At 71.7% G+C, this 56260-nt stretch carries 50 protein-coding genes (1 of these 50 cut by a window edge); 36 read left to right on the top strand and 14 right to left on the bottom strand.

Annotated elements, in window-relative coordinates; all coding sequences use genetic code 11:
- Positions 1-2381, top strand: the 3' portion of a protein-coding gene (pcrA, locus tag IE290_RS15000) for a DNA helicase PcrA (RefSeq protein ID WP_191245227.1). It extends 25 nt beyond the left edge of the window; the window shows 2381 of its 2406 coding nt (coding positions 26-2406); the start codon falls outside the window, past its left edge; it ends in the stop codon at positions 2379-2381.
- Positions 2382-3262: 881 nt separating this feature from the next.
- The gene (locus IE290_RS14995) at positions 3263-3505 is read left to right on the top strand and encodes a hypothetical protein (protein ID WP_191245226.1); all 243 of its coding nucleotides are present in this window, start codon (positions 3263-3265) and stop codon (positions 3503-3505) included.
- Between the two features lie 136 nt (positions 3506-3641).
- On the opposite strand, the gene IE290_RS14990 is transcribed toward IE290_RS14995, so the two are convergent.
- Positions 3642-4322 (bottom strand): M23 family metallopeptidase, encoded by a 681-nt coding sequence (locus IE290_RS14990; RefSeq protein ID WP_191245225.1) that lies wholly within the window; start codon positions 4320-4322, stop codon positions 3642-3644.
- Positions 4323-4961: 639 nt separating this feature from the next.
- On the opposite strand from IE290_RS14990, the gene IE290_RS14985 reads away from it, so the two are divergent.
- The 7 genes from IE290_RS14985 (at position 4962) to purH (ending at position 14492) form a co-directional block, all read left to right on the top strand.
- On the top strand, positions 4962-7034 hold the full coding sequence (locus IE290_RS14985; protein WP_191245224.1) for a hypothetical protein: 2073 nt from the start codon (positions 4962-4964) through the stop codon (positions 7032-7034).
- A 155-nt stretch (positions 7035-7189) separates the two neighbouring features.
- Entirely contained in the window at positions 7190-8359 is a 1170-nt protein-coding gene (gene sucC, locus IE290_RS14980) for an ADP-forming succinate--CoA ligase subunit beta (protein WP_191245223.1), read from the top strand.
- A 5-nt stretch (positions 8360-8364) separates the two neighbouring features.
- A complete protein-coding gene (gene sucD, locus IE290_RS14975; RefSeq protein WP_091504942.1) occupies positions 8365-9255 on the top strand; it encodes a succinate--CoA ligase subunit alpha in 891 nt (296 codons plus the stop codon).
- 201 nt (positions 9256-9456) lie between these two features.
- On the top strand, positions 9457-10191 hold the full coding sequence (locus tag IE290_RS14970; protein WP_191245222.1) for a DUF5336 domain-containing protein: 735 nt from the start codon (positions 9457-9459) through the stop codon (positions 10189-10191).
- A gap of 660 nt (positions 10192-10851) precedes the next feature.
- Positions 10852-12213: a cell division protein PerM gene (locus IE290_RS14965; RefSeq protein ID WP_229874509.1), complete on the top strand. Its 1362-nt coding sequence runs from the start codon at positions 10852-10854 to the stop codon at positions 12211-12213.
- 105 nt (positions 12214-12318) lie between these two features.
- A complete protein-coding gene (purN, locus tag IE290_RS14960; protein WP_191245742.1) occupies positions 12319-12936 on the top strand; it encodes a phosphoribosylglycinamide formyltransferase in 618 nt (205 codons plus the stop codon).
- Positions 12933-14492 (top strand): bifunctional phosphoribosylaminoimidazolecarboxamide formyltransferase/IMP cyclohydrolase, encoded by a 1560-nt coding sequence (gene purH, locus IE290_RS14955; protein ID WP_191245220.1) that lies wholly within the window; start codon positions 12933-12935, stop codon positions 14490-14492. Before purN ends, purH begins: the two co-directional genes overlap by 4 nt.
- A gap of 1 nt (position 14493) precedes the next feature.
- Here the strand turns inward: purH and IE290_RS14950 are convergent, their stop codons facing one another.
- Entirely contained in the window at positions 14494-15324 is an 831-nt protein-coding gene (locus IE290_RS14950) for a PhzF family phenazine biosynthesis protein (protein WP_191245219.1), read from the bottom strand.
- Positions 15325-15492: 168 nt separating this feature from the next.
- Here IE290_RS14950 and imuA' point away from each other — a divergent pair, with 168 nt between their 5' ends.
- The 5 genes from imuA' (at position 15493) to IE290_RS14930 (ending at position 21901) form a co-directional block, all read left to right on the top strand.
- Positions 15493-16173, top strand: a complete 681-nt coding sequence (gene imuA', locus IE290_RS14945) for a DnaE2-dependent mutagenesis accessory factor ImuA' (RefSeq protein ID WP_191245218.1) — start codon at positions 15493-15495, stop codon at positions 16171-16173.
- Positions 16174-16420: 247 nt separating this feature from the next.
- Positions 16421-17983: a DNA polymerase Y family protein gene (locus IE290_RS14940; protein ID WP_191245741.1), complete on the top strand. Its 1563-nt coding sequence runs from the start codon at positions 16421-16423 to the stop codon at positions 17981-17983.
- A complete protein-coding gene (locus IE290_RS38230) occupies positions 17983-18114 on the top strand; it encodes a hypothetical protein (RefSeq protein WP_020420077.1) in 132 nt (43 codons plus the stop codon). The genes IE290_RS14940 and IE290_RS38230 overlap by 1 nt, the downstream gene beginning before the upstream one ends.
- Positions 18115-18119: 5 nt before the next feature.
- Positions 18120-21437 carry an error-prone DNA polymerase gene (locus tag IE290_RS14935; RefSeq protein WP_191245217.1) on the top strand — a complete coding sequence of 1106 codons (3318 nt, stop codon included), beginning with the start codon at positions 18120-18122 and terminating at the stop codon, positions 21435-21437.
- On the top strand, positions 21434-21901 hold the full coding sequence (locus IE290_RS14930) for an NUDIX hydrolase (protein ID WP_191245216.1): 468 nt from the start codon (positions 21434-21436) through the stop codon (positions 21899-21901). Before IE290_RS14935 ends, IE290_RS14930 begins: the two co-directional genes overlap by 4 nt.
- Here IE290_RS14930 and IE290_RS14925 read toward each other — a convergent pair.
- A complete protein-coding gene (locus IE290_RS14925) occupies positions 21885-22709 on the bottom strand; it encodes a LysR family transcriptional regulator (protein ID WP_229874508.1) in 825 nt (274 codons plus the stop codon). The two genes, IE290_RS14930 and IE290_RS14925, sit on opposite strands and share 17 nt — an antisense overlap.
- Before the next feature lie 70 nt (positions 22710-22779).
- Here IE290_RS14925 and IE290_RS14920 point away from each other — a divergent pair, with 70 nt between their 5' ends.
- Positions 22780-23226, top strand: a complete 447-nt coding sequence (locus IE290_RS14920; RefSeq protein ID WP_191245215.1) for a cupin domain-containing protein — start codon at positions 22780-22782, stop codon at positions 23224-23226.
- Positions 23227-23238: 12 nt separating this feature from the next.
- Positions 23239-23823 carry a pentapeptide repeat-containing protein gene (locus IE290_RS14915; protein ID WP_191245214.1) on the top strand — a complete coding sequence of 195 codons (585 nt, stop codon included), beginning with the start codon at positions 23239-23241 and terminating at the stop codon, positions 23821-23823.
- Between the two features lie 45 nt (positions 23824-23868).
- Here the strand turns inward: IE290_RS14915 and IE290_RS37855 are convergent, their stop codons facing one another.
- Positions 23869-27885 (bottom strand): glycohydrolase toxin TNT-related protein, encoded by a 4017-nt coding sequence (locus IE290_RS37855; RefSeq protein WP_229874507.1) that lies wholly within the window; start codon positions 27883-27885, stop codon positions 23869-23871.
- A gap of 162 nt (positions 27886-28047) precedes the next feature.
- Here IE290_RS37855 and IE290_RS14900 point away from each other — a divergent pair, with 162 nt between their 5' ends.
- Positions 28048-28914: a bifunctional methylenetetrahydrofolate dehydrogenase/methenyltetrahydrofolate cyclohydrolase gene (locus IE290_RS14900; protein ID WP_191245213.1), complete on the top strand. Its 867-nt coding sequence runs from the start codon at positions 28048-28050 to the stop codon at positions 28912-28914.
- Entirely contained in the window at positions 28895-29191 is a 297-nt protein-coding gene (locus IE290_RS14895) for a DUF3017 domain-containing protein (RefSeq protein WP_191245212.1), read from the top strand. The genes IE290_RS14900 and IE290_RS14895 overlap by 20 nt, the downstream gene beginning before the upstream one ends.
- A 1-nt stretch (position 29192) precedes the next feature.
- On the opposite strand, the gene IE290_RS14890 is transcribed toward IE290_RS14895, so the two are convergent.
- Together IE290_RS14890 and IE290_RS14885 are read right to left on the bottom strand one after the other, a co-directional pair.
- Positions 29193-30368, bottom strand: coding sequence for an MFS transporter (locus IE290_RS14890; protein WP_191245211.1), 1176 nt, complete (start codon positions 30366-30368; stop codon positions 29193-29195).
- A gap of 161 nt (positions 30369-30529) precedes the next feature.
- On the bottom strand, positions 30530-30730 hold the full coding sequence (locus IE290_RS14885) for a DUF1918 domain-containing protein (RefSeq protein ID WP_191245738.1): 201 nt from the start codon (positions 30728-30730) through the stop codon (positions 30530-30532).
- A gap of 135 nt (positions 30731-30865) precedes the next feature.
- On the opposite strand from IE290_RS14885, the gene IE290_RS14880 reads away from it, so the two are divergent.
- A complete protein-coding gene (locus tag IE290_RS14880) occupies positions 30866-31126 on the top strand; it encodes a metallothionein (protein ID WP_191245210.1) in 261 nt (86 codons plus the stop codon).
- On the opposite strand, the gene IE290_RS14875 is transcribed toward IE290_RS14880, so the two are convergent.
- Positions 31127-31699 carry an HhH-GPD-type base excision DNA repair protein gene (locus tag IE290_RS14875; protein ID WP_191245209.1) on the bottom strand — a complete coding sequence of 191 codons (573 nt, stop codon included), beginning with the start codon at positions 31697-31699 and terminating at the stop codon, positions 31127-31129.
- A gap of 685 nt (positions 31700-32384) precedes the next feature.
- Between IE290_RS14875 and IE290_RS14870 the strand changes: the two genes are divergently transcribed.
- The 3 genes from IE290_RS14870 to IE290_RS14860 all read left to right on the top strand — a co-directional run bounded on the left by IE290_RS14870 (position 32385) and on the right by IE290_RS14860 (position 34968).
- Positions 32385-33608 (top strand): NADP-dependent isocitrate dehydrogenase, encoded by a 1224-nt coding sequence (locus tag IE290_RS14870; protein ID WP_094004003.1) that lies wholly within the window; start codon positions 32385-32387, stop codon positions 33606-33608.
- A 276-nt stretch (positions 33609-33884) separates the two neighbouring features.
- Positions 33885-34556: a hypothetical protein gene (locus IE290_RS14865; RefSeq protein WP_191245208.1), complete on the top strand. Its 672-nt coding sequence runs from the start codon at positions 33885-33887 to the stop codon at positions 34554-34556.
- 94 nt (positions 34557-34650) lie between these two features.
- On the top strand, positions 34651-34968 hold the full coding sequence (locus tag IE290_RS14860; RefSeq protein WP_191245207.1) for an SH3 domain-containing protein: 318 nt from the start codon (positions 34651-34653) through the stop codon (positions 34966-34968).
- 1 nt (position 34969) lies between these two features.
- On the opposite strand, the gene IE290_RS14855 is transcribed toward IE290_RS14860, so the two are convergent.
- Positions 34970-35707, bottom strand: a complete 738-nt coding sequence (locus IE290_RS14855; protein WP_191245206.1) for an MBL fold metallo-hydrolase — start codon at positions 35705-35707, stop codon at positions 34970-34972.
- 38 nt (positions 35708-35745) lie between these two features.
- Between IE290_RS14855 and IE290_RS14850 the strand changes: the two genes are divergently transcribed.
- The 3 genes from IE290_RS14850 (at position 35746) to IE290_RS14840 (ending at position 37874) form a co-directional block, all read left to right on the top strand.
- Positions 35746-36561: an exodeoxyribonuclease III gene (locus IE290_RS14850; protein WP_191245205.1), complete on the top strand. Its 816-nt coding sequence runs from the start codon at positions 35746-35748 to the stop codon at positions 36559-36561.
- A gap of 74 nt (positions 36562-36635) precedes the next feature.
- Positions 36636-37049 carry a pyridoxamine 5'-phosphate oxidase family protein gene (locus IE290_RS14845; RefSeq protein WP_191245737.1) on the top strand — a complete coding sequence of 138 codons (414 nt, stop codon included), beginning with the start codon at positions 36636-36638 and terminating at the stop codon, positions 37047-37049.
- Positions 37050-37586: 537 nt separating this feature from the next.
- On the top strand, positions 37587-37874 hold the full coding sequence (locus IE290_RS14840; RefSeq protein ID WP_191245736.1) for a hypothetical protein: 288 nt from the start codon (positions 37587-37589) through the stop codon (positions 37872-37874).
- On the opposite strand, the gene IE290_RS14835 is transcribed toward IE290_RS14840, so the two are convergent.
- The gene (locus IE290_RS14835; RefSeq protein WP_191245204.1) at positions 37853-38881 is read right to left on the bottom strand and encodes a TDT family transporter; all 1029 of its coding nucleotides are present in this window, start codon (positions 38879-38881) and stop codon (positions 37853-37855) included. The two genes, IE290_RS14840 and IE290_RS14835, sit on opposite strands and share 22 nt — an antisense overlap.
- Positions 38882-38951: 70 nt before the next feature.
- Here IE290_RS14835 and IE290_RS14830 point away from each other — a divergent pair, with 70 nt between their 5' ends.
- The 3 genes from IE290_RS14830 (at position 38952) to yhjD (ending at position 41960) form a co-directional block, all read left to right on the top strand.
- Complete coding sequence (locus tag IE290_RS14830; RefSeq protein WP_191245203.1) at positions 38952-39848, top strand: LysR family transcriptional regulator; 897 nt, start codon at positions 38952-38954, stop codon at positions 39846-39848.
- A gap of 13 nt (positions 39849-39861) precedes the next feature.
- Positions 39862-40890, top strand: coding sequence for a tryptophan--tRNA ligase (gene trpS / locus IE290_RS14825; protein WP_191245202.1), 1029 nt, complete (start codon positions 39862-39864; stop codon positions 40888-40890).
- A gap of 65 nt (positions 40891-40955) precedes the next feature.
- Positions 40956-41960, top strand: a complete 1005-nt coding sequence (gene yhjD / locus IE290_RS14820) for an inner membrane protein YhjD (RefSeq protein ID WP_191245201.1) — start codon at positions 40956-40958, stop codon at positions 41958-41960.
- A 69-nt stretch (positions 41961-42029) separates the two neighbouring features.
- On the opposite strand, the gene IE290_RS14815 is transcribed toward yhjD, so the two are convergent.
- The gene (locus IE290_RS14815; protein ID WP_191245200.1) at positions 42030-43238 is read right to left on the bottom strand and encodes a D-alanyl-D-alanine carboxypeptidase family protein; all 1209 of its coding nucleotides are present in this window, start codon (positions 43236-43238) and stop codon (positions 42030-42032) included.
- Positions 43239-43311: 73 nt separating this feature from the next.
- On the opposite strand from IE290_RS14815, the gene IE290_RS14810 reads away from it, so the two are divergent.
- Both IE290_RS14810 and IE290_RS14805 read left to right on the top strand, forming a co-directional pair.
- Positions 43312-43551: an SCO4848 family membrane protein gene (locus IE290_RS14810; RefSeq protein ID WP_191245199.1), complete on the top strand. Its 240-nt coding sequence runs from the start codon at positions 43312-43314 to the stop codon at positions 43549-43551.
- Between the two features lie 62 nt (positions 43552-43613).
- A complete protein-coding gene (locus IE290_RS14805) occupies positions 43614-45416 on the top strand; it encodes a vWA domain-containing protein (RefSeq protein WP_191245198.1) in 1803 nt (600 codons plus the stop codon).
- A gap of 54 nt (positions 45417-45470) precedes the next feature.
- On the opposite strand, the gene IE290_RS14800 is transcribed toward IE290_RS14805, so the two are convergent.
- Genes IE290_RS14800 through sdhC form a run of 4 tightly spaced genes read right to left on the bottom strand, consistent with a single transcriptional unit; the run spans position 45471 to position 48938 of the window.
- Positions 45471-46244 (bottom strand): succinate dehydrogenase iron-sulfur subunit, encoded by a 774-nt coding sequence (locus IE290_RS14800; RefSeq protein ID WP_191245197.1) that lies wholly within the window; start codon positions 46242-46244, stop codon positions 45471-45473.
- Between the two features lies 1 nt (position 46245).
- Positions 46246-48033, bottom strand: a complete 1788-nt coding sequence (gene sdhA / locus IE290_RS14795) for a succinate dehydrogenase flavoprotein subunit (protein ID WP_191245196.1) — start codon at positions 48031-48033, stop codon at positions 46246-46248.
- Positions 48034-48061: 28 nt separating this feature from the next.
- Entirely contained in the window at positions 48062-48481 is a 420-nt protein-coding gene (locus IE290_RS14790) for a succinate dehydrogenase hydrophobic membrane anchor subunit (RefSeq protein WP_191245195.1), read from the bottom strand.
- Between the two features lie 7 nt (positions 48482-48488).
- Positions 48489-48938: a succinate dehydrogenase, cytochrome b556 subunit gene (sdhC, locus tag IE290_RS14785; RefSeq protein WP_191245194.1), complete on the bottom strand. Its 450-nt coding sequence runs from the start codon at positions 48936-48938 to the stop codon at positions 48489-48491.
- A gap of 504 nt (positions 48939-49442) precedes the next feature.
- Between sdhC and IE290_RS14780 the strand changes: the two genes are divergently transcribed.
- From IE290_RS14780 to IE290_RS14755, 6 genes are all read left to right on the top strand, one after another.
- Positions 49443-50546 carry a BMP family lipoprotein gene (locus tag IE290_RS14780; protein ID WP_191245735.1) on the top strand — a complete coding sequence of 368 codons (1104 nt, stop codon included), beginning with the start codon at positions 49443-49445 and terminating at the stop codon, positions 50544-50546.
- A gap of 76 nt (positions 50547-50622) precedes the next feature.
- Positions 50623-52155, top strand: a complete 1533-nt coding sequence (locus IE290_RS14775; protein ID WP_191245193.1) for an ABC transporter ATP-binding protein — start codon at positions 50623-50625, stop codon at positions 52153-52155.
- Positions 52152-53243, top strand: coding sequence for an ABC transporter permease (locus IE290_RS14770; RefSeq protein WP_191245192.1), 1092 nt, complete (start codon positions 52152-52154; stop codon positions 53241-53243). The genes IE290_RS14775 and IE290_RS14770 overlap by 4 nt, the downstream gene beginning before the upstream one ends.
- Positions 53240-54508 (top strand): ABC transporter permease, encoded by a 1269-nt coding sequence (locus IE290_RS14765; protein ID WP_191245191.1) that lies wholly within the window; start codon positions 53240-53242, stop codon positions 54506-54508. Before IE290_RS14770 ends, IE290_RS14765 begins: the two co-directional genes overlap by 4 nt.
- Positions 54508-54897: a cytidine deaminase gene (locus IE290_RS14760; RefSeq protein ID WP_020421796.1), complete on the top strand. Its 390-nt coding sequence runs from the start codon at positions 54508-54510 to the stop codon at positions 54895-54897. Before IE290_RS14765 ends, IE290_RS14760 begins: the two co-directional genes overlap by 1 nt.
- On the top strand, positions 54894-56168 hold the full coding sequence (locus IE290_RS14755; protein WP_191245190.1) for a thymidine phosphorylase: 1275 nt from the start codon (positions 54894-54896) through the stop codon (positions 56166-56168). The genes IE290_RS14760 and IE290_RS14755 overlap by 4 nt, the downstream gene beginning before the upstream one ends.
- The last annotated feature ends 92 nt before the right edge of the window (positions 56169-56260 follow it).

Raw genomic sequence — 56260 nt, 5'->3', positions numbered from 1 at the left:
CCGAGCCGCCCGCGCGCCCGGCGCCGGGCCGCCACGCCGACCTGCTCGCCGACCTCAACCCCGCGCAGCGGGAGGCGGTCACGCACGCCGGGGCGCCGCTGCTGGTCGTCGCCGGCGCCGGTTCGGGCAAAACCCGGGTGCTGACCCGCCGCATCGCCTACCTGCTGGCCGAGCGCGGCGTGCACCCCGGCGAGATCATGGCGATCACGTTCACCAACAAGGCCGCGGCCGAGATGCGCGAGCGCGTCAGCGACCTGGTCGGCAGGCGGGCGAACGCGATGTGGGTGTCCACGTTCCACTCGATGTGCGTGCGGTTGCTGCGCCGCGAGGCCAAGACGCTGGACATGTCGTCGAACTTCTCGATCTACGACGCCGACGACACCCGGCGGCTGGTCACGCTCGTGGCGCGCGACCTGGACATCGACCCCAAGCGCTACCCGGCCCGCGCGCTGGCCGTGCACATCTCCAACCACAAGAACGAGCTGACCGACCCGGAGGACGCCACCGCGAAGGCGTCCAACGACCTGGAGCGCCGCGTCGCCGAGGTCTACACCGAGTACCAGCGGCGGCTGCGGCTGGCCAACGCGTTCGACTTCGACGACCTGATCATGCGCACGGTCGAGCTGTTCCAGGCCTTCCCGGACGTGGCCGAGCACTACCGCCGCCGGTTCCGGCACGTGCTGGTCGACGAGTACCAGGACACCAACCACGCCCAGTACACGCTGGTGCGGGAGCTGGTCGGCACCTCGACCAGCTCGTCCGGTGTCGAGCCGGCCGAGCTGTGCGTGGTCGGTGACGCCGACCAGTCGATCTACGCCTTCCGCGGCGCCACGATCCGCAACATCGAGGAGTTCGAGCGGGACTTCCCGGACGCCCGCACGATCCTGCTGGAGCAGAACTACCGCTCCACCCAGACCATCCTGTCGGCGGCCAACGCGGTCATCGCGCGCAACCCGAACCGGCGCGACAAGCGGCTGTGGACCGACTCCGGCGACGGCGAGAAGATCGGCGTGTACGTCGCCGACAACGAGCACGACGAGGCGGCCTTCGTCGCGGGCGAGATCGACGCGCTGGTCGACCAGGGCCAGGCGAAGTACTCCGACGTCGCGGTCTTCTACCGCACCAACAACCAGTCGCGGGTGTTCGAGGAGATCTTCATCCGGCTCGGCCTGCCCTACCGGGTGGTCGGCGGCGTGCGGTTCTACGAGCGGCGCGAGGTCCGGGACGCGCTGGCCTACCTGCGGGTGCTGGCCAACCCGGAGGACACGGTCAGCCTGCGGCGCATCCTGAACGTGCCCAAGCGGGGCATCGGCGAGCGGGCCGAAGCGTGCGTGGCCACGCACGCCGAGCGGGAGCGGATCTCCTTCGCGGCCGCATTGCGGGACGCCGCGGCGGGCAAGGTGGCGCTGCTCAACCCGCGGTCGGCCAAGGCGATCGCCGGGTTCGTCGAGCTGCTCGACGGGTTGATCGAGCTGGTCGACCGCGGCGCCGAGGTCGCGGACGTGCTGGAAGCCGTGCTGGAGCGCACCGGGTACCGGGCCGAGCTGGAGGAGTCCGACGACCCGCAGGACGCCTCCCGGGTGGACAACTTGACGGAGCTGATCACGGTCGCGCGCGAGTTCGCGGAGCAGGCGGCCGAGATGGCGCCGCTCGCCGAGGACGACGCCGGGGTGCCCGAGCCGGGCTCGCTGCCGGCGTTCCTGGAGCGGGTTTCGCTGGTGGCGGACGCGGACTCGGTGCCCAGCCCCGATTCCGACGGCGAGGAAGAGGACTCCGGCGTGGTCACGCTGATGACCGTGCACACCGCCAAGGGGCTGGAGTACCCGGTGGTGTTCTGCACGGGCTGGGAGGACGGTGTCTTCCCGCACCTGCGCGCGCTGGGCGAGCCGGCCGAGCTGGCGGAGGAACGGCGGCTGGCGTACGTGGCGATCACGCGGGCGCGGCAGCGGCTGTACCTGAGCCGGGCGATCACCCGGTCGGCGTGGGGGCAGCCGATGACGAACCCGGCGTCCCGGTTCTTCGACGAGGTGCCGTCCGAGCTGCTCGACTGGCGCCGCGAGGAGCCGTCGTCGGCCGCCGAGTCGTCCTTCGGCTCACCGCGCGCCGCGACGACGTGGGGGCGGCGGTCGCGCTTCGGCGAGGACTCCGCGCAGGCCGGCATCGCGGCCCGCGGCATGCGGTCGACGCCGTTCAAGGGCTGGCAGAACACGGTCGCGCTGAAGCTCGAGGTGGGCGACCGGGTCAACCACGACAAGTACGGGCTCGGCACGGTGGTCGAAACCTCCGGCGAGGGCCCCCGCGCCACGGCGACGATCGATTTCGGCAGTGCCGGCAAGGTGAAGCTGATGCTGATCGGCAGCGTGCCGATGGTGAAGCTGTAGCCGCTGCGCGGCGGCCCGGAGGGTGACGCGGTAGGCGCTGCTCACCGGCGCGGAGGGTGACGTGATCGGCGCTGCTCGGCGGCGGCCCGTTCGTTTTTACGCCACCGGCGGCGTCAGCGGACGCTGAGGCCGCCGCTTTCGGCGCGCCTTCGAGGTCCCTTCCGGCACTGGGCTTCTCCGGCCCTGGCCGGATGCCGCGCCATGGGTTCTCGCCCGCCGTACCGGGCGCTGAGGCCGCCGCGGCGGCCGGGGCGCGCGCCGCTTCGGCGCGCCTTCGAGGTCACTTCCGGCGCCGGCTATCTCCGGCCCTGGGCCGGATGCCACGCCCTGTGTTCTCGTTCGCCGCACCCAGGGCTGACGCCGCCCCGCAGCCACGGCGCGCCCGCTGTGGTGCGCCTTCTGGGTCCCTTCCGCCACCGGCCATCTCCAGCCCTGGGCCGGATGCCGCGCCCTGCGTTCTCGCCCCCACGCCGGGGCGCCGAGGCCGCCGCTGCGGTCACGGCGCGCGCCGCTTTCGGCGCGCCTTCGAGGTCACTTCCGGCACCGGCCATCTCCAGCCCTCGGCTGGATGCTGCGCCCTGCGTTCTCGTTCGCCGCACCCAGGGCTGACGCCGCCCCGCAGTCACGGCGCGCCCCGCTGTGGCGCGCCTTCTGCGTCACTTCCGGCACCGTCCTTCTCCAGCCTGCGGCCGAATGCCCGCGCCCTGCGTTCCGGCCGCGCCGCACCGGGCGCTCCCCAGGGCCCCCACGATCCCGGCCTGCCGCCCTCGCCTCCGATTAACTCGATCGGGCGATCATCGGGCCCCGAGCAAGCCAAAACTGTCAGACCCCTCCGCTATACCTGTCTCGAACGAAAGTTCGAACCTTCGGGAGGTCATGGTGTGGGCAGGCAGTGGTTCCCGTACGTGCGGGCGGGCGTCCTGGAGCGCATCGAGCGCATGGTCGCGCGTGCGGCTGGCGACGGGGCATTACCCGCCGCGGAGGCACTCGTCGTCCTTGGAGCCTGGCAGGCGCTCCTGGAGCGCCACGGCGGGCCGGACGGCCGGTGCGCGCTGTGCCGCCGCACGTCGCGGAGGCTGTGCACCGTCTGGCAGGTCGCGGTGGCCTACTTCGTGCGGCCGTGAACAAGCCCGGGAGGGGCCACCAGAGGTAGACACCACGCGCCGAGAGCCAGCTGCGCGGGTCGAGCTTCTGGCCTTCAAACGGTCCAGCAGGCCGCGATGGCCCACGTGCGGCCGCGAACGAGCAGGGGAGGGGTCGTCAGAGGTACACGCCACGCGCGGCGAGCCAGCCGCGCGGGTCGATCTTCTTGACGCCGTCGAGCCAGACCTCGAAGTGCAGGTGCGGGCCGGTGCTCTGGCCGCGGTTGCCGATCTCGGCGATCTTCTGCCCGCACTTGACCTTCTGGCCCTCGCGCACCGAGAAGCTGTTCATGTGGCCGTAGACCTGCACGGTGCCGTCGTCCAGCTGGATCTTCACCCACAGGCCGAAGCCGCTGGCGGGGCCGGCCTCGATCACCACGCCGTCGGACGCGGCGTAGATCGGGGTGCCGATCGAGTTGGCGATATCGATGCCGTAGTGGCTGGTGCCCCAGCGGGCGCCGAAGCCGGAGGTGTAGGTGCCCTTCGCGGGCAGGCAGGTCTTCGGGCGGGCGGCCTCTTCGGCGGCGATGCGGGCGGCTTCGGCGTCGCGGGCCTGGCGGGCCATCGTGACGTTCTCGCTGTCGGTGAGGCGCTGCACCTCGGCCGAGGCGTCCGTGAAGTTGGCCGCGGGAAGGATCTCGGGCGCGCCGGTGGGGGCGTCACCACCGACGGCGAACGACGCGCTGGCGTCCTCGGCGTTGGCCAGAGGGGTCACGCCGGCGTCGGAAGTCTGCACGGCCTGGAGCGTCTGTCCTGCGGCGGCCGCGGCGAACGCGCCTGCCGCGACGGCGGCGACCACGACCCGACCACGCAGCGCCGACGAAGGCGCGGGGAGCCGGTGAGCGCCCCGGACCCGGACGACGGCGCCGTCCAGAGCGTCGTCATCGAGTTCCGGGGAAGGAGCTTGGCCGCCGGGGGAGCGGTATCGAGCCAAGTCGAGGCCTTCCGTTACTCGGGGGGTCAGACCGCGGGCGCCGGGCGGGGGATCCCGGTGGGCAACCGTTTCGGGGGTTTGGCTGCCCGTCGCCCACATCGTGACCTGACCGTGATGGGGACCGGGGGACAGTAACGAAGGGATGTGGTTGTCGGCAAGAACCGGCCGTCCTCTGGGCCGAACGTGGCGCGCGGACCGGCCGTCCAACAGCAGCGATGACACTGGGTAGAAGGGATATTCCGCCGTTGGTGTGACGTGCAACACGGTTTGTTAGTTCGTGGGGCTCCGGGGGCAACCTGGGAGGCTTGCTAGCGTCGGCGCCGGTGTCGGTAGCGAGACCGCGCGGGCCCGCGATCGCCAATGCCGCGGAGTGCGGCGGTGGCAGTGTGGCGGCGGTGGTGCCGGGCGCTGGTGTCAGGCACGGGCTGCGGTGTGCCCGCGGCTCTCGGACGCCGAGGCCGGCCGTCCCGACCGCTCCTCCGACCCTCGACAACGTGAGATCACATGGACACTGACAGCACCGGCGGCGCGGCCGCCGCGCGGCTCGACGCCCTCCCCGACACGCCCACCGCGGGCCGGTCCCCGTCAGTCCCGGCCTATGTGGTGGGGGCGGTCTCGGCCGTACTGCTCGCCGCGGGTGCGGTCGTGCCGGTGGTGAACGGCGTGGCGCGCGGGTTCAACAGCGCGCCGCTGCTGGTGGTGCTCGCGGTGGCGCCGATGGTCGTGGTCGCGGTGCTCGCCCTGAAGGGACGCCACCAGACCGCGGCAGGCGTGCTGGCCGCGGTGGCGGCCCTCGCCCCGGGACGGCTGGTGCTCGACCTGATGCTGCTGACGGACCCGGTCCGCGCGGCCCGCCCGGAGCTGTTCCGGCTGCACTCACTGGCCGACCCCGGCAAAGCGCCCGGCCTGTGGCTCCTGCTGGCCGGCCACCTGGCCGCGATCGCCGCAGGGGTTATGGCAACGCGGGCCGCCGCGCCGAAGGCGGACACCCCCTGGACCCCGAGGACGTCCCCCGCCGCCGAGGCAGCCGCCGCCCGCGTCGCCCAGGCCGGAGGCGGTGCCAGTGCCGCGTCCGCGAGTGGGGGCGCCGCCACGCAGCGCGCGGCTCTTGAGTCGGCGGCAGGCGGTACTGATCAGGCGACTGGTGGGCAGAACGCCCGCCCGAAGGACACCTCCAGCGACACCGGCCCCGAACCTGCCTCCGACTCCACCGCCTCCGGCGGCTCTGGCTCAGCGGGCGCTGCCGCCTCCGGCGCCTCCACCACCCCCACCTCTTCCACCACCACCTGGCCCGAGGCGGCCGACGTCAGCCGTGCGGGGCTGCTCCTCGGGATGTTCGCCGCGGTCGTCTCGGCCGTGGGTGTCATGATGGCGCCCTTCACCTCCAGCGACGCCTTCCTTCCGGCTGGCAGCGCCTTCGAGAGCCCGGGCCTAGTCCTCGGGGGCAGTCTTCTGCTCGCCTTCGCGCTGCCCGTCGCCACCGTGTTGCTCGCCGGGTCGGGCAGCGCCGTCGCCCGGGGTGGGTTGCTCGGGCTCGGCGTCACGGCCGCCGTCCTCGGGTTGCCGAACCTCTTCTCCGGCCTCAGCCTGCCCGGCGTGCGGCTCGCGGCCGGGCCGATCCTCGTGCTCGTCGGGGCGGCCGGCATGGTCGCCGCCGCGTTCCTGCCCACCGCCACCACCCCGGACGCCACCCAGGACGACGAGGCCGGCGAGATCACGCTGCCCGGCATCCGCCGCCTGCGCATCGTCACCGGCGTCCTCGCCGTGCTCACCGCGGCCGCCGCGATCGCCGGCGCCCTCACGCCCCAGGTGGTCATCACCGAGACCCTCAACGGCCCGCAGAGCCCGTCCCGCTCGGCGCTGCTCGTCGCCGGGCTGCTCGTCGGCGTCCTCGGCCTCGTCATGTTCACCGCGGGCCCCGCCGGCTACGCGCGGCCCGCCCTCTCGGTCGCCTGGGTCACCATCCCCCTCGCCGGCACCGCTGTCCTGACCATGGCTGTCACCGCCACCGAACTCGGCGCCGGCCTCACCCCGGGCCCGGGCGTCCTCTGGACCGCGCTCGCGATCGTCGGGGCGGCCGCCACAGCCTGCTGCTCCGTCGTCGCCGGCATGGTCGAACGCGACGAGACCACCGACCCGGCCACCGCCTTCGGGGACGGCCCCGCCGTGCCGGGCGCCGACCTGCTCACCCCGCTCGTCGCCGCCGGGATACTCGCCATCGGCGCGTTCGGCACCCCGTCGATCCTCGCGCCGGACTACGTCGAACCCGCCCTCTGGTCCAGCTTCGGCACGCCGTCGTGGGGCCTGCTGGTCGCGCTCCTCACCGTCCTCGGCGCGTGCGTCCTCGCCCCCCGCTGCCGTCCGGCCCGGGCCGCGGCCCTGCTCGCCGGCGCCGCCTGCGTCGCCGGGTTGCGGGCCGCGGAGCTGCCGCTCGTCGGTGACGAGATCGCCGGTGCGCACGCCGGGCTGGGCTGGTGGCTCGCGCTGGGCTGCGCCCTCGCGCTCGTCATCGCCGCCGTCCTGGCCGCGCGTGGCTCGATTCACACCCCGAAAACACGCTCTGGATCCATACGGTGACCGAGTTCACCGGATGCGCTGCCCCGAGCCAAAGCCCAGGTCGCTAGGGTCGTCTCCGTCCGGCAGCATGGTTTGCAACAAGCACCCGCCTGCGGATCGCCCCTCGCGAGACGACCGGTGACTCAGGCGGTGTGTGTCGTCAGGAGACTGGAGTAGTGGACCTCTACGAATACCAGGCGAAGGACCTCTTCGCCGCCCACGGCGTGCCGGTACTGCCCGGCGCCGTAGCGAGCACCCCGGAAGAAGCCCAGGCCGCCGCCGAGAAGATCGGTGGACAGGTCGTCGTCAAGGCCCAGGTCAAGACGGGCGGCCGCGGCAAGGCCGGCGGCGTGAAGCTCGCCAACGACCCGGCCGAGGCCAAGGAGAAGGCCGAAGCCATCCTCGGCCTCGACATCAAGGGCCACATCACGCGCCGCGTGCTGGTGACCGAGGCGTCCGACATCGCGGAGGAGTACTACTTCTCCTTCCTGCTGGACCGCGCCAACCGCACCTTCCTCGCCATGGCCTCCGCCGAGGGCGGCATGGAGATCGAGCAGCTGGCCGTGGAGCGGCCCGAGGCGCTCGCGAAGGTGCCGGTCGACGCGATCGCCGGTGTCGACAAGGCCAAGGCGCTGGAGATCCTGACCAAGGGCAACTTCCCCGAGGTCATCCGCGACCAGGCGGCCGACGTGGTCGTCAAGCTGTGGGAGACCTTCGTAGCCGAGGACGCCACCCTGGTCGAGGTCAACCCGCTGGTCCGCGACCCGCAGGACAAGATCGTCGCCCTCGACGGCAAGGTCACCCTGGACGAGAACGCCTCCTTCCGGCAGCCGAAGCAGGAGGAGCTCGTCGACAAGCAGGCCGAGGACCCGCTGGAGGCCAAGGCCAAGGCGAAGGACCTCAACTACGTCAAGCTCGACGGCGAGGTCGGCATCATCGGCAACGGCGCGGGCCTGGTCATGTCCACCCTCGACGTGGTCGCCTACGCCGGTGAGAAGCACGGCGGCGTCAAGCCCGCCAACTTCCTCGACATCGGCGGCGGCGCCTCGGCCGAGGTCATGGCCGCCGGCCTGGACGTCATCCTGAACGACCCGGCCGTCAAGTCGGTGTTCGTCAACGTCTTCGGTGGCATCACCGCGTGCGACGCGGTCGCGACCGGCATCGTCGAGGCCCTCAAGATCCTGGGCGACGAGGCCACCAAGCCGCTCGTGGTCCGCCTCGACGGCAACAACGTCGAGGAAGGCCGCCGGATCCTCGACGAGGCCAACCACCCGCTCGTCACGCAGGTGGACACCATGGACAACGCAGCGGACAAGGCTGCCGAGCTGGCCGCGGCAGGAGCGTAAGAGACATGTCGATCTTCCTCGATTCCAGCAGCAAGATCATCGTTCAGGGCATCACCGGGTCCGAGGGCACCAAGCACGCGACCAAGATGCTGCAGGCCGGCTCGAACATCGTCGGCGGCGTGAACGCCCGCAAGGCCGGCCAGACGGTCACCATCGCCGGCAAGGACCTCACCGTGTTCGGCACGGTCGAGGAGGCCATGAAGGAGACCGGCGCCGACGTGTCGGTCATCTTCGTGCCGCCGAAGTTCGCCAAGGACGCCGTGATCGAGGCCATCGACGCCGAGATCCCGCTCGCCGTGGTGATCACCGAGGGCATCCCGGTGCACGACTCGGCCTACTTCTGGGCCCACGCCGTCGCCAAGGGCAACAAGACCCGCATCATCGGCCCGAACTGCCCGGGCGTCATCTCGCCGGGCAAGTCGAACGCCGGCATCATCCCGGCCAACATCACCGGCCCGGGCAAGATCGGCCTGGTGTCCAAGTCGGGCACGCTGACCTACCAGATGATGTACGAGCTGCGTGACATCGGCTTCTCGACGGCCGTCGGCATCGGTGGCGACCCGATCATCGGCACCACGCACATCGACGCTCTGGAGGCCTTCCAGGCCGACCCGGAGACCGAGGTCATCGTCATGATCGGCGAGATCGGTGGCGACGCCGAGGAGCGGGCCGCGGCCTACATCAAGGAGAACGTGACCAAGCCGGTCGTCGGCTACGTCGCGGGCTTCACCGCCCCCGAGGGCAAGACGATGGGCCACGCGGGCGCGATCGTGTCCGGCTCGGCCGGCACCGCGCAGGCGAAGAAGGAGGCCCTCGAGGCCGCGGGTGTGAAGGTCGGCAAGACGCCGTCCGAGACCGCCGCGCTGGCCCGGGAGCTGTACGAGAACCTGCACTGACCGCCGAGCGGTCCACACCCGGCCGGGCACCGATCGCGGTGCCCGGCCGGTGTGCGTTCCGGCACTCGAAATTCGACGCAACCGTTTGACGCCCCGGCACGTCGGATAGCCGGATGGGGTGGCTGGGAACCCCGGGATGCGCTAAACCGTTCCCGGACATATCGGCACCCCGGTTCGGGCGAAGACAGGAGAGCAAGCGCGATGACGTTCCCCAGTGGTGGACCGGGATACCCGCAGCAGGGCGGCGGTGGCCAGCCCCCGGGGACCGGCGGGTTCCCCCAGCAGCAGCCCCCGGCGCAGCAGTCGGGGCCGAGCCTGTCGCCGGCGAACCTGAGCATGATCCTGACGCTGTTCATCGCCCTGCTGGGCCTGGTGAACTACTTCATCGGGTTTTCCGAGGAGGCGCAGGGCGCCGACCAGCCGGTGCTGTTCCTGCTGGTGGGTGGCCTGCTCGCCGGGCTCGCGGTGCTGCCGAGGGGGCCGCGGACGCTCCCGTTCGCGGTGTTGTTCAGCGTGCTCGGCGCGCTGACCGCGATCCTGGTGGTCGTGCACATCCCGGAGCAGGCGGAGACGCCGGGCATCTACACGGTGATCCTGATCCTGGGCATCCTGCAGATGCTGGTCGCGATCGCGGCGCTGCTGTTCGACGCGGGTGTGCTGAAGATGCCGCAGCCGCAGCAGCCGCAGTACGGCCAGCCCTACGGGCAGCCGGGGCAGTTCGGCCAGCCGGGCCAGCCCGGCCAGGGGCCCGGTGAGCAGAAGGCCGGCCCGGGGGGCACGCAGTACGGCCCGCCGGTGACGCCGCCCCAGCAGCAGTCGACGGTCTACGCCCCGCAGCAGGGGCAGTTCTACAACCCCGCGGCCAAGCCCGAGGGCCAGCAGGGCCAGCAGGGCCAGCACCCCGGTACCCCGCCCGGCGGCAGCCCCCAGAGCTGAGTGACGCGGAGCGATGGCGCCCCTTCCCGGTGGGGAGGGGCGCAATCTTTTGCCGGGAGGCGGCGCCCCCGGCATCCCGCCTGGTGGCAGCCCCCGAAGCTGAGCGTCGCGGAGCGAGCGTCGGCGAACTTGCGATGGCGCCCCTTCCCGGTGGGGAGGGGCGCAATCTTTTGCCGGGAGGCGGCGCCCCCGGCATCCCGCCTGGTGGCAGCCCCCGAAGCTGAGCGTCGCGGAGCGAGCGTCGCTGAACTTGCGATGGCGCCCCTTCCCGGTGGGGAGGGGCGCAATCTTTTGCCGGGAGGCGGCGCCCCCGGCATCCCGCCTGGTAGCAGCCCCCGAAGCTGAGCGTCGCGGAGCGAGCGTCGGCGAACTGATGAGGGCGCCCCTTCCCCCGACGGGGAGGGGCGCTTTCTGTTCTCGGCGGGCCCGCCGCGCCGCCCTTCCCGTTCGAGGAGGGGCAATTCTTCGACGGGCGCGAGCGCGGCCCGCGCTCAGTCCACATTTCCCTTTTGTGGCTTAACCCGCATGAGGGAGGAACGGCGTGGCTCACCCGGTCGGCGCAGTCTTGGTGCGAGGGTGCCAGACATGCAGGTGCTCACCTCGTACGGCCGGTCCGGGGAAGGGGTGACTGACCCGGAACACCGGGGCGAGCGTTCTCCGGTGGTCCGGGCGAGGGTGTTCGCCGCGGCGGTGGTCGGTCCCATCGTCACCGGGTACGTCTTCGTCGCCGCGCTGTTGGGGCTGGTCACGGCCATGGCGTCGGTCGCCGAGTTCTCCGTCGGCGGGGTCCTGCGCGCGGCGGGGCCGGGCTGGCTCGCCGCCTACCAGGTTCCCCTCACGATCGCCGGGCGGCCGCTGGGCGTGCTGCCGCTGCTGGCGACCATCGGCGCCGGCGCCCTCGTCGCCCGGTCGGCCGCCAACGCCACCCAGCGCCTCGGCTACCGCGAACCCGGCGCCACCGTCCCGCTGATCGCCGCGGTCACCAGCGCCCACGCCCTCGCCGGGCTGGGCATCGCCCTGTTCGGCAACGACGAGAGCGTGCGCGTGGAGCCGCTGTCCGCCTTCGCCGTGCCCGCCGTCCTCGCGGGCGTCGCCGCCGCGGCCGGGGCCGCCTCCCGGTCCGGGGTCGCGGCCGCCATCCGCGACTACCTGGACCCGCTGGCCCTGCGCGGTCTGCGGGCCGGCGCGCTCGGCCTGGCCGGGCTGCTCGCGGTCGGGGCGCTCGTCCACACCGTCGGCCTGGTCCTCGCGTCCGGCACGATCCGCGAACTGTTCGCCGCCAACGCGCCCGGGTTCGGCAGCGGCGCCGGGATGCTGCTGCTGTCGCTGGGCTACCTGCCCAACGCGGTGGTCGGCGGCCTGGCCTTCGCCACCGGACCGGGCTTCTCGATCGGCTCGTTCTCGCTCACCACGTTCTCCTTCACCGGCGGTCCGGTGCCGGGCCTGCCGGTGCTCGCCGGCGTTCCCGAGCACGCGACGCCCTGGTGGCCGGTCCTGATGCTGTTGCCGGCCGCGGTCGGCGCGCTGCTCGGCTGGACGTTGCGGCGCGCCGACGAGAACCCGCTCGCCCGGCTGCGGATCGTCGGCATCGCGGGCGCGCTCGTCGGGTTCGGTTGTGTGTTGCTCGGCACGCTCGCGGGTGGCCGGCTGGGCGGTGGCGCGTTCGACCCGGTGACCATCCCGGTCGGACTGGTCTCGGTCGCCGCGTTCGGCTGGATCGCCGTGCCCGGCGGTCTGGTGGCCTGGTTCGCCGGTCCGCACGCGCGCCCGGAGCCGGAAGAACCCGAGGCCGAGCCGGAAGAACCCGAGGCCGAGCCGGAAGAACCCGAGGCCGAGCCGGAAGAACCCGAGGTCGAGCCGGAAATCGAGGCCGAGATCGAGAACCTCGAGGCCGAGCTCGAGGAGCTGGAAGCCGAGGTCGACGAGCCGTCCGAGGAGGAGCCGGAAGAGGAGTCCGAGGACGAGCCGGACGACGACGAGGAGCCCCCGCCCACCGACGAGAAGCCGGAACAGCCCAGCTAGCCCGCCCGTCTCCCACCACCGCCCTCAACGGAGCCGCTCAGCGGCGCAGCTTAGACTCAGTCCGACGTTGGCACGGGCGAAGGAGAGGCGTTGAACTCCAGCCGGTTGGAACTGCCCGTCCCGGTCAAGCTGGTGGTGCTCGCCTCCGGATCGGGCACGCTGCTGCAGTCGCTCCTGGACGCGACCCAGCGCATCGACTTCCCGGCGAAGATCGTCGCCGTCGGCACGGACCGGCCGGGTGTCGAGGCACTGGCCCGCGCCGAGCGCGCCGGCGTGCCGCACTTCACGGTCCGCCTGAGCGACCACCCGGACCGCAACGCCTGGGACAAGGCCCTCACCGAGGCGGTCGCCGCCTACGAGCCCGACCTGGTGGTGTCGGCGGGCTTCCTGAAGATCCTGGGCACGAACTTCCTCACGCGGTTCCCGAACCGCGTGATCAACACCCACCCGGCCCTGCTGCCGTCGTTCCCGGGGATGCACTCGGTGGCCGACGCGCTGGAGCTGGGGGTCAAGCTGACCGGCTGCACGGTGCACTTCGTGGACGCCGGGGTCGACACCGGCCCGATCATCGCGCAGGAGGCGGTGACCGTGGAGCCGGACGACGACGAGGACAGGCTGCACGAGCGCATCAAGGTCGTGGAACGACGGCTGCTCGTGGACGTGGTGGAACGACTCGGCCGGGCCGGTGCCACGGTCGAGGGACGGAAGGTGAGGTTGCGGTGACGGTGGAAGGTCGGCGTCCGGTCAAGCGCGCCCTGATCGGCGTTTCGGACAAGACGGGCCTGCTGGAGCTGGGCACCGCGCTGCACGCGGCCGGTGTGGAGATCGTCTCCACCGGCGGCACGGCCAAGGCGCTCGCCGACGCCGGGGTGCCGGTCACGCCGGTCGAGCAGGTCACCGGTTTCCCGGAGTCCTTCGACGGCCGGGTCAAGACGCTGCACCCGCGGGTGCACGCCGGCCTGCTGGCCGACCGCGACCGCCCGGAGCACGTCGAGCAGCTGCGCGAGCTGGACATCGCGCCGTTCGACCTGCTGGTGGTCAACCTGTACCCGTTCCGCGAGACCGTCGCCTCGGGCGCGAGCCCCGAGGACTGCGTGGAGAACATCGACATCGGCGGCCCGGCGATGGTCCGCGCCGCCGCGAAGAACCACAACAACGTGGCCGTCGTGGTCGACCCGGCCCGCTACGAGTGGGTGCTGGAGCAGGTCCGCGCCGGCGGGTTCGAGCTGGCCGACCGCAAGCGCCTCGCGGCCCAGGCCTACGCCCACACCGCGAGCTACGACATGGCGGTCGCGGCGTGGTTCGCCAACGTCTACGCCCCGGCGGACGACTCCCGCTTCCCCGACTTCACCGGCGGCACCTGGGAGCGCGGCGAGGTGCTGCGCTACGGCGAGAACCCGCACCAGCGCGCCGCGGTGTACCGGCACTGGCGCTCCGGCCTGGCCCACGCCGAACAGCTGCACGGCAAGGCCATGTCGTACAACAACTACGTCGACACCGACGCCGCCCGCCGGGCCGCCTACGACTTCGAGGCCCCCGCGGTCGCGATCATCAAGCACGCCAACCCGTGCGGCATCGCGATCGGCGTGGACATCGCCGAGGCGCACCGCAAGGCGCACGCGTGCGACCCGGTGTCGGCCTACGGCGGGGTGATCGCGGCGAACCGGCCGATCACCCGCGAGGCCGCCGAGCAGATCGCCGAGGTGTTCACCGAGGTCGTGCTCGCGCCGGACTTCGAGGACGAGGCGCTGGACGTGCTCAAGCGCAAGAAGAACGTGCGCCTGCTGAAGCTGCCCGCGCTCGCCGACGCGGACCCGATCGAGTTCCGCCCGATCTCCGGCGGCATGCTCGTGCAGACCGTCGACAAGATCGACGCGCCCGGCGACTCGCCGGCGAACTGGACCCTGGCCACCGGCGAGGCCGCCGACGCCGACACGCTCGCGGACCTGGAGTTCGCGTGGCGGGCGATCCGCGCGGTCAAGTCGAACGCGATCCTGCTGGCCAGCGGTGGCGCGACGGTCGGCGTCGGCATGGGCCAGGTCAACCGCGTCGACTCGTCGCGCCTGGCCGTGCAGCGCGCCGGGGACCGGGTCAAGGGCTCGGTGGCGGCGTCCGACGCGTTCTTCCCGTTCCCGGACGGGCTGCAGGTGCTGCTCGACGCCGGTGTGCGCGCGGTCGTCCAGCCCGGCGGTTCGGTGCGGGACGCCGAGGTGATCGCGGCGGCCGAGGAGGCCGGCGTGACGCTGTACCTCACGGGCACGCGCCACTTCGCCCACTGATTCAGAGGCGGGTGGCGGTCCCGGTGATCGTCACCCGCTCGTCGTCCGGGCGGACGTCCACCAGCAGCTCGCTGCGCCGCCCCATGTCCTCGCCCTGCACGATCGTCAGGCGCCGGGGTTCGGTGACCTTGCCGAGGGCCTTCAGGTAACCGCCGAAGGCCGCGGCCGCCGCACCCGTCGCCGGGTCCTCGACCACGCCGCCGACGGGGAACGGGTCGCGGGCGTGCACGGTGTCCTCGTTCTCGGGCCAGAACAGGTGCACGGTGGTCCAGCCGTGCTCGCGCATGACCCCGGCGAGGCGGTCGAAGTCGTAGTCGAGGCGGGCCAGGCGATCGCGCGTGGCGGCGGCGAGCACCAGGTGGTCGTTGCCCGCGAACGCGACGTGCGGCGGCCAGGCCGGGTCGAGGTCGTCGCGGGACCAGCCGAGCGCGTCGAGGGTCGGCTGTAGTTCGTCCTCCGTGGCCGGCCGGGAGCGGGTGGGGACGCTGGTGAAGCCGGCGGTGATCGCGTCCCCGCCGGTGGTCCCGAGCGTGATCGGGCCGGCGGGGGTGTCGAAGAGCAGGTCGCCGGGGCCGGTGCGCTCGGCGAACGCGACCGCGGTGGCGATCGTGGCGTGCCCGCAGAAGGCGACCTCGGCCAGCGGGCTGAAGTAGCGCACGCGGTAGCGGCGGGGGCCGTCCGGGACGGCGAAGGCGGTCTCGGAGTAGCCGACCTCCGCGGCGATCTTCTGCATGTCGGGGTCGGCGAGCCCAGTGGCGTCCAGGACGACGCCGGCGGGGTTGCCGCCGGCGCGGTCGCTGCTGAACGCGGTGTATCGGAGAACCTCGGTCATGGGTCGATTCTGCCGCGCCGCGAGGTCTGATGAGGCTCCGGCGCCATCGTCTTGACATCGCACAGGTGTTCGAGGCACACTAGGCGAGTCGAACAGGAGTTCGAACAGTCGCCGGCTTCCCCACGGTGACGTCAGCAGGGTCTCGCAGGCGCGTCGTGGGGAGGTGGCATGTCGGTCGCGGCACTGGCAGCTCTGCCCGGGGTGAGCACGGCCAGCGGGGTGGCCGCCGAGGCGGAGCACGCCCAGCTGACCGGGCGCGTGCTGCCGGTGCGGCCGGAGTTGCGGCGCCTGCTGCCGTCGGCGGGTCTGCGGCGGGGGAGCACGATCGCGGTGCGCGGATCGGTGTCGTTGCTCCTCGCGCTGCTGGCCGAGGCGACGGCGACCGGATCGTGGGCCGCGGCGGTGGGGATGCCGGACCTCGGTCTGGTGGCCGCCGCGGAACTCGGGGTCGAGGTGAGCCGGCTCGCGCTGGTGCCGCGGCCCGGGGCCGAGTTCGCCGCGGTCGCCGGTGCGCTGCTGGACGGGATGGACGTGGTGGCGGTCGCCGCTCGGGGCGCGGCGCCGCACGAGGCACGGCGCCTTTCGGCGCGGGCACGGCATCGGGGCGCCGTGCTGCTCTCCCTCGGGCCGTGGCCCGGCGCCGAGGTGGAGCTCGACTGCGTGGCCGGTCGCTGGACCGGCCTCGAAGGCGGGCACGGGTACCTGCGTGAGCGGCGGGTCCGTGTCCAGGGTGCCGGCCGGGGCGCGGCGACGCGGCCCCGGCGGGCGGATCTGCTGCTGCCGGGGTCTGCGGGGGCCCCGGCAGCAGCACCCGAGCCGGTGCTGGAACTGGCCCGGGAGGTGAGCTGATGCACGGCGGTTCTCCGGGCGCCGCGGAGCGGTTCGGCTCGGCGTGTGGGTTGAGCTGCGGGAGCGCGGCGGAGCGACTTGGCCCGGGGCGCGGGCCGCGGCGCGCGAGCTCGGGAACGGCGGTGGCGCGGCGCGGCGCCACCGGCGGGGTGCGCCGCGGGGGCGCCTGGCGCGGGAGGTGCGCCGGGCGGCCCCCGGCAGCACGCGTGCGGAGCAGCGCATGTCCACAGTAGACAAACCGCCGCGCATGCTGGTCCTCTGGGTTCCGGACTGGCCCGCCGTCGCCGCGTGTCTGGCCGCCGGCACGCCCCTCCACCTGCCCGCCGCGGTCTTCCACGCCAACCGGGTCGTCGCGTGCACCGCGATCACCCGTGCCGCCGGCATCCGGCGCGGCATGCGCCGCCGGGACGCGCAGTCCCGCTGTCCCGAACTCCAGGTCTTCGGCCCGGACGAGGACCGCGACGCGCGCCTCTTCGAGCCCGTCGCGGCCGCGGTGGAGGAGCTGGTCGTCGGGGTCGAGGTGGTCCGCCCCGGCCTGGTCGCGGTGCCCGCCGACGGCGCATCCGGCTACTTCGGCGGCGAGCTGCGCCTCGCGGAACTGCTCGTCGAACACGTCTCCCACCAGGTGGAGTGCCAGATCGGCATCGCGGACGGGCTGTTCGCCGCGACACTGGCCGCCCACCGGTCCCGCATCGTCGACCGCGACGGAGCCGCCGGGTTCCTCGCGCCCCTGCCGGTCGGCGAACTCGACCAGCCGGACGCCGACCGCGCCGAACTGGTGGACCTGTTGCGCCGCCTGGGATTGCGCACGCTCGGCGCGTTCGCGGAACTCGCCGAACGGGACGTCGCCGCGCGGTTCGGCCGCGCCGGCATGGTCGCGCACCGGCTGGCGCGCGGCCTGGACGAACGGCCCCCGCACCGGCGCCAACCGCCGCCCGAACTCACCGTCACCAAGGCCTTCGACCCGCCGCTGGACCGCGTGGACGCCGCCGCGTTCATGGCACGCACCCTCGCCGAGCGGTTCCACGGCGGTCTGGCCCGGCACGGCCTGGCCTGCACCCGCCTGGGCATCTACGCCACCACCGAGCACGGCGAGGAACTGAGCCGCGTGTGGCGCTGCGCCGAACCGCTGACGCCGCAGGGCATCGCGGACCGGGTGCGCTGGCAGTTCGAGGGCTGGCTGCGCGCTGCGCCGGACGAGCGCCCCACCGCCGGGGTGGAGCGGCTGCGGCTGGCGCCCGAGGAGACCGTCGAAGGCCACTCGCTGCAGTTGGGCCTGTGGCAGGAGGGCATCCACGGCCTGGCCGACGAGCGCGCGGAAAAGGCCGGCCGCGCGCTGGTGCGGGTGCAGGGCCTGCTCGGCCCGGACAGTGTCTTCACCGCGGTCCTCGACGGCGGCCGCGGGCCGGCCGAACGCGTCCGGCTGGTGCCGTGGGGCGACCCGCGGACACCGCGGAACCCGCCGGACACGCCGTGGCCGGGACGGCTGCCCGCGCCGTCCCCGGCCACGGTCTACGAGCAGCCGCTGCCCGCGCGCGTCCTCGACGCGTCGGGCGCGGAGGTGCACATCACCCGGCGCCGGGAGCTGTCCGCGGCCCCGCACCGGGTTTCGGTGGGCGACGGCCCGCCGCGGGAGGTCCTGGACTGGGCCGGCCCGTGGCTGGTCGACGCGCACTGGTGGACACCGGGTGGCGACGGGGTGCGCACCCGGGTGCAGGCCGTGCTGGCCGGGGAACCGGAAACGGCGGTGCTGTTGACGAGAGTGGGCGGAACGAGTCCGCGATGGACAGTGGAGGGAGTGTACGACTGATGGACGACGAGTACTTCCGGGATCTGCAGCACTGGCTGGCCCTGCCGCGCAAGGTGGTCGAGTCGCTCGACCCGGTCGAGGACGAGCAGATGCTGCTGCCCATCCCCGTCCCGCGGCGGCCCGTGGACTAGCGGAAATGGCCTTCCACAACCCGCCGGTCAGCTGGGAGGAGCTGGAACGCAGGCTCTCCGGCAAACCCGCCGCGGCCGACGGCGGGGACAGCCCCGCGTGGAGCCGGAAACGGGAGGGCTACGTCCGGCCCAGCACCGTCGAGCCCCCACGCGGCGACGACCACGCGGGCGGGCGGCGCCGGGTGCCCTACGCCGAGCTGCACTGCCACTCCAACTTCAGCTTCCTGGACGGCGCGAGCCACCCCGAGGAGCTGGTCGAGGAGGCGTCGCGGCTGGGGCTCGACGCGATCGCGCTCACCGACCACGACGGCATGTACGGGGTGGTGCGGTTCGCCGACGCGGCGCGCGACCTGGGCGTGCGCACGGTGTTCGGCACCGAGCTGAGCTTCGGCCTGTCCGGCCCGCAGAACGGCGTCGCCGACCCGGAGGGCGAGCACCTGCTCCTGCTCGCCAAGCAGCAGGACGGGTACGCCGCCCTGTGCCGGGCGATCACCGCGGGCCAGCTCGCCGGGCACGACCACGCCGCGTCGGCGGAGCGGGCCGAGAAGGGCCGCCCGGTGTACGACCTGGACGCCGTCGCGAGCGAGGTCGCCGGCAAGGTCGTGGTGCTCACCGGGTGCCGCAAGGGCGCGGTCCGGCGGGCACTGGCCCGCGGTGGTCCGGAGGCGGCCGGGCGGGAACTGCGGCGGCTGCGCGACCGGTTCGAGTCGGTGTACGTCGAGCTGACCGATCACGGCTACCCCGAGGACGGGGTGCACAACGACGTCCTCGCCGCGCTGGCCGCCGAGCAGGGCCTGCCGACCGTCGCCACCACCGCCGCCCACTACGCCACCCCGGACCGGGGACGGCTGGCCGGCGCGATGGCCGCGATCCGCGCCCGCCGCGGCCTCGACGACATGGCCGGCTGGCTGCCCGCGTCCGGCATGGCCTTCCTGCGGTCCGGCGAGGAGATGGCGCAGCGGTTCGCCCGCTACCCCGGCGCGGTGCAGCGGGCCGCGCTGCTCGGCCTGGAGTGCGCCTTCGACCTGAAGCTGGTCGCGCCCGAGCTGCCGCCCTACGACGTCCCCGACGGCTACACCGAGGCGTCCTTCCTGCGTGAGGAGGTCTACCGCGGCGCCGCGCACCGCTACGGCGACGACCCGGACGCGCTGCGTCAGATCGAGCACGAGCTGCGGATCATCGAGCAGCTGAACTTCCCCGGCTACTTCCTCATCGTGTGGGACATCGTCGAGTTCTGCCGCCGCAACAACATCCTGTGCCAGGGCCGCGGATCCGCGGCGAACTCGGCGGTCTGCTACGCGCTGGGCATCACCAAGGTCGACTCGGTGCGGTGGAAGCTGTTGTTCGAACGCTTCCTCGCGCCGGACCGGGACGGCTACCCGGACATCGACCTGGACATCGAGTCCGACCGCCGCGAGGAGGTGATCCAGTACGTCTACCGCAAGTACGGGCGCACGCGCACCGCGCAGGTGGCGAACGTGATCACCTACCGCGCCAAGTCCGCGATCCGCGACGCCGCACGGGCCTTCGGGTACTCGCCCGGCCAGCAGGACGCGTGGAGCAAGCAGATCGACCGCTGGGGCCCGCTGCACGACACCAAGGACGACACCGATCACGACATCCCGCTGCCGGTGCTGCAGGTGGCCGCCGCGCTGGAGGACTTCCCGCGGCACCTGGGGATCCACTCCGGCGGGATGGTGATCTGCCACCAGCCGGTGAGCGAGGTGTGCCCGATCGAATGGGCGCGCATGGCCGACCGCAGCGTGCTGCAGTGGGAGAAGGACGACTGCGCCTCGGTGGGACTGGTCAAGTTCGACCTGCTCGGCCTGGGCATGCTCTCCGCCCTGCACTACATGCTGGACCTGGTGCGCGAGTTCGAGGGCATCGAGATCGATCTGTCCAAACTGGACCTCAAGGACGCCGAGGTCTACGAGATGCTGCAGCGCGCGGACGCGATCGGCGTGTTCCAGGTGGAGAGCCGGGCGCAGATGGCGACGCTGCCGCGGCTGAAGCCGAAGACGTTCTACGACCTGGCGATCGAGGTCGCGCTGATCCGGCCGGGCCCGATCCAGGGCGGCTCGGTGCACCCCTACATCCGGCGGGCCACCGGTCGCGAGGACTGGGAACACGACCACCCGCTGCTGGCGAACGCGCTGGACAAGACCCTCGGTGTGCCGCTGTTCCAGGAGCAGATGATGCAGATCGCGCTGGACGTCGCGAACTTCACCGCCGCGGAGGCCGACGAGCTGCGGCACGCGATGGGGTCGAAGCGGTCCACGCGCAAGATGGAACGGCTGCGGGAACGGTTCTACGAGGGCGCCCGGCGCAACGGTCTGGACGACGAGCTGATCGCGCGGATCTTCCACAAGCTGATGGCGTTCGCGAACTTCGGGTTCCCGGAGAGCCACGCGCTGAGCTTCGCCTACCTCGTGTTCGCCAGCGCGTACTTCAAGCGCTACCACCCGGCGGCGTTCTGCGCGGCGCTGCTGCGGGCCCAGCCGATGGGGTTCTACTCGCCGCAGTCGTTGGTCGCCGACGCCCGGCGGCACGGCATCACCGTGCACGGCCCGGACATCAACGCGAGCCTGCCGCACGCCACGCTCGAGCCCGGGGGTTCCGGTCTGGCGGTGCGGATCGGGCTGGGAGGAGTGCGCATGATCGGGCAGAAGCTGGCGGAGGAGATCGTCGCGGAACGGCAGCGGGGTGGTGCTTTCACCGACATGGCCGACCTGGCGCGACGCGTGCGGCTGACCACGCCGCAGATCGAGGCGCTGGCGACCGCGGGCGCGTTCGGCCGGTTCGCCGGCGACCGGCGGCGGGCGTTGTGGGCGGCCGGGGCGGTGGCGCAGGAGCGGCCGGAGAAGCTGCCGGTCACGCTGGCCGGGGCGCACGCGCCGACGCTGCCCGGGATGGACGAGATCGACGAGGCGGTCGCCGACGTGTGGGCCACCGGGTTGTCGCCGGACAGCTTCCCGACGCAGTTCATCCGCGACCGGCTGGACGCGCTGGGCGTGGTGCCGGCCGGAAAACTGGCGGACGTCGAGGACGGCGCCCGGGTACTGATCGGAGGGGCGGTGACCCACCGGCAGCGCCCGGCGACCGCGGGTGGGGTCACGTTCCTCAACATCGAGGACGAGACGGGGATGGTCAACGTCGTGTGCTCGGCCGGGTTGTGGCGCCGCTACCACCGGGTGGCGCGGGGCAGCGCGGCGATGCTGATCCGCGGGGTGATCGAACGGGCGGACGGGGTGGTGAGCGTGCGCGCGGACCGGCTGCAGCACCTGTCGATGCGGGTGCCGTCGAAGTCCCGGGACTTCCGATGACCGACCTGCCGATCACCGACGCGCGGGGGAACACGCTGGTCAGCCTTCGGTTCGGCGTCGCGACCGATCCCGCGGTGCCGATGCCGCTCGCGCTGGTGGTCGTCGAGGTGGACGAGCGCGTGCTGCTGGTCTTCGACCGGCGGCGCGGGCAGTGGGAGCTGCCCGGCGGGATGATCGAGCCGGGGGAGACGTCGCACCAGGCCGCGGTCCGCGAGCTGGCCGAGGAGACCGGCATCGTGGTCAGCGGCCTGCGATTCGCCGCCGTGGCCAGGTTCGTGCTGCGCGACCCGTTGCGGCGCGAGTACGCCGCGGTCTACCGGACGGGCTTCGCGACCGAGCCGGCGGTGGCGCCCCAGCAGGACGAGGTCTCCGCGATCGCGTGGTGGCACCCTCGAACGCCCCTGCTGCGCGACCAGGGTCTGCTGGACGCCGAGATCGCCCGGCGGGTCACCGGGCTGCGCTGAGGGCGCGGACCGCTGCGGTTTCCTCGCGCCACACCAGGCTCCACTCGACCGGCGGCGCGTCCGAGAACGGCACGAACGCCAGGTTCGGGCGCGCGAAGTACCGCGTCGCGTGCTCGGCGAGCGGGCTGATGCCCTCCCCGGCTTCGACGGCGAGGAACAGTTCCTGGATCGTCCCGGGCGCGGGTCCGAGTTCGATCGGGCGGCCCGCGGGCGTCGTCCACGGCAGCCGCGGCGGCCAGAGCGCGCGGAGCACGGTGTCCCGGGCGAGGTCCTCCAGCGACAACGACTTCCGCCGCGCGAAGGGGTGTTTCGCCGCCACCGCCAGCACCAGCGGCTCGGTGTGCACCACCACCCCGGGGTCCGGCAGCAGCGTGACCAGGGCGTCGACCTCGCCGTCGCGCAGGCAGCGCTGGGGGTCGGCGAAGTCGGCTTCCTTGATCTGGACGTGAAAGCCTTGGGCGCGAACGGTTTCCAGCCGTTGTGAGATGAGGTCGGCCACCGCGGGAGCGGCGAAACCCAGGCGCAGCACGGTGTTCCGCTCCCGCCCGGCGGCTTGGGCGCGCGCGAACGCCTCCTGGATCCGCCGGTGGGCGGGCGCGACGTCGTCCCGCAGCCGCTGCCCGATCGCGGTCAGGGCGACCCGGCGGCTCGTCCGGTCGAAGAGCCGCGCGCCGATGCGCCGTTCCAGCGTGCGGATCGTCTGGCTGACCCGCGCCTGCGACACGTGCAGCAGCTCGGCCGTGCGGCCGAAGTGCAGTTCCTCGGCGAGCACGAGGAAGATCTCGATGTCCCGCCGCTCCACATCCATAACAGCCAGGTTATCGATCAGGCGCGGTTTTGTCGTTGGTCCCGGCGTGCCGGAGGGCGAGAGTGGTGGCATGAACCTGATCCGGGCCACCGAAGCCGAAGTCCTCGCCGACGCCCCGGGCAGCCGCATCACGCTGCTCACCGACACGGACACGCTGACCAGCAACCGCGCGACGTTCGAGCCCGGCGCCACCGGCGCGCCGCCGCATTTCCACACCAAGGCCACCGAGGTGTTCTTCGTGCTGAGCGGCCGCTTGACGGTGCTGTTCGACGACGAGGTGGTCACCCTCGGCGAGGGCGACTTCCTGACGGTGCCGCCGCGCGTGCCGCACGCCTTCGCGCCCGCGCCGGGGTCGGCGGCGGACGTGCTCGTCACTTTCACGCCCGGGATGGACCGGTTCGACTACTACCGGCTGCTGGACCGGGTCAACCGCGGCGAGGCGGACCCGCGGGAGATCCGGGAATCGCAGGAGCGCTACGACAACCACTACGTCGACAGCCCGGTGTGGCGGGTGTGATTAGCTCGCCGGATGGAGATCGCCGAGGACTACCGGGACGCCGTCCTGCCGGGGAGCACGTGGGAGAAGCGGCAGTTCAGCCGGTGCGATTTCAGCGGCGCGGACCTGCGCCGGCTGGTCACGCAGGGCTGCACCTTCGACGAGTGCGACTTCTCGGGCGCGGATCTGGGGGAGTCGCGGCACCAGGCTTCGGCGTTCCGGTCGTGCGTGTTCGACCGGACGGTGCTGGCGGACAGTTCGTGGAGCGGGTGCTCGTTGCTCGGATCGTCCTTCGTGGACGGTGGGTTGCGCGGGATGTCCGTGCGGGACTGTGATTTCTCGCTGGCGAACTTCAGCCGGGCGAACCTGCGGCGCCGGTCGCTGTCCGGGTTGCGGTTCCGGGAGGCCGGTTTCGTGGAGGCGAACCTGGCCGAGGCCGACCTGCGGGACAGCGACTTCCGCGGCGCCCGACTGACCGGCGCGGACCTGACCGGGGCCGACCTGCGCGGCGCCAAGCTCGACGCGAACGGCCTGGTGCGGGCGAAGCTGCGCGGGGCGCGCGTGGACCTGGAAACGGCGATCGCCTTCGCGGCGGCGCACGGTTTGGTGGTCGACTGACGCTCGCGCGGCGCCACGCCGTGGGGAGTGGCGCCGCGCGGACGGCTAGTCGATCGGCGGTTCGCCCGGGTCCAGCTCGATCAGGTCGCCCGAGGCGAGCAGGTCCTCGATCGACGCGGGCAGCAGGTAGGCCGCGCCGCCGCCGGGCTGGTTGAACCACGGGATCGCGACCCCGGCCAGCGCCTCGATCGGCCGCTGCACCCGGTACACGTGGTACGGCCGGTTCACCCACTCCGGCACCAGGGAACGCTCCTCGAACGGGGTCCCGGCCGCGTAGGTCAGGTTGCCGTTCGGGCCGCCGAAGCGGTCCAGCTCGCTGCCGGCCGGGAGTTCGCGCATCTCCTTGCCGCGGAACAGGGTCAGCGGCGGCTCACCGGGCAGCGGCTGGATGGGCCACTGCTGGTTGCCACCGGAGGCCGCGGCCGCCGCGGGGGCGGGCGCCGCCGGTTCGACCCGTCGCGGCGGCGGTTCCCGTCGCGGGGGAGCGGGCGGGGGCGGCGCGACCGGGGGCGCCAGCATCGTGGGCGGGCCGGCCGGGTCCGGCTCGTCGAGGCGGTCGGACAGAGCCCGCTGGGGCAGGTCGTGCCGCTGCGGCTCGGACGGCTCCTGGGCCGGGGTGCGCGGCACCTCGGTGGCATCCATCTCCGGCCGTGCCGGCGGCGTGGTGCGGCCGCCCGGGCTGAGCAGGAGCTTGCCGAGCATGAACGCGGCCGCGTCGTCGGCGTCGCCGAAGACCGCGGGGCTCGTCAGGGCGTCGTCGTACCAGCCGACGCGCCAGCCGTCGTCGACCTTCTCCAGGCTCCAGCCGTGCTCGGCCGGTTCGCCGATGCGGTACGCCGCGTCCGGCACGCCGAGGTCGGAGAGCTTGGCGCGCAGGTTGTCCAGGGCGGGCTCGCCGGAGGGCGGGGCCACCGGGCGGGCCAGCATGGTGGGCGGACCGTCGGGCGCGGGGCGGCCCCTGCGCGGCCCCTGCGCGGGGGCACCCTGCGCAGCAAAGCCACCACGAGGTTCGACGCCACCGGGCGCGGCCCCGAATCCCCGAGCTTCCGGAGCGGCCTCATGACCCACGAGGCCCTCCGGCCCTTCCTCGCTGGTGAAGGCGCGCTGGTCGCGGGCTTCCTGGCCGGAAAAGCCACGGTGGCCGGGGCTTCCCGGGCCGGCGCCGCGCTGGTCCGGGCCTTCCGGGCTGAACCCCGGCTGGCCCGGGCCTTCCGGACCCGCGAAGCCGTGCGGCTCCCGGCCTTCGGGGCCTTCCGAACCGGCGAACGGACGCTTACCGCGGCCTTCCTCCGGGGCGAAGCCTTCCTGGCGGGCATCCACCGCGTGGCCGGCCGCGCCACGACCTTCCGGCGCGAAGCGCTCCGGAGCGCGGGGGTCGAACCCAGCGACAGTCGCCTCCCCGGCAAGCCCCTCCTGCGCGGCGGAGTGCTGGCCGCGCCCCTCCGACGGTTCTTGGCTGAAGCGCTCTGGGCCCCGTGGCTCGGGGCTGTCCGGGGCGGTCAAGCCGTGCTGGCCGCGTGCCTCGGGGGTTTCCTGGCCGAAGCGTCCCGGACCACTGGACTCGGGGGCCTCCTGGGCGGCGGAACCATGTTGGCGCCGCCTCTCCGGAGCTTCCTGGCGTTGGGCGGGCCCATCGAGGCCCTCCTGGGCTCCGAAGGCGCGCTGGCCTCGCCCATCCGGGCCCTCGGGCCCGGCGAAATCGCGCTGCTCCGGCGTTTCTGGAGTGCCGTAGCCACGCTCGCCACGCGGCTCGGGGCCTTCTGGTTCGAGGCCGTGCCCCTCGGGTCCGGCGAATCCGCGCTGCTCCGGCGCTTCTGGACCGCCGAAGCCACGCCCCTCCGGGGCTTGCCGGCCGCCGAAGTCGCGCTGGCCGCGCGCTTCCGGAGCTTCCTGGCCGAAGCCGCGCGCTCCTCGCGCCTCGGGGCCGTAGCCATGCTGGCCGGGTCGTTCGGCGGCGAAGCGCTCCGGGCCCTCTTGACCGGAACCGGCCTGGCCGGGCCCCTCGGGCGCTTCCGCGCCGAAGCCGGCCTGGTCGCGCCCTTCGGGCCCTTGCGCGGCGAAGCGCTCGGGGCCGCGCGCGTCCGGGCCTTCCTGGCCGTAGCCGTGCTGGCCGGGTCCCTCGGCGCCGAGACGCTCCGGGCCTTCCTGACTGAAGCCGGCCTGGCCGGGCCCCTCAGGCGCTCCCGCGCCGAAGCCGGCCTGGCGCCCTTCGGGGCTCTGCGCGGCGAAGCGCTCCGGACCACGCGCGTCCAGGCCTTCCTGGCCGTAGCCGGCCTGGCCGGGCCCCTCGGGCGCTCCCGCGCCGAAGCCGGCCTGGCGTCCATCGGGCCCCTGCGCGGCGAAGCGCTCGGGGCCCCGCGCGTCCGGGCCTTCCTGACCGTAGCCGTGCTGGCCGGGCCCCTCGGCGCCGAGACGCTCCGGGCCTTCCTGACCGTAGCCGGCCTGGCCGGGCCGCTCGGGCGCTTCCGCGCCGAAGCCAACCTGGCTGGGCCCCTCGGGCGCTTCCGCGCCGAAGCCGGCCTGGCCGCGCCCTTCGGGCCCCTCCGCGGCGAAGCGCTCCGGGCGCCGCGCCTCCCGACCTTCCTGGCCGTAGCCGTGAAGGCCAGGGCCTTCGGCGCCGTGGCGCTCGGGGCCGCGCGCGTCCGGGCCTTCCTGGTGGTAGCCGTGCTGGCCAGCGCCCTCCGCGCCGTGGCGCTCCGGGCCTCGCGACTCTGCACCTTCCTGGCCGTAGCCGTGCTGACCAGGGCCCTCGGCGGCGAAGCGCTCCGGCCGCCCCGCCGCGCCTTCCTGCGCGGCGTAGGCCTCGCGGCCGTTCCAGCCGCGGCCCTCCGTCGGCGCCTCGTCGGCGTCGGGGCCGGGCTCCTGCCCGGCGAAGCCGCCCGGCTCCCCGGCGAAGCCTCCCGGCTGCCCGGCAAGAGCGCCCGGCTCGCCGGTAAAGCCGTGCTCGGCCAAGCCCTCGCGCGGCTCCCACGTTCCGTCCGCGCCACCGCGCGGCTCGTCGGCGAACGCCTCCCGCGCGTCCCACGTCCGGGTCTCGTCCCCGGCATCCCCGGCCGACGCCGGAGACGCCGGCTCCGCGTCCTTCACCGCCGGCTGCACCAGCATCGTCGGCGGCCCGGCCTCCGGGTCGATCACCGGCGTCAGCGTCGTCGGCTGCTCCACCTCCCCGGCCCCGGCCGCGTCCGCCGCAGGCTCGGCGGGTGCCGCCGCCTGCTCCGGCACCCGGCGCGCCGGCTGCGCGGGCCCCCGGCTCAGGTACGCGCCTGCGGCCTGCACCGTCTGCTCCGGCACCTCGGGCAGCGTGTGGCCGTTGCTGGCGATGTGCGCGACCAGCTCCGCCTCCGGCGCGACGCCGTACTCCTGCAGGTAGTAGTTGACCGCCGCCGGCCAGATCCACACCCCGTCGGTGTGGAAGGCCACCGGCACGGTCGCCGCGGGCTGCTGCGCCAGCCGGTCCAGGTCGAACCCGCGTTCGGCGCGCACGACCGGCGCGTTGTTCAGGTACTCGAGCACCCGCTGCTGCTCGTCGGCGTCCAGCTCCGGCCGGTTGAGCACCGGGCGGCCGCTGGGCTCGTGGCCGTCGAAGATCCGGGCGATCCGGAAGCGCGGGCCGGGCTGCTCGGGCGCGAGACCCGCCATGCGGCGCATCAGCCACTCCGGGACGTTGTCCTCGGAGCGCGGGAACATCCTCAACTCGTCGGCGTACGCCTGCGGCGGGGGCATCAGATCCCACCGCGGCTCGTCGCGGTCGTACTCCAGGTTGTAGCTCGATGGGTGGTCGAGCTGGTAGCGCGCGTTGAACCAGGTGCCGCGACCCTCGCGGTACATCCCGGCCCGCAACCGGCCGAACAGCGTGGCGATGTCGTGGGTGGCCATCCACTCCTGGGCCGACCCGTCCTCGAGCAGGACCTCACCGGACAGCTCGTGGTAGCGGCCGACCGCCCGGTAGGTCGCGGTCACCCGCCGCCAGTCCCGCGGAGCGGCCCGGAGCAGGGCCAGTCCGATCTGCTTGACCAGGGTGTCCTGCTCGGTCGCGTTCAGCTGGGTCGTCGGTTGCGCCACCAGGCCATTTTGACTGGTCACTGATCCGATTGCACACCACCCGCACCAATAGGGGCAATGACCAGTGCAGATACATCTATCGAGGTACTAAGCGTTTCAGTGGAACTACCCATAGTGTCCTCCGCCGTCCTCGCGTGAGGCCGAGGTCATTCCTTTGCCAGAATGGGAGCCGTGACTGCGACGGTTCTCGACGGCAAAGCGACCAAGAACGCCATCTTCGAAGAGCTCAAGCCGCGGGTGGCCGCCCTGGCCGAGCGCGGCGTGACGCCCGGGCTGGGAACCGTCCTGGTCGGCGACGACCCCGGCTCCCACTCCTACGTCCGCATGAAGCACGCGGACAGCGCGAAGATCGGGGTCAACTCGATCCGCCGCGACCTGCCCGGCGACATCAGCCAGGACAAGCTCGAGGCCGTCATCGACGAGCTCAACGCCGACCCGGCCTGCCACGGCTACATCGTCCAGCTCCCGCTGCCCAAGCACCTCGACGCGGGCCGCGTCCTGGAGCGCATCGCGCCGGAGAAGGACGCCGACGGCCTGGCCCCGGTCAGCCTCGGCCGCTTGGTGCTCAACGAGGCCGGCCCGCTTCCCTGCACCCCGTACGGGATCCTCGAACTGCTCAAGCGCCACGACGTGCCCATCGCCGGCGCGAACGTCACCGTCGTCGGCCGCGGGGTCACCGTGGGCCGCACGATGGGCCTGCTGCTGACCCGCCGCAGCGAGAACGCCACCGTGACGCTGTGCCACACCGGCACCCGCGACCTGGCGGCCGAGGTCAGGCGTGCGGACATTGTGATCGCCGCGGCCGGCGTGCCGCACCTGATCAAGCCGGACATGGTCAAGCCGGGTGCGGCGGTGCTCGACGTGGGCGTCTCGCACGTCGACGGCGAGCTCGCCGGTGACGTCGACCCGGCGGTCGCCGAGGTCGCCGGGTGGCTGTCGCCGAACCCCGGCGGGGTCGGCCCGATGACCCGGGCGATGCTGGTCACCAACGTCGTCGAGGCGGCCGAGCGTGCACTCGCCACGTCGTAACCGCGCGGCCGTCTTCGAACAGCTCCCGTTCGCACTGGTGATGCTGCTGGTGGCAGTCGCCGGCGTGCGGATCTGGCAGTACCACTGGCGGCAGGGCGCCGCGATCATCGGCGGCGCCCTGCTCGTGGCGGCGATCCTGCGGGCCGTCCTGCCGGGCGTGCGGGCCGGCCTGCTGGCCATCCGCGGCCGCCCGGTGGACGTCCTCAGCTACGCCGGGCTCGGCGTCCTCATCCTCTTCCTGGCCTTCACGATCACCGACGGGCCGTTCGGCACCTGAGTCAGGCCTCGGCCATCGCCGGGGTCCGCGCCGCTTCACGGCGGTCCAGCGAACCGGACACCACGGCGATCGTCAGGCCGACGATGGCCAGCCCCGCGCCGACCCAGTTCGGCGAGACCAGGCCGAGCCCGCCGGCGATCACCAGGCCGCCCAGGTAGGCGCCGATCGAGTTGGCGACGTTGAACGCCGACTGCACCGCGGCCGACACCATCGACGGCGCGCCGCCGGCCTTGACCATGACGCGGGTCTGCATCATCGGGCCGATCATGAACCCGGCGATGCCGACCAGGAAGATCGTGATCGCGGCGCCGACCTTGTTGTGCGCGGTGACCGTGAAGATCGCGAGCACCGCGGCCAGCGCGAGTAGTGCCACGTACAGGCTCGGCATCAGCGCCTTGTCGGCCAGCCGCCCGCCGAGCAGGTTGCCGATCGTCATCCCGACACCGGCCAGCGCGAGCAGCAGGGTCACGGCCTGCGGGTCGTAGCCGGCGACGTCGGTCATCATCGGCGTCACGTAGGACAGGCAGGCGAACACGCCGCCCAGCCCGAAGGTCACGATCGCCAGGGCCAGCCACACCTGCGGTCGGCGGAAGGCGCCCAGCTCACCGCGCAGTGACGGCGACTCGGGGCGGCCCTGGTGCGGCACCAGCTTCGCGATCGCCAGGACGGCGACCAGGCCGATCACCGCGACCACGGCGAACGTGGCGCGCCAGCCCACCTGCTGGCCGAGCAGCGTGCCCAGCGGCACGCCCACGACGTTGGCCAGGGTCAGGCCGAGGAACATCAGCGACACGGCCTTCGCGCGGTCGCCGGGTTTGACGAGGCTCGACGCGACGACCGCGCCGGCGCCGAAGAACGCGCCGTGCGGCAGTCCGGCGAGGAACCGGAAGACCACGCCGAACTCCTGGTTCGGCGCGACGGCGAACAGCAGGTTGCCCGCCGTGAACAGCGCCATCATCGCCAGCAGCATCGTTTTGCGCGGCAGCCGGACGGCGACCGCGGTCAGCAGCGGCGCCCCGACGACCACGCCGAGCGCGTAGGCGGAGATGAGGTGGCCGGCGGTCGGGATGTCGACCCCGAACGTCGCGGCCGTCTGCGGAAGGACACCCATCATGACGAATTCCGTGGTGCCGATACCGAAGGCACCGACGGCGAGCGCGAGCAGCGCGATGGGCACGGTTCTCCTTTCGAGAGACGTCTGCATCGATACAGTCGAGGGGCATGAATAAGGACAGCCCATCGCCGTCCATGGCGGCACGAGCTGTCCGTCAACCAGTCTCAACCAGGCGGGGGCCCGCTGTCATCCCGCCACCGGGGTGACCATCCCCACGCGCCTGGTCAGGCGTTGTTTTCCTGCTTGTCGTGACTGACCTCGCAGTCCGACCCGGGGAAGATCAGGCCTTCGTGGCCGTCGGCGAAGCGGACGAGGTAGGGCGGTCCGCCGTTCTCCCCGCGGACTTCGACGATCTCGCCGCGTTGTTCGGCCGCTCCGACGGTGCGACCGTGGACGAGGATCCGGTCTCCTACGGCTGCGTGCATCATCGACCACCTCCGCGGGAACCAGGGTAAATCGGACGACCGGCAATTGTCACCGGACGGGAATTGATCAAGTTGCCGGGTATCCGGGAGGCGAGCAGGCTTCGATTCATCCCGACGCGAAAAGGAGTTCCGACGATGGCTACCTGTGCGGTCTGCGGAAACGACTACTGGATGTCCTTCGAGGTCCGGACGGTCAGCGGGGACACCTACACGTTCGACAGCATCGAATGCGCGGCGCAGAAGATCGCACCGTCGTGTGAACACTGCGGATGCCGGATCCTCGGGCACGGCGTGGAGGTCGAGGGCCGGTTCTTCTGCTGCGCGCACTGCGCGCGGGGCAGCGGTTCGGGGCTGGGCGCCGAAATCCGCGACACGGTCGGCGCCCACCCCGGCTGATCAGCTCTTCGCGGCGGCCTTGGCGGCTTTCTTAAAGGCGCGGACCTCGGCGAGGGTCTCCGGGCTGACGACGTCGGCGATCGAGCGGCGCGAGCCGTCCTCGCCGTAGGCGCCGGCGGCCTCGCGCCAGCCCTCGGGCTGGACGCCGCGCTGCTTGCCGAGCAGCGCGAGGAAGATCCGGGCCTTCTGGTCGCCGTAGCCGGGCAGCTCCTTGAGGCGGCGCAGGACCTCCTTGCCGTCCGGTTTGCCCTGCTTCCATATGCGGTCGGTCTTGCCGTCGTAGTGCTCGACGATGTGGTTGGCCAGCGCGTGCACGCGGCGTGCCATGGAACCGCCGTAGCGGTGGATGGCCGGCGGGGTCACGCACAGCTCGACGAACTCGTCGAGGTCGGACTCGGCGATCTTGCGGACGTCGAAGCCACCCATCCGGTCGGCGATCTTCTTGGGCCCGATGAAGGCGGTCTCCATGGCGATCTGCTGGTCGAGGAGCATGCCCGTGAGGAGGGCGAACGGGTCCTCGGAGAGGAGCCGGTCCGCGTCGGGGTCACCGGTGAGGCGGAGCTTCTTCGGCATGGGGACATAGTGGCACCCCGGCGCCCCGGACCGCACTCCCGCGAGGCGGGGCGCTCACCCCCCGCGCGTCATCCTCTTGAGGGCGACGTCATAGGCCCAGGCGTGCGTGGAAACCTTCCGGGCGACGCCGAAATGGTTCCGGGTCGCGCGTTCGAGTACCTCGTAGTACTCGGGCATCAGTTTTTGCCAAGGGATCGACGTGCTCGGAAGAAGGTCCCGCTGTCAGTCGTCGCATCCTGGTGCACATCGCCGACACCTTCGATGCGAGATCGGGGCACAGCAGCGCGAAATTTTGCACGCTGTTCGATCCGCCTGGTGATCGGGTACCACGCGAGGCGGGTCGAAGCCGGCGTACTCGGCGATCGCTCGTACCGTCGGCGGGGTTCTTCGAGAGTCGGCTTGCGGTGGACGCTGTCGTTTCGGGTCTACGTGGATGTACAGATACCGTTTTGCCCCGGGAAACTCTCGCTGTGCGAGGTTGCGCAGAGCGGGGAAGTCTTCTTCGACCGTCACTCTGCGTGTCCGCCCTCCGTCCGGCGAGGGGCGTGACTTCGCCCACTTATCGCCTTTGCGAGACTGAGGTACGTCACCACTTAAGGCGTTGGTCGCTCAATAGCAGTACGCTTGTACCGCATAGACGTGCTGCACAGACACGCGCAGATCCGCGAGAGGAGCACCGCGGCTCATGGCCAAGATCAAGGTCGAGGGCACCGTCGTAGAACTCGACGGCGACGAGATGACTCGCATCATCTGGAAGTTCATCAAGGACAAGCTGATCCACCCGTATCTCGACATCAACCTCGAGTACTACGACCTCGGCATCGAGGAGCGGGACCGGACTGACGACCAGGTCACGATCGATTCCGCGAACGCCATCAAGAAGCACGGCGTCGGCGTCAAGTGCGCCACCATCACCCCGGACGAGGCCCGGGTCGAGGAGTTCGGCCTGAAGAAGATGTGGCGGAGCCCCAACGGCACCATCCGCAACATCCTCGGCGGCGTCGTCTTCCGTGAGCCGATCATCATCTCCAACATCCCGCGGCTGGTCCCGGGCTGGACGAAGCCGATCATCATCGGCCGCCACGCGCACGGTGACCAGTACAAGGCCACCGACTTCAAGGTGCCCGGCCCCGGCACGGTGACCATGACCTACGTGCCCGAGGACGGCTCCGAGCCGATCGAGTTCGAGGTCGCCCGCTACCCGGAGGGTGGCGGCGTCGCGATGGGCATGTACAACTACCGCAAGTCCATCGAGGACTTCGCGCGCGCCTCGCTGCAGTACGGCCTGGACCGCGGCATGCCGGTCTACATGTCGACGAAGAACACCATCCTGAAGGCCTACGACGGCATGTTCAAGGACACCTTCCAGGAGATCTTCGACAACGAGTTCAAGGCCGACTTCGACGCCAAGGGCCTGACCTACGAGCACCGCCTGATCGACGACATGGTCGCCGCCTCGCTGAAGTGGGAGGGCGGCTACGTCTGGGCGTGCAAGAACTACGACGGTGACGTGCAGTCCGACACCGTGGCGCAGGGCTTCGGCTCGCTGGGTCTGATGACCTCGGTGCTGCGCACGCCGGACGGCAAGACCGTGGAGGCCGAGGCCGCGCACGGCACGGTCACCCGGCACTACCGCCAGCACCAGCAGGGCAAGCCGACCTCGACGAACCCGATCGCGTCGATCTTCGCGTGGACCCGGGGTCTCGAGCACCGCGGCAAGCTGGACGGCAACTCCGAGCTGGTGGGCTTCGCCAACAAGCTCGAGCAGGTCGTCATCGAGACCGTCGAGAGCGGCAAGATGACCAAGGACCTGGCGCTGCTCGTCGGCAAGGACCAGCCGTTCCAGACGACGGAGGAGTTCCTGGCGACCCTGGACGAGAACCTGGCGGCGAAGATCGCCCAGGGCTGAGTCCGCGTTTTCCGGCCACAGCGAGAGGCCCGGTCACCGTTCGGTGGCCGGGCTTTTCCGTGCCTCGATGCTGGTACCGAGCGTGGTACCAACGTTCGTCGTTGGCGTGGATCGAGGTCGCGCGCACCCTGCGGGCGCGGTCCGGCGGTCGCCGCCGCTATCCACCTCGCCTCCGCGCTCATGCTGGACGTCATGGTCACCTACGACGACCGGCTCGCCGGAGCGGCACGTCACAACGGCCTGCGGGCAGTCGCGCCGCGCTGAACCCCGTCGGGTATGACTGCACCGGTGCAGGTGAACCATCCCGACGACCACGTCTGGACCCTCACGCGCCGGTTCGCGCCGTGGAAGCGTGTCATCCAGCCGATGAACATCGCCGAGGGCGAGTACCGCCGCTACCGCGTCGCGGCGCCCGATCCGAGGCGCAAGCCGTCGGAGTGGCGCCACCAACGCCGCGAGCAGCGCAGGACCGCGCGCGAGCAGAAGCTGGACGCCCGCAAGATCACCGGCTGGCGGTGGCTGTACATGGGCCCGCTGCTGGTGGTCGCGGTCCTCGCGGTCGCGATCGCGGGGTACGTGGTCGAGGCGGTCGTCACCGGCCTGCAGATCCTCGTCTGGCTCGTGCTGCTGCCGTTCGCGCTGCTGGAGGTGCTCGCGCAGCTGGTGTGCGGGCTGGTCCTCGGCGCGCTGCGGCTCGTCGGCGCGGCCCGCTCACGCGTCGACGTGGTGTGCCGCGCCCGCGGCCGGATCACGTCGCTGACCGTCCTGACCGTCCGCGGCTCCGGCGCGGCCGGGGACCTCGCCAAGGCCCTGTCCGACCACCTGTGGAAGGTGCAGCGCCCGTTCGATCCGTATCGGGACCCCGTCACCGTCGCCCTCCTGACCCGCGCCGGCACCCACGTGGTGCGGCACGACAGCGTCTGGTCACCCAGCGTGCCCGTGTCGTGACGCCTCTCGGGTGGTTCGCCCGCGCGGCCCTGTCCGGGCCGCTGAAGTGTGGCTACCCTTACCCGGAACGCAAGTGATCTGGTGAGGAGTACCCGTGTTCCTGGGCATCCCTAAGCGGGCACTGATCATCGTCGCGATCCTGGCCGGCGTCGGGCTGATCTACGTGATGGGCACCGACAAGCAGGTCTCCGAGGGTGCCACCGGCGGCGGTTCGGACAGCTGCCGCGTCACGGTGACCGCGGACGTGCTCAACGTGCGCTCCGCCCCGGACACCGGCGCGGAGATCGTGGGCAAGTTCAACCAGAACGCGGAGACCAACGCCCTGGCCGAGGTTCAGAACGGGTTCCGCAAGATCGCCGACAACAAGTGGGCGAAGACGGAGTACCTGCGGCCGGTCAGCGGCAACTGCTGACTCACAAGTCCACGACGAGCCCCTCCTCGGCGACGATCACCTCGCCGCCGAACACGGCCCTCGCCCGCGCCGCGGAGACGGCGCGATCGCTGCCCGGCCAGAAGTGCGCCAACAGCAGCCGGCGGGCGCCCCCGGCGGCTGCCCACGTCGCCGCCTCGGTGGCCGTCATGACGTTGCGGGGGCTGCCGTCCGCCGGTTCGTCCCGCAGTGTGGCGTCGGCGATGAACAGGTCGGCGTCGCGGGCGAGTTCGCGCAGCGCCTCGGTGGGGCCGCAGTCGCCGGTGTAGGCCACGGTGAGCCCCGGCGCCGTCAGGCGGACCCCGTAGTTCGGCACGTGGTGCGGCAGCGGGAACGGCGTGAGCGAGAACGGGCCGATCCGCGCCGGGCGGCCGAGGTCGCGCACGTCGAACACCGTCGCCGGATCGGGCGTGGGTTCCAGCGCGCGCAGCACGTCCAGCACGCCGGGCGCGCAGTACAGCGGGATCTTCGGCTCGGCGGCGGCCTCGTAGTACCGCACGCGGGCCAGTGCGCTCACGTCCACGCAGTGATCGGGATGGCGGTGGGTGACGATCACCGCGTCGACCGCACCCCGCGGGAAGCGTTCGAGCAGCGGGCCGATGGTGCCGTAGCCCAGGTCCAGGACGATCCGGACACCCTGGTGGGACAGCACGAAACCGGCGCAGGCGCGGCCCGGTTCCGGCCACGCCCCGCAGCTGCCGAGGACGATCAGTTCGCTCATGGCGGCAGTCTCCGGGATTGTCGGGGGTGGCCGGTAGCGTGCGTGCCGTGTTCACCGTCTCCACAGTCAACGTCAATGGCATGCGTGCCGCCGCCAAGAAGGGGTTCGTCGAGTGGCTCGCGGCCAGCGGGTCCGACGTGATCCTCTGCCAGGAGGTGCGCGCCGAGGCCGGGCAGCTCCCCAAGGACGTCGTCGCGCCCGAGGGGTGGCACGCGCACCACGCGCCGTCCGCCGTGAAGGGCCGCAACGGCGTCTCCGTGTACAGCCGGGCCGAGCCGTCCGAGGTGCGGGTCGGGTTCGGTGAGGCGGAGTTCGAGGACAGCGGGCGCTACCTCGAGGTGCACCTGCCGGGCGTGGTCGTGGCGAGCCTGTACCTGCCCAGCGGTGACGTCGGCACGCCGCGGCAGGACGAGAAGGAGCGGTTCATGGCCGCGTTCCTGCCGTACCTGGTCGAGCTGCGCGCCAAGGCCGAGGCGGCCGGCTGCGAGGTCGTCGTGGGTGGTGACTGGAACATCGCGCACGCCGAGATCGACCTGAAGAACTGGAAGGGCAACCAGAAGAACTCCGGCTTCCTGCCCGAGGAGCGGGCCTGGATGAGCCGCGTGTTCGGCGAGGCCGGGTACGTGGACGTGCAGCGCAAGCTCGACCCGGCGGGCCCCGGCCCGTACACGTGGTGGTCCTACCGCGGCAAGGCATTCGACAACGACGCCGGCTGGCGCATCGACTACCTGGTCACCACGCCCGGCCTGGCCGAGAAGTGCACGTCGGTGGTGGTGGAGCGGGCGCCGAGCTACGAGCTGCGCTGGTCCGACCACGCCCCGGTGACGGCGACGTTCGACTTTTCGCCGCAATAGCCGGAATGTCCGGATGATCTCGGGCGTTGTCCCTGGCACACCGACTGAAATGGGGGCAGCTCGTGTCATTCGTGATGACGCCGGCCGAACGTGAATCCTTCCTGGCGGGCGTGCACGTCGCCGTCCTGGCCGTCGAGCGCGACGGGCGGGCGCCGCTGGCCGTGCCGATCTGGTACGACTACCGGCCCGGCGGCGAGATCCTGCTGTGGATGGAACGCGAGACGATCAAGGACCGGCTGGTGCGCAAGGCGGGCCGGCTGACCCTGACCGTGCAGGACGAGAACTGGCCGTACAAGTACGTGTCCGTCGAGGGCAGCGTCGTGGCCAACGACGAGCCGCCGACGCGGGAGGAAGCCCTCGGGATCGCCTCTCGCTACCTCCCGGAACCCGACGCGCGGAACTACGTGGACGGCGCGCTGGGGGAGAACTCGCTGCTGGTCCGGGTGCGCCCGGAGAAGTGGCTGAGCAACGACCAGAGCAAGTCCTGACAGGTCGCAGGAGAGGGAGACCGCGTCTGAGGTCAACCTCTCCGACCTGCTCACGCGTGAGCCCGAAGCATGGTGACCCGGTCGCCCCGCCGGCCGTCGGCGCGGAGTGGGAGATCCGGTTCGCCACCACGGAAGCCGACGAGCCGCCACCATCAGCTCAAGGGAAGCCTCACCCATGGCACGCACCAGGGGCGCAGCCTGCCGCGGTGGCAGCTGGAGGTGACCGCCAGGGTTTTGGTACCTCCTCGACGAACAGCGGCGAACGGTGTGGGTTCAGCACGCCGGCGTGGGCCATCCGAAGCAGACGGACCAGGCGGAGCCGCCTGACCTGGGCTGTCGCCGCCGCCAGCGGCACGGGTAGAACCCCGGTGTCCCCGGCACTCCGATGGGCGCTACTCTCTGCCCCGCACGTGATCAAGAACGATCGGCCTTGACACGGTCGGTAGTTTTCACGCTGGTAATAGTCGCCCAATAGGGTGACTGCGACCTTGGAACGGCAGTCTCGTCTCAGGAGGCACACCGGTGCGCAACCGAACAGTGCACGTACTGCGGGCCGGCCTGGTCCTCGCGGTCCTCGCGACCGCGACCACCACCGGCGTCGCTTCGGCGGCACCGGCCACCCAGGCCGAACCGACCGGCGTCTCGTTCGGCCTGCTCGGCCCCGTCGGCCTCGCCGCGGTCCTGCTCGGCATCATCGGCATGGCCCTGGGCATCGTGCGCCAGCGCCGCAAGGCCCAGGCGGAGGCGGTCGTCCCCGTCGTCGTCGAGGCCTCCGACGAGCCCACGCGTCCGGCTCTGACCCCCTACCGGCGTCCCCAGGTCTGACCCGTCCGCAGTACGACGGTTACCCAGGCGCCGATCAGCAAAACGTAGAGTGACACCGCGGCCCACTCGAACAGCGCCGAACGGGTCACCACGGCCAAAGCGCTGGTTCCGGTGACGCAGGTGCCGACCGGGAACGTGAAGCTCCACCAGGTGAGCGAGAACGGCATCCCGGCCCGCACGGTCCGCAGCGTCACCGCGGCGGCGATCGCCAGCCACAGCATCGCGAACCCCCACGCGGCCAGGCCGTAGAACAACCCGAATGCCTCCGCCGCCGCGCCGAACGGCAGCACCCCGGGCGCGACCGCGCCGAGCAGGTTCGCCGCCGTGATCGACTGCCCGAGCGGCCCCAGCACGATCCACAGCGCCGGCACCCGGGCCGCCTCTGTCCCGGCGGTCACCAGCCGGTGCCAGATCTGCGGCAGCAGCGCGACGGTGGCGAACAGGCTGATCCCGAACATCGCGTAGCACGCGAGCAGCAGCGCGAGCCGCGGCTGCCCGGCCGGCAGGTGCGGCACGAGCGCCACGCCGGTGGCCGCGGAGACCATCGGCGGCACCACCGGCATCAGCCATCCGGCGAACGGCTCCGCCGCCGGGACCTGGCCGGTGATCATCCGGTACGGCACACCGACCGCGGTCACCAGGCCCAGCACCGTCCCCGCGGTCCACAGCACCGCGCCGATGCCGAGCGCCGGTCCGGTGCCGATCCAGTCCCGCCCCAGCGCGACCGCACCCGCGCCGATCGTGAGCAGCGCCATCGGCGGCGCGCCCCAGAAGTGCACCAGCACTGGGTCCCGCAGGTGCCGGTGCTGCCTGCGCCGGTCCGCGACCAGCTGCCCGACCAGCACCACCAGCCACACCGCCGCCAGCGCCCAGACGACCGTCACCACCGGCCGCAGCACCGCCAGCGACGCCGGGAGTGCGGTCGCGACGATGCCGCTGCCCATCACGGAGGCGAACCAGTTCGGGGTGGTGCCGGGGCGGGACAGGCGCGGCGCGCGTTCGAGCATGCCTCCACGTTCGGTCCGCGGCGCCGCCGCCGGTAGGGACCACCGGCCGATGAGGTCATAACCTGTGCCTATGCCTCTGCGCGTCACCGACCTCGCCGGGTTCGAGCTGCTGCTGTCCGTCGCGCAGCTCGGCAGCATCGGCGCGGCCGCGCGGGCGCACGGCATTTCCCAGCCCGCGGCCAGCGCACGGATCCGCCAGCTGGAGGCGCAGACCGGCGTCGCGCTGGTGGACCGGTCGCCGCGCGGCTCGCGGCTCACCGAGTCCGGCGCGCTGGTCGCCGACTGGGCCCGGCCGGTCGTGGAGGCCGCCACCGACCTCGAAGCCGGCATCGCCGCGCTGCGCGCCCGCCGTGACGAGCACCTGCGCGTGGCGGCCAGCCTGACCGTCGCCGAGTACCTGCTGCCCCGCTGGCTCGCCGCGCTGCGCCGCCTGGACCCGGCCACTGGAGTGGCGCTCACCTCGGGCAACTCGGAGGAGGTCGCCGCGCAGGTGCTGGCCCGCGAGGTCGACCTCGGGTTCGTGGAAGGCCCGGACCTGCCCGCCGGGCTGGCCGCCGAGACGGTCGGCACCGACGCGCTGGAACTCGTCGTCGCCCCGAACCACCCGTGGGCCCGGCGCCGTCGGCGGACACGACCGGACGAGCTGGCCGCGACGCCCCTGATCAGCCGGGAACGCGGCTCCGGCACCCGCCGCGCCCTCGAACTCGCGCTGGCACCGGCGGAGCTGGCCGAGCCGCTGCTGGAACTGTCGTCGACGACCGCGATCAAGTCGGCCGTCATGGAGGGCATCGGTCCGGCGGTGCTGGGCGCGCACACCGTCGCCGCCGAGGTCGCGGCCGGCACGCTCGTCGCCGTCGACGTCGACGGACTCGACCTGCGGCGCGAACTCCGGCTGGTGTGGCGGGCCGGGTCGCGGCTGCGCGGCCCGGCGGCGGACCTCGCTGCCATCGCCGTCCGCGGGGCCTGAGACAATCCAGGTCGTGTCCGAAGCGCCAGAAACCACCGCCCGCCCGCGCGTGCTGTCCGGGATCCAGCCCACCGCCGACTCGTTCCACCTCGGCAACTACCTCGGCGCCCTGCGGCAGTGGGTGCGCATGCAGGACACGCACGAGACGTTCTACATGGTCGTCGACCTGCACGCGATCACGGTCGAGCAGGACCCGAAGGTGCTGCGGCAGCGCACCCGGGTGTCGGCCGCGCAGCTGCTCGCGCTCGGCGTGGACCCGGAGCGCAGCGCGTTGTTCGTGCAGAGCCAGGTGCCCGAGCACGCGCAGCTGTCCTGGGTGCTGGAGTGCCTGACCGGCTTCGGCGAGGCCAGCCGCATGACGCAGTTCAAGGACAAGGCGGCCAAGCAGGGCACCGACCACGCGAGCGTCGGCCTGTTCACCTACCCCGTGCTGATGGCCGCGGACATCCTGATCTACCAGGCGGACGCGGTGCCGGTGGGGGAGGACCAGCGCCAGCACCTGGAGCTGACGCGCAACCTGGCGCAGCGGTTCAACCAGCGCTTCGGCAAGACGTTCACCGTGCCCGAGCCGCACATCGTCCAGGGCACGGCGAAGATCTACGACCTGCAGGACCCGGCGGTGAAGATGAGCAAGTCGGCGTCCTCGCCGAACGGCATCATCGAGCTGCTGGAGGACCCGAAGCGCTCGGCGAAGAAGATCCGCTCGGCGGTCACCGACACCGGCCGCGAGGTCAAGTTCGACCGCGAGAACAAGGCGGGTGTGTCGAACCTGCTGTCGATCTACTCGGCGCTCACCGACCGCACGATCCCCGATCTCGAGGCCGCGTACGAGGGCAAGGGGTACGGCGACCTGAAGAAGGACCTGGCCGAGGTCCTGGTCGACTGGGTCACCCCGATCCAGGAACGCGTTCAGTCCTATCTGGACGATGTGGCCGAACTGGACAAGATCCTCGCCAGGGGCGCGGAAAAGGCCCGCGCGGTGTCCGCGCGCACGCTGGAGCGGGTGTTCGACCGCGTCGGGTTCCTGCCGCCCGCCGGCTGACGTCCACAGTGGATCGATCCCGGCCTCGAATTGCGAGGCCGGGGCGGGGTCGTTAGCGTTTTCCCGTGGCGGACGAAAAGGAAAAGCTGGTCCCGCGGCTGCGCCGGAAGTACCCGTGGCTCGACCACCTGGTGCGGGCCAACGAGGCGTTCGGCGAGCGCTACGGCAACCACTACGCGGCGGCGATCACCTACTTCAGCGTGCTGTCGCTGTTTCCGCTGCTCATGGTGGGGTTCTCGATCGCCGGGTTCGTGCTGGCGAACAACGCGGCGGCGCTGAACGAGCTGCGTGACGGGATCGTGTCGTCCACGCCCGCGGGCATCGGGGACTTCGTCGCGAACATCGTCGACACGGCGCTGAAGTCGCGTGGCGGCACGGGGGTGTTCGGTCTGCTGCTGGCCCTGTATTCGGGGATCGGCTGGATGAGCAACCTGCGGGACGCGCTGACCGCCCAGTGGGGGCAGGAGAAGAAGAGCCGCCCGCTGGTCTCGACGACGATCAAGGACCTGCTCGCGCTCGCCGGGCTCGGGCTGGCGCTGGTGGTGTCGTTCGGCCTGACCGCGATCGGCGGCGGGGTCGGCAACCTGATCCTGCGGTGGGTCGGCCTGGACGACCAGGGGTGGGCGGTGGCCATCCTCCGCCTGGCGACGATCCTGCTGTCGCTGCTGGCGAACATGTTGGTCTTCCTGTGGGTGCTGTCGCGGCTGCCGCGGGAGAAGGTGTCGCCGCGCAGCGCGATCAAGGGCGCCGCGATCGCCTCGGTGGGGTTCGAGGTGCTGAAGCAGGTCGGTTCGATCTACCTGGCGAGCGTGACCAGCTCGCCGAGCGGGGCCCTGTTCGGGCCGATCATCGGTCTGCTGGTGTTCGCCAACCTGGTGTCCCGGTTCCTGCTCTTCGTGACCGCCTGGACGGCCACCGCGCGGGAGAACCTCGTGACGACGGTCGAACCCCCACCGCCGGCCGTCATCCGGCCCACGGTGGAGGTGCGGCGCGGCGCCGGGGCGGGCGCGGTGGCGGGAGCGTTCAGCGCGGGCGCCGTGCTGGCCTGGCTGGGGCGCCGGCGCCGGTAGCCGGCCATCAACAAAACTGGCGGCCGGCAACGCAACGACACCGACTACGCCCCAGACCCAAGGCGCCCGTCAGTAAGCCTGCGGCCCCTGCCCCTTCTTGCGGTAGTGCCCGATCACGAACCCGGCCACGATGATCGCCGCCACGACCAGCGTCAGGATCCACCCCGTCACCCCGAACGGATCCTTTTCCGCGGCCGCCTCGGCGCCCGCGACCCCGGAATCCGAAGCGGCGCCCTCCGCGCTCACCTCCGGTGCGGCCGGCGACACCAGGTGCCCCACCGGTGAAGCGTTCGTCCTGGCCAGCGCGAAGCCGTAGTCCAGCAGCGCCTTCGCCTGGTTCACCACCGGCGCCGGGCGGTTCTCGGCCCGCATCAGGACCACCGCCACGCGCCGGCCGTTCTGTTCGGCTCCGCCGACGTAGGTGTGCCGGGCGTCGTCGGTGAAGCCGGTCTTCCCGCCGAGGAAACCGGTGTACGTGCCGAGCAGCTTGTTGTCGTTGACGATCGAGAACGCGGGCTTGCCGGGCTGGGCCGGGATCTGCACGGCGCGCGTCGCGATCGAGGCGGCGAACTCGGGCTGCTTCATGGCGTAGTTGAAGATCAGGCTCAGGTCGTAGGCCGACGCCGACATGCCCGGCCCGTCCAGACCGGACGGCGTGGCCGCGCGGGTGTCCGTCGCGCCCAGTTCGGCGGCCAGCTCGTTCATCTTCCGCACCGTCTCCGGCACCCCGCCCAGCGCGGTGGCGAAGGCGTGCGCGACGTCGTTGCCGGAGTGCATCAGCAGGCCGTGCAGCAGCAGGTCGACGGTGTACTGCCCGCCGGCGACGAGGCCGACGCAGGTGCACTCCTGGCTGGCGTCCTCGACCGTGGGGACGATGATCTGGTCCGGCTTCAGCTCGCGGATCACCACGAGCGCCAGCAGCGTCTTGATCAGCGACGCCGGGCGCTGCCGGGCGTGCGGGTTCTTCGCGGCGAGGACTTCGCCGGTGTCGAGGTCCTGCAGCACCCACGACGCGGCGGTGGTGTCGGGCGGAACCGGGGCGCCGGACGGGGAGATCACGCCGCACTCGCCCATGCGCGCCCCGCCGACGGCGGCCTTCGGCACCGGCAGCGGAGCGGGCGCGGCCACACCGGGCGGGGGCTGTTCGGAGGTGTCTACCGGCGGGGGCGGGACGACCGCGTCCGGGCACACGGCGGGAGCGGCCGCCGCGGTGCCCGCGAACGGGACGAGACCGGACAACACAACCAGAACCAGGGAGAGCAGAAAACCGCGTCGCACCAAAGCAGGCTAGAGGACGCGCGTACGGGTTCCCCGGCGCGGCGCCCCGATCCGATCGGGGGATACTCGGGGCATGTCTCGACGTGTGGCGTGGTTCCTGACGGCTTTCGGGATCTGGTCCTGGGTCATCTGGATCACGTTCGTGAAGAACCTGTGGGCGAGCGAGAACTCGTGGGGGCCGGACGGGTCGGCCACCGGGTTCTTCGTGGTGCACCTGATCCTGGCGATCGTGAGCTTCACCCTCGGCACGATCATCGGGGTCATCGGACTGCGCGCCCTGCGCACGAAGCGCGGCGAGAAGGTCGACGCGTAACCGGCGGAACCCATCCGTTTGCGATCGCATCCAAGCGGCATCGATCACACGGATGGGGGATCATGTTCCGGCTTTCGAAGCTTCTCCCGGTGGCCGCCGCGGGCCTGCTGGCGCTCGGGCTCGCCGCCCCGGCGCAAGCGCAGGAGCCCGCCTACGCCCCGACCATGCTCGTCCTCGACGGGTCCGGCTCCATGAAACAAGCGGACCCCACGAGCGGCACCAGGATGGACGCCGCGAAGACCGCGATGCGCCGGTTCATCGGGTCGGCGCCCGCGGAAGCCCAGGTCGGCCTCACCGTCTACGGCACCCGCACCGGCTCCGCCGACGCCGAGAAGCCCCAAGGCTGCCAGGACGTCCAGGTCCTCAGCCCACCCCGCACCATCGACAAACCCGCCCTCACCGCGGCCGTCGACAGCATCCAGCCCAGCGGCTACACCCCGATCGGCACCGCCCTGCGCACCGCCGCCGCCGCGCTCCCGGACACCGGCCCCCGTGCGATCGTCCTCGTCTCCGACGGGGAGGACACCTGCGCCCCGCCCGACCCCTGCGAGGTCGCCCGCGAACTGACCGCCCACGGCGCCACCGTCGTCGTGCACGCGGTCGGCTTCGCCGTCGACGCCAGGTCCCGCCAGCAGCTCACCTGCATCGCCCAGGTCACCGGCGGCACCTACACCGACGCGCCCGACGGCAAGACCCTGGAGCGCATCCTGCCGCGCGTCTCCGCGACCGCCCTGCGCACCTACGAGCCCGCCGGCACCCCCATCACCGGTGCCGCGACCTGGGACAACGCGCCGGTAGCCGCGCCCGGCCAGCACCTGGACACCATCGGCCAGAAGGAAACCCGCTACTACGCGGTCGACGTGCCCGACGGCGGTACCGCCCACTTCAGCGGCACCGTCTCCTTCCCGCGCGCCGACGGCGTCTCCCGCACCGAGGACTTCAACACCCTCCAGCTGCGCGTGTACGGCGCGGGCGGCAAGGACTGCCACGTCTTCGAAACCGAGCAGGCCACGATGTCCAGTGACGGCGTCGCCCTGACCGTCGCACGCACCCTGGACGGCGACGACGGCAGCTGCGCGGGCGGTGGCCGCTACTACTTCGCCCTCACCTGGGACCGCGTGTCGGCCGGTGTTCCCGAACGACTCCCGGTCGAACTGCTCACCGTCGTCGAACCACCGGTCACCGACGGTGGCACCAGGGCCGTCCTGCCGAAGGTCGCCTTCACCGAGCCCACCACCACCCGGCCGGCCACCGGCGGCGGCTCGTTCAACGTCGCCGCCACCCTCACCGGCAGCGGCCGCTACACCGACACCCTGCAGCGCGGCGAGTACGTCTTCTACCGCGTCAAGCTGGACTGGGGCCAGGGCCTGGCCTACCGCGTCCACTTCGGACAGGCCGGCGGCACGGGCGTGGACAACGTCTCCAACATCGCCACCACGCTGTACAACCCGTACCGCGCGGAGATCGACTCCGACACCACCGTCTTCACCGGCCGCCCGGGCGTGCTGCCGTCGAACGAGGAGGCCCTCGCCACCGCCCCCGTCCGGTACTACAACCGCGACGCCGACTCCTCCTCCGTGCGCACCCAGGCCGTCGCCGGCTGGTACTACATCGCGGTCAAGCTGGGCGCCACCTTCCAGGACGGCGACGACGTCCCCGTGCCGGTCACGCTCGACCTCACCGTCGGCGGCCAACCCGAGGACGGCCCGTCCTACGCGCGAACGGCGGCAACACCCGTCCAGAAGGCTCCCGTGCTCGCCACAGCAGTGGAACAACCGGAGACCTGGCCGATCTGGCTCGGGGGCGGCGCGGGCGCGGTCGTCCTGGCCGGCGTCATCACGCTCCTGGTCCGCAACCGGGCCTGAACGCGGCGAAGGCCCCCGCGCCAACGAGCACGGGGGCCTTCACAGCAGGAGAACTCAGACGCGCTTGAACAGCAGCGCGCGCTTGACCTCCTGGATCGCCTTCGTCACCTGGATGCCACGCGGGCACGCGTCGGTGCAGTTGAAGGTCGTGCGGCAACGCCACACGCCCTCGGCGTCGTTGAGGATGTCCAGCCGCTCCTCGGAGCCCTCGTCACGGCTGTCGAAGATGAACCGGTGGGCGTTGACGATCGCCGCCGGGCCGAAGTACGACCCGTCGTTCCAGTACACCGGGCACGACGAGGTGCACGCCGCGCACAGGATGCACTTGGTGGTGTCGTCGAACCGCTCGCGGTCGGCCGCCGACTGGATCCGCTCGCGCGTGGGCTCGTTGCCGTAGGTGATCAGGTACGGCTTCACCGCCCGGTACGCCTCGAAGAACGGCTCCATGTCGACGTAGAGGTCCTTCAGCGTCGGCAGGCCCTTGATCGGAGCCACGGTGACCGTGGTCTCCTTGCCCTCCTTGGCGAGCAGGTCCTTGACGAGCACCTTGCAGGCCAGCCGGTTGATGCCGTTGATCTGCATCGCGTCCGAACCGCAGATGCCGTGCGCGCACGACCGGCGGAACGACAGCGTGCCGTCCACGTAGTTCTTGATGTTGAACAGCAGGTTCAGCACCCGGTCGGTCGGCAGCGCCGGGACCTCGTAGGACTCCCAGTGCGGCGCGTCGTCGACCTCGGGGTTGAACCGCTGGATCTTCACCGTGATGGTGACCGAGCCCTCCGGCGCGGGAATGCCGTTCACGGTCTTCTGTTCGGCTACCGCGGTCATGTCAGTACTTCCGCTCCATCGGCTCGTACCGGGTGAAGGTCACCGGCTTGTAGTCCAGCCGGATGTCGGCCATGAACCCGTTGATGCCCAGCGGGGCGTCCGGGTCCGGCTTGTCCGGCAGAATCTTGTACGACATCGAGTGCCGCATGAAGTTGACGTCGTCCCGGTTCGGGTAGTCCTCGCGGGCGTGCCCGCCACGGGACTCCTTGCGCGCCAGGGCGGCGTTGACCAGGGCCTCGGCCAGGTCGAGCAGGAAGCCCAGCTCGATCGCCTCGAGCAGGTCGGTGTTGTACCGCTTGCCCTTGTCCTGGATCGAGATCCGGCCGTAGCGCTCCTTGAGCCGCTGGACGTCGGTCAGCGCGGTCTTCAGCGTGTCCTCGGTGCGGTACACGGCCGCGTTGGTGTCCATGGTCTGCTGCAGCTCGGTGCGGATGTCCGCGACCCGCTCGCCACCGTGCGCGGTGCGCAGGTGCTCGACCATGCCCTCGACCATCTTGGCCGGGTTCTCCGGCAGCTCGACGAAGTCGTGGGTCTGCGCGTACTCGGCGGCGGCGATACCGGCGCGGCGGCCGAACACGTTGATGTCCAGCAGCGAGTTGGTGCCCAGCCGGTTCGCGCCGTGCACCGACACGCACGCGACCTCACCGGCGGCGTAGGCGCCGGGCAGGACGGTGTCGTTGTCGAGCAGGGCCTCGCCGTGCACGTTCGTCGGGATGCCACCCATCGCGTAGTGCGCGGTGGGGTACACCGGCACCGGCTCCTTCACCGGGTCCACACCCAGGTAGGTGCGGGCGAACTCGGTGATGTCCGGGAGCTTGGTCTCCAGGACCTCGGCGCCGAGGTGCGTGCAGTCCAGGAGCACGTAGTCCTTGTGCGGGCCGGCGCCGCGGCCCTCCAGCACCTCCAGCACCATCGAGCGGGCGACGATGTCGCGCGGCGCGAGGTCCTTGATGGTGGGGGCGTAGCGCTCCATGAACCGCTCACCCGAGGCGTTGCGCAGGATCGCGCCCTCGCCGCGGGCGCCCTCGGTGAGCAGGATGCCCAGGCCGGCCAGGCCGGTCGGGTGGAACTGGTAGAACTCGATGTCCTCCAGCGGCAGGCCCTTGCGGTAGTAGATGCCCATGCCGTCGCCGGTGAGGGTGTGCGCGTTCGACGTGGTCTTGAAGACCTTGCCGAAGCCACCGGTGGCGAACACGACCGCCTTCGCCTGGAAGACGTGGATCTCCCCGGTCGCGAGCTCGTAGGCGACGGCGCCCGTGGCGACCGGCCCGTTCTCGGTCTCGGTGGTGATCATGTCGAGCACGTAGAACTCGTTGAAGAACTCGATCCCGTGCTTGACGCAGTTCTGGTACAGCGTCTGCAGGATCATGTGACCGGTGCGGTCGGCCGCGTAGCAGGCCCGGCGCACAGCGGCCTTGCCGTGGTCACGGGTGTGCCCGCCGAACCGCCGCTGGTCGATCTTGCCTTCCGGCGTCCGGTTGAACGGCAGGCCCATCTTCTCCAGGTCGAGCACGGCGTCGATGGCCTCCTTGGCCATGATCTCCGCCGCGTCCTGGTCGGTCAGGTAGTCGCCGCCCTTGACCGTGTCGAACGTGTGCCACTCCCAGTTGTCCTCTTCGACGTTGGCCAGCGCGGCGCACATGCCGCCCTGGGCCGCGCCGGTGTGGGAGCGGGTCGGGTAGAGCTTGGTGAGGACCGCGGTGCGGGCGCGCTGGCCCGACTCGATGGCGGCGCGCATACCGGCGCCACCGGCGCCCACGATCACCACGTCGTACTTGTGGAACTGCATGTCCGCTTCTTCCTCGGGTGGTGGTGGGTCAGCTGCCGGCCATGTCGGGGTCGAAGGTGAAGATCACCAGGGTGCCCACGAACAGGATGAGGACCATCGACACGTAGAGCACGATCTTCAGCCAGAAGCGCGTGCTGTCCTTGCGGGCGTAGTCGTCGATGATCGTGCGCAGGCCGTTGCCGCCGTGCAGCTGGGCCAGCCACAGCATCGCCAGGTCCCAGGTCTGCCAGAACGGCGAGGACCAGCGGCCGGCGACGAAGCCCCAGTTGATCCGGTGCACGCCGCCGTCGAGGATGTTCATGATGAACAGGTGGCCGAGCACCAGGACGACCAGCGCGAGGCCGGAGATCCGCATGAACAGCCAGCTGTAGAGCTCGAAGTTGCTGCGGCGGGCGGCGGGGCGCCGCGGCGAGCGCGGCTTGTCGAGTGCGAGGGTCTCGGTTGCCATCTCTCGCTCAGCCTCCGAACATTTCCGACGCCGTGCGCCACAGCATCGCGATCGCACCGGGGATCATCACGACCACCCAGATGACGGCGATCGTCCACAACATGTGCTTCTGGTACTTGGTGCCCTTCGACCAGAAGTCGACCAGCAGGACCCGGATGCCGTTCAGCGCGTGGAACAGCACGGCGCCGACCAGGCCCACCTCCATGAGGTTGACCAGCGGGGTCTTGTAGGTCTCGATGACCTCGTTGTAGGTGTCGGGCGAAACCCGGACCAGCGCGGTGTCGAGGACGTGGACGAACAGGAAGAAGAAGGTGAGCACGCCCGTGATCCGGTGCAGGACCCAGGACCACATGCCCGGGTCACCCCGGTAGAAGGTCCCGCTCCGGCGTGAGGCACCCGCCCGATCGCTCGCCTCCGCCGCCGTCTGGTCGGCGGCGGTGCTCGCCGTGGTGGACATCGGTGTACGGCCTCCAACGTCGTGGTTGGACTGTGCCCGGCTGACCTGCGAATCCACCGGGCCGCGGGGAGCGTCCACCTGGGACTTCGCAGGCGCCCCGGCGGGGTGTTCAAGGCCATCGAGCTTGGATAAAGGGGATGCTAGACCTGCTCGCCATACCGCACTCAACCTGTGGTTGGTGTGTGTGATCGACCAGACACCGTCCGCGTGGCGGAGGTCTCATCCCCGTTAGCACTCCGGGCGAACTTCGCGAAGTGAGGTGAATCTCGCTCACTCGGATGGGTGGGGGTGACTCCATGTGATTGAACTGTCGCAGTGCCGGAGGACAAGCAAACATTTAGGTTACGTGCTGTGGCTCTGGCATGGCCATTTGCTCACAGGCGGGTACCGTTCGCCCGTCGAGCCCGGCAATGAGCCGGGTCGTTCTCGGGTCCGCTGGAACACCAGCGGGGAGGGAGAGACAGGGTGCGTAAGACGCGTGCCACCACACTGGCTGCCACCGCCATGGCGGCGGCGCTCGCGCTGGCGGGGTGTGCGAAGGACTCCGGCACCAGCGGGAGCAGCAACAACAACAACGCCGCGGCCGGTTCCTGCGTCACGGCACAGGCGCCCGCGGCCACCGCCGCGTCCACGACCTCGAGCGCCGCCGGCGCCAAGGTCGACGCCAGCGCTCTGCGGGTCGGGCTCGCGTTCGACATCGGCGGCCGGGGTGACGCGTCGTTCAACGACGCCGCCGCCGCGGGCGTGGACAAGGCCAAGAGCGAGCTGGGCGTCAAGGACGTCCGGGAGAGCACCGCGTCGCCGACCGAGGACGAGGCCGCCAAGGAGCAGCGGCTGACCCAGCTGGCGACCGACGGGTACAACCCGATCGTGGCCGTCGGCTTCGCCTACGCGAGCGCCGTGCAGGCCGTCGCACCGAAGTTCCCGAACACCAAGTTCGCCATCGTGGACGACGACTCGGTCAAGGCGCCGAACGTCACCCCGCTGGTGTTCTCCGAGGAGCAGGGCTCCTTCCTGGTGGGCGTCGCGGCGGTCTACAAGAGCAAGAACTGCCACATCGGCTTCGTCGGCGGCGTGAACACCCCGCTGATCCAGAAGTTCGAGGCCGGGTTCATCGCGGGCGCCAAGGCCGCGTCGAACAAGGTCCAGATCACCAGCGACTACCTGACCCCGGCCGGTGACAACACCGGTTTCCAGGACCCGGCCAAGGGCAACATCAAGGCCGCCGCCGAGTTCTCCGCCGGTGCCGACGTGGTCTACCAGGCCGCCGGCGCCTCCGGTAAGGGCGTCTTCCAGGCCGCGAGCGCGGCCAAGGGCCTGGCCATCGGCGTCGACTCCGACCAGTACAACCAGGCGACCGTCGCCGAGTACAAGGACGTCATCATGACCTCCATGCTCAAGCGGGTCGACGTGGCCGTGTACGACTACATCCAGGCGCTGGCGGGCAACACGCTGAGCTCGCTGCCCAAGCGCTTCGACCTGGCGGTGGACGGCGTCGGCTACTCGACATCGGGTGGCAAGATCGACGACATCAAGCCGCAGCTCGAGGGCTACAAGCAGGCGATCATCTCGGGCGCGATCACCGTCCCGTCCACGCCGCAGAAGTAAACGATCTTTTCAGCCGCGTCCGGGGCTCGGGAGGGTGATCCCTTCCCGGGCCCCGGACGCCGTTTCCGGGGGTCTCATGACCAACTCACCACCGGCCGTCGAGCTGCGCGGCATCACGAAGCGCTTTCCCGGCGTGGTCGCCAACTCCGACGTCAACCTGACGGTGGCGTCCGGCGAGGTCCACGCCATCTGCGGCGAGAACGGGGCCGGCAAGTCCACCCTGATGAAGATCCTCTACGGCATGCAGCCGCCGGACGAGGGCACGATCGCCATCAACGGCGAGCAGATCCGGCTGCGCAACCCGCAGGACGCGATCCGGGCCGGCATCGGCATGGTGCACCAGCACTTCATGCTCGCCGACAACCTGACGGTCCGGGAGAACGTGCTGCTCGGCGCCGAGAACCTGCACGGCATCGGCCGGGCCGCGCGCGCGAAGCTGGCCGAGCTGGAGAAGCAGGTCGGGCTGTCCGCGCCGCTGGACGCGCTGGTCGAGACGCTGGGCGTCGCCGACCGGCAGCGCGTGGAGATCATGAAGGTGCTCTACCGCGGCGCCCGGATCGTCATCCTGGACGAGCCGACAGCGGTTCTGGTGCCGCAGGAGGTCGACGCGCTGTTCGAGACGGTGCGCGGCATGCAGGCCCAGGGCTTCACCTTCATCTTCATCTCGCACAAGCTCGACGAGGTCCGCGCGATCGCCGACACGGTCACCGTGATCCGGCGCGGCACCACCGTCGGCACGGCCGATCCGAAGAAGATCTCCTCGCGTGAGCTGGCGGAGATGATGGTCGGCTCCGAGCTGCCCAGCCCGGAGACCCGCGAATCGACCGTCACCGACCGGGACGTGCTGCGCGTGTCCGGGCTCCGGCTGGCCGTGGAAGGGTCCGAGCGCGCCGCGCTCGACGACATCACCTTCACCGTGCACGCGGGCGAGGTGCTCGGCATCGCCGGCGTCGAGGGCAACGGCCAGACCGAGCTGGTCGAGACGATCATGGGCATGCGCAGGGCCACCGGCGGGTCGATCGAGCTGGTCGACGCCGACGGCACCGCGCGCGACCTGACCGGGCTGGGCACGCTCGCCCGGCGCGAGGCCGGCATCGGTTACGTGCCGGAGGACCGCACCCGGCACGGCCTGCTGCTGACGCAACCGTTGTGGGCCAACCGGATCCTCGGCTACCAGACCCGGCGGCCGGTGTCGAAGGGTCAGCTGCTCGACATCCCCGGCGCCCGCAAGGACACCGAGCGGATCGTCGCCGACTACGACGTCCGCACGCCCGGCATCGAGGTGCCCGCGGCGGCGCTGTCCGGCGGGAACCAGCAGAAGCTGGTGGTCGGCCGGGAGCTGTCCGGGAACCCGGTGCTGCTGATCGCCTCGCACCCGACCCGCGGGGTGGACGTCGGCGCACAGGCGCTGATCTGGGAGCAGATCCGCCAGGCCCGGCGCAACGGCCTCGCGGTGCTGTTGATCTCGGCCGACCTCGACGAGCTGATCGGCCTGTCCGACACCATCCGGGTCATGCTGCGCGGACGCCTGGTGAGCGAAGCCGACCCGGCCACGGTGACCCCGACCGAGCTGGGCTCGGCCATGACCGGAGCGGAGGAAGCCGCGTGACCTCCTGGCGCACCAAGGTGCTGCCGCCCCTGCTGGCGATCGTCTTCTCGGTGCTGATCTGCTCGATCGCGCTGCTGATCTCCGGAGCCGATCCGCTGCAGGCCTACGGCACCATGATCGGCCAGCTCGTCAAGGGCACCACCGCCGTGGACACGGTGAACCTGGCGACGGTCTACTACCTGTCCGGGCTCGCAGTGGCCATCGGCTTCCAGATGAACCTGTTCAACATCGGTGTCGAGGGCCAGTACCGCTTCGCCGCCGTGGTCGCCGCGATCATCGGCGGGGCGATCGTGCTGCCCCCGGTGATCCACGTCGTCTTCATCATCTTGGTCGCGGCCCTGGCCGGCGCGATCTACGCGGCGGTGCCGGCGATCCTCAAGGTGACCCGCGGGGTCAGCGAGGTCATCTCGACGATCATGCTCAACGCGATCGTCGGCGGCATCGTGGCGTTCCTGATCAACCCCGACCAGTTCGGCGTGCTGACCGGGAACAACCTCAAGACCGAGGAGATCGCCCCGTCCGGCCGGGTGCCGAACATCCCGATCGGCGGCGGTGAGCTGTTCGGGTTCGTGATCATCGCCGCGGTCATCGGGTTCGCCTACTGGTTCATGCTCAACCGCACCCGGTTCGGCTTCGAGCTGCGGGCCAGCGGCGAGTCGACCACGGCGGCGGCCGCGGGCGGCGTCAACGCGAAGAAGATGACGCTGATCGCGATGCTGCTCTCCGGCGCGGTGGCCGGCCTGGTTGCCATCCCGGAGCTGATCGGCCGCGACTTCACCTACGCCATCACCTCGACCCAGGGCTACGGCTTCACCGGCATCGCGGTCGCGCTGCTGGGCCGCAACCACCCCGGCGGCATCGCGCTCGGCGCGCTGCTGTGGGCGTTCCTGGACAAGTCGGCGGTGTCGCTGGAGCAGGTCGACGTGCCGAAGGAGATCGCGACGATCATGCAGGGCGCGATCGTGCTGTCGGTCGTCGTGGCGTACGAGATCGTGAAGCGGGCCGACCTGGCCGCCGCGCAGCGCCGCGTCGGCCGGGCGCTGTCGGGCGGACGTCCCGCTTCGGTGAGTGAAGGGGGTGCGGTGTGAGTCTCGCGACGGAAACCGCGGCGCCGCTGACCGTGCCGCCGGCCCCGCGCAAGCGCCGGATCCCCGGCTGGGCGCGCGGCGTCCTGTGGGCGATCGGGATCGTCGCGGTGCTGTCCACCGCGTCCTACCTGACCGGGGTCAACACGCTGACCTCGACCAATACCGCGCAGACCGCGCTGCGGCTGGCGCTGCCGATCCTGCTGTGCGCGCTCGGCGGTCTGTGGTCGGAGCGCGGTGGCGTGGTCAACATCGGTCTCGAGGGCATGATGATCCTCGGCACCTGGGGTGCGGCGTGGGGCGCCTACTACGGCGGCCCGTGGGCCGGTCTGGGCGCGGCGATCGTGTTCGGCGCGCTCGGCGGCCTGCTGCACGCGATCGCGACGGTGACGTTCAACGTCAACCACATCGTGTCCGGTGTGGCGATCAACCTGCTCGGGCTCGGCGTCGCGAAGTACCTGGCGACGCTGATCTTCGAGCCGCTGTCGGGCAACCCGCGGCAGTCGCCCACGGTGCCGACGTTCGACACCTACTCGGCGACGTTCCTGTCGAACTGGCTCACCGATCTGGAGGACCAGCAGCGGGTGTTCATCTCGGACGCGGCTGGCCTGCTCAACGGGCTCGTCACCGGGGTGGCGCCGCTGACCATGATCGCGATCCTGCTGGTGCCGGTGAGCTACCTGGTGCTGTGGCGGACGCGGCTCGGGCTGCGGCTGCGCTCGTGCGGCGAGAACCCGGTAGCGGCCGAGTCGCTGGGCATCAACGTGTACGCGCACAAGTACCTGGGCGTGCTGATCTCCGGTGGCCTGGCCGGCATGGGCGGCGCGTCGCTGGTGCTGCTGCAGGGCGGCGGCGGTTACCTGGAGAACCAGACGAACGGCCGCGGGTACATCGGTCTGGCCGCGATGATCTTCGGCAACTGGCGGCCGGGCGGTCTGCTCGGTGGTGCCGCGCTGTTCGGGTACGCGGACGGTCTGCAGCTGTCCGGCGGTGGCCGGGCGGTGCTCGCGCTGCTGTACGGCGTGGTGCTGCTGCTGTTCGTGATCGTCGTGGTGCAGCTGATCCGGCGGCAGTGGATCGCGGCCGCGCTGGGGGTCGTCGGCGCCGGGGTTCTGTACTGGATCTACTGGTCGAACGATTCGCTGCCGAGCGAGCTGACGCCGTACACCGCGCACGTGGTGACGTTGATCGTGCTGGCGGTGGCGTCGCAGCGGCTGCGGCCACCGAAGGCCGGCGGTGCCCGGTACCGGCGTGGTGAGGGGGACTAGTGAGCGAGATCGATTGGGAGGCGTTGCGCGCTCAGGCCGTCGAGGCGGCGAAGAGCGCGTACGCGCCCTACTCCGGGTTGCACGTCGGTGTGGCCGGGCTGGTGGACGACGGCCGGGTGGTCGTCGGCTGCAACGTGGAAAACGCTTCCTACGGGCTCGGGCTGTGCGCGGAGTGCACGATGGCCGGGCAGTTGCGGCTGAGTGGTGGGGGTCGTCTGGTGGCAGTGGCGTGCCGGTCGGGCAGCGGTGACCTGCTGATGCCGTGCGGCCGGTGCCGGCAGATCCTGTTCGAGCTGGGCGGCGGTTCGTGCCTGGTCGACACCCCGTCCGGGGTGCTGCCGATGACCTCGGTGCTGCCGGACGCGTTCGGTCCCGCGGACCTGCCGTGAAAGCGTTTGCGGCGGTCGACGTCATCCGGGCCAAGCGGGACGGCGGTGCGCTGAGCGACGAGCAGATCCGCTGGGTCGTGGACGCCTACACGCGCGGGGACGTGGCCGAGGAGCAGATGGCCGCGCTGGCGATGGCGGTGTTCCTGCGCGGGATGGACGCGCGGGAGACGGCGACCTGGACCGGCGCGATGATCGATTCGGGCACCCGGTTGTCGTTGGAGGTCGATCGTCCGACGGTGGACAAGCACTCGACCGGCGGGGTCGGCGACAAGATCACCTTGCCGCTGGCCCCGCTGGTCGCCACGTGCGGCGCGGCGGTGCCCCAGCTGTCCGGCCGCGGCCTGGGCCACACCGGTGGCACGCTGGACAAGCTGGAGTCGATTCCCGGCTGGCGGGCGTCGTTGTCCGTGGACGAGATCACGGCGCAGCTGAACTCGGTCGGTGCGGTGATCTGCGCGGCGACTTCCGGATTGGCCCCGGCGGACCGGAAGCTGTACGCGCTGCGGGACGTGACGGGCACGGTCGAGTCGGTGCCGTTGATCGCCAGCTCGATCATGAGCAAGAAGATCGCGGAGGGCTCGGCCGGCCTGGTCCTGGACGTGAAGGCGGGTTCCGGGGCGTTCATGAAGAGCGTCGAAGAGGCGTCGGAGCTGGCCCGGACGCTGGTGGAGATCGGCACGGCGCACGGGGTGGCCACGACCGCGTTGCTGACGGACATGAACACGCCGCTCGGATCCGCTGTGGGGAACGCGGTGGAAGTCGCCGAGGCGGTGGAGGTCCTGCAGGGCGGGGGACCGGCGGACGTGGTCGAGCTGACGGTGGCCCTGGCGCGGGAGATGCTGGCGCTCGCGGGTATATCGGTGGACCCGGTTTCGGTGCTGGCGTCGGGCGAGGCGTACGAGACGTGGTGCCGGATGATCACCGCCCAGGGTGGTGACCCGGCGGCGCCGTTGCCGCAACCCGCGCACGTCACGGAGTTCACCGCCCCCGCGACCGGATATCTGTCCGTTTTGGACGCTTACGCGGTCGGGGTGGCCGCGTGGCGCCTGGGCGCGGGCCGGGCACGCAAGGAGGACGCGGTCCAGCACGCGGCGGGCATCCGATGCCTGGCCAAGCCGGGCGACCAGGTGACCGAGGGCCAACCACTGCTGGAACTGCACACGGACACCCCCGAGGCGGTGCCAGCGGCGCTGGAAGCCTTGGCGACGGCGGTGCAGATCACCGCCACCGCACCGGCCCCGAAGAACTTGATCCTGCACCGCGTCAGCTAAGCGCCGAAGGCGCTTGCTCGGTGAACCAAAACGGAGCTGGGTGGTCATCCCGTCGCCTGACACCGGAACGATCACCTTGAGCCAGGGCCGCA

The organism is Amycolatopsis deserti (assembly GCF_014653945.1).
Lineage (GTDB): Bacteria > Actinomycetota > Actinomycetes > Mycobacteriales > Pseudonocardiaceae > Amycolatopsis_E > Amycolatopsis_E deserti.
This window is presented reverse-complemented; position numbering and strand designations above follow the sequence as displayed.

What these genes read in the sequence shown, in the direction of transcription:
- sdhC (WP_191245194.1), bottom strand. Translation starts at nt 48,938, where the DNA reads ATGTCCACCACGGCGAGCACCGCCGCCGACCAGACGGCGGCGGAGGCG.
- imuA' (WP_191245218.1), top strand. Translation starts at nt 15,493, where the DNA reads ATGTCGGTCGCGGCACTGGCAGCTCTGCCCGGGGTGAGCACGGCCAGC.
- IE290_RS14920 (WP_191245215.1), top strand. Translation starts at nt 22,780, where the DNA reads ATGAACCTGATCCGGGCCACCGAAGCCGAAGTCCTCGCCGACGCCCCG.
- IE290_RS14940 (WP_191245741.1), top strand. Translation starts at nt 16,421, where the DNA reads ATGCTGGTCCTCTGGGTTCCGGACTGGCCCGCCGTCGCCGCGTGTCTG.
- IE290_RS14830 (WP_191245203.1), top strand. Translation starts at nt 38,952, where the DNA reads ATGCCTCTGCGCGTCACCGACCTCGCCGGGTTCGAGCTGCTGCTGTCC.
- IE290_RS14930 (WP_191245216.1), top strand. Translation starts at nt 21,434, where the DNA reads ATGACCGACCTGCCGATCACCGACGCGCGGGGGAACACGCTGGTCAGC.
- IE290_RS14970 (WP_191245222.1), top strand. Translation starts at nt 9,457, where the DNA reads ATGACGTTCCCCAGTGGTGGACCGGGATACCCGCAGCAGGGCGGCGGT.
- IE290_RS14925 (WP_229874508.1), bottom strand. Translation starts at nt 22,709, where the DNA reads ATGGATGTGGAGCGGCGGGACATCGAGATCTTCCTCGTGCTCGCCGAG.
- IE290_RS14870 (WP_094004003.1), top strand. Translation starts at nt 32,385, where the DNA reads ATGGCCAAGATCAAGGTCGAGGGCACCGTCGTAGAACTCGACGGCGAC.
- IE290_RS14875 (WP_191245209.1), bottom strand. Translation starts at nt 31,699, where the DNA reads ATGCCGAAGAAGCTCCGCCTCACCGGTGACCCCGACGCGGACCGGCTC.
- IE290_RS14950 (WP_191245219.1), bottom strand. Translation starts at nt 15,324, where the DNA reads ATGACCGAGGTTCTCCGATACACCGCGTTCAGCAGCGACCGCGCCGGC.
- IE290_RS14985 (WP_191245224.1), top strand. Translation starts at nt 4,962, where the DNA reads ATGGACACTGACAGCACCGGCGGCGCGGCCGCCGCGCGGCTCGACGCC.
- IE290_RS14810 (WP_191245199.1), top strand. Translation starts at nt 43,312, where the DNA reads ATGTCTCGACGTGTGGCGTGGTTCCTGACGGCTTTCGGGATCTGGTCC.
- IE290_RS14790 (WP_191245195.1), bottom strand. Translation starts at nt 48,481, where the DNA reads ATGGCAACCGAGACCCTCGCACTCGACAAGCCGCGCTCGCCGCGGCGC.
- IE290_RS14845 (WP_191245737.1), top strand. Translation starts at nt 36,636, where the DNA reads ATGACGCCGGCCGAACGTGAATCCTTCCTGGCGGGCGTGCACGTCGCC.
- IE290_RS14885 (WP_191245738.1), bottom strand. Translation starts at nt 30,730, where the DNA reads ATGCACGCAGCCGTAGGAGACCGGATCCTCGTCCACGGTCGCACCGTC.
- sucD (WP_091504942.1), top strand. Translation starts at nt 8,365, where the DNA reads ATGTCGATCTTCCTCGATTCCAGCAGCAAGATCATCGTTCAGGGCATC.
- IE290_RS14800 (WP_191245197.1), bottom strand. Translation starts at nt 46,244, where the DNA reads ATGACCGCGGTAGCCGAACAGAAGACCGTGAACGGCATTCCCGCGCCG.
- IE290_RS14805 (WP_191245198.1), top strand. Translation starts at nt 43,614, where the DNA reads ATGTTCCGGCTTTCGAAGCTTCTCCCGGTGGCCGCCGCGGGCCTGCTG.
- sdhA (WP_191245196.1), bottom strand. Translation starts at nt 48,033, where the DNA reads ATGCAGTTCCACAAGTACGACGTGGTGATCGTGGGCGCCGGTGGCGCC.
- IE290_RS38230 (WP_020420077.1), top strand. Translation starts at nt 17,983, where the DNA reads ATGGACGACGAGTACTTCCGGGATCTGCAGCACTGGCTGGCCCTGCCG.
- IE290_RS14775 (WP_191245193.1), top strand. Translation starts at nt 50,623, where the DNA reads ATGACCAACTCACCACCGGCCGTCGAGCTGCGCGGCATCACGAAGCGC.
- IE290_RS14780 (WP_191245735.1), top strand. Translation starts at nt 49,443, where the DNA reads ATGGCGGCGGCGCTCGCGCTGGCGGGGTGTGCGAAGGACTCCGGCACC.
- IE290_RS14835 (WP_191245204.1), bottom strand. Translation starts at nt 38,881, where the DNA reads ATGCTCGAACGCGCGCCGCGCCTGTCCCGCCCCGGCACCACCCCGAAC.
- IE290_RS14865 (WP_191245208.1), top strand. Translation starts at nt 33,885, where the DNA reads ATGACTGCACCGGTGCAGGTGAACCATCCCGACGACCACGTCTGGACC.
- IE290_RS14855 (WP_191245206.1), bottom strand. Translation starts at nt 35,707, where the DNA reads ATGAGCGAACTGATCGTCCTCGGCAGCTGCGGGGCGTGGCCGGAACCG.
- IE290_RS14900 (WP_191245213.1), top strand. Translation starts at nt 28,048, where the DNA reads ATGGGAGCCGTGACTGCGACGGTTCTCGACGGCAAAGCGACCAAGAAC.
- IE290_RS14880 (WP_191245210.1), top strand. Translation starts at nt 30,866, where the DNA reads ATGGCTACCTGTGCGGTCTGCGGAAACGACTACTGGATGTCCTTCGAG.
- IE290_RS14935 (WP_191245217.1), top strand. Translation starts at nt 18,120, where the DNA reads ATGGCCTTCCACAACCCGCCGGTCAGCTGGGAGGAGCTGGAACGCAGG.
- IE290_RS14915 (WP_191245214.1), top strand. Translation starts at nt 23,239, where the DNA reads ATGGAGATCGCCGAGGACTACCGGGACGCCGTCCTGCCGGGGAGCACG.